Raw genomic sequence first — 57,671 nt, 5'->3', positions numbered from 1 at the left:
CGACGTATGCACGGGTGTCGGGGTCATGGATCATGCGGCTTACCGTGGCCATGTGCAGTGCCCGGTTCAGACGTCTATCTCCGCCGCGGTTGAGCCGGTGGCGGACGGTGTTCCCCGAGGATGCAGGGATCGGGTTTGCGCCGGCCAGGCAGGCGAACGCGGCTTCGGAGCGCACTCGCCCACGGTGTGACCAGGCGGTCATCACAACAGCTGCGGTGACGGGCCCGATCCCGGGCTTGTCCAGCAGCCCTGCGGCCGGTGTTGCGCGCACCAGCGCTGTCATCGACTTCGCGTTGGCGCTCAGTTCCTCGTCGAGCGCGACGATGCGCTTGGCCAGGCGCACGGCTTCCCCGCGAGCGGTCATGGTCGCGACGGGCTCTTCGCGGGTGCGCCAGCGGGAGACCTCGCGAATTTGTCGACCGGTCAGTGCCCGACGCCCATCGATATCGAGGTCGACGACCCGAACCAACGCGGTCAGCGCGTTGACGTTCGCGGTCCGCTCATCGGTCATCTGGTCTCTGGCGGTCACCAGCACACGCAACGCGGCGCGTTCTCCGTCGTCAGCGCGGGGGTGGCGCAACTCGTGCTCCTCAAGCGGGAGCGCGGCCTCGGCCATGCGCCGTGCGTCGATCGGGTCCGACTTGCCCTTGCCGCGATGAACACCCGTCCGAGGTGCTTCGATCACCTGGTAGCCGGCCTCGGCGACAGTGCGGGCGAACTGGGCGCCGAAGGTCGCGATGCATTCCATGACCCATAGTGCGGCGAGGTCGCCGCCGGTGCGCCGAGCGGCCCAGGCAACCGCCCGGGTCATGCCGGACTTGCTCGTAGGGAACTCAGCCGTATCGAGCAGTTCGCCGGTGGGCGCGGCCAGGACGGCCAAGACATGGTTGCGGGCGTGGGTGTCTACGCCTATGACGTACGGGTGGCTGTGCGCGACAATCGTCACGGTGGTCGGGTGCCTTTCACTCCAGGGACCAACGGTTCGGCCGCTGACGGCCGACGTCGGTCTGGGTAAGAGTCACTCCGGGCCAGGACTGTGACGGGCCACGCCGTGAACGGCGGGCAATCTCCTGATCAGGACACCGAGGTGGACCAGGGCGGCGTCGGCCCCCACCACGTCGGACAAGTCCATTTGAGGGCACCTTCTGGGGGCCACCGTTGACAAGAGTCACCACACGGCGGGACGACCGACACCACCCTGGCAGCCGATCCCAGACCGGCCACCCCGAGTCTCACAGCCGTTGACAGTCCTCCACCGCCGACGAGTACGGGATACCAGCACGCCATGAGACGGCCGACACCCGCATCATCGTGCGCCGGGAGGGGCCGCACCCCAGCCGGGCGCCCCTGTCCGACCACGACGAGGCTTTGCGGCACCAGGTCCGTGACGCCCGATCCCAGCCCGCGCCATTTTAGAACAGCCACGCCTGCCATCCTGAGAGCGTTGCGCCCCGGCGCCAGACAAACACGCCGGGGCTCAATGGCAGGCTCAGTGCCGCGTCGGGAACAGCTGCAGCTTGGCCTTAGCGCCGGAGACCGACTTCACCCAGATTTTTAGGTTGTTGAACTGAACCGTGCCACCCGGGCTGGTGCTGCCGCTGAGGCGCCCGTCGGCGGCCGACATGTTCACGGACCGGGAGCTGATGCTCTTGATCTTCAACTTACCGAACCCGAACTTGCGGCTGTCGACCTTGATGGTCTTGGGTGCGGACACAGTGATCTTGCACCGTCCGTCGTAGCAGGGTCCGTTCGCGGCCGACGCCACCGGCGTCATCACACCGAACCCGAGTGCGCCCGCCATGGTCAACGTCATGGCAGTCGTCGCGGCCCGCTGGCGCAAACCAGCGCCGGTTACCGGACTGGCGTCTGTCAGTTGACGGATACGGTTCACGTCATCGCCGTTCGATCGGTCGGAAAGGGTGAGGCGGGGAGCCCTTACGCCGCCGGAGCCCGTGTTCTGCGCGCTCGGTTTCCGAGCCGCCGGCTGGTGCCCCGCTGCACCGATTACAACGTCCCATCTGGTTGTTCAGTAACCTGATCCGTCCCCCGAACAACTCGCGGCTGCACCCGCACCGCTCGCTCCGCGGGAGCCAGCCCGCCCTCACCCGCGTATCTCACGCAGCAAGGGTTAGGGCCACCGCGCCAGACTCGTCGCGGACTTCGCCCCAGTTCACCTGACCAGCCGAAGTCAGCAAGCCGCACCTGCACGGGGCCCCTCGTGCCGTCAGCGGATCCGGATGCCGACGTCGGCAGATCAAGATGCGGCTGGAGACGGCACCCCTTTCGTTGCGGTAGCCGCGAGTGCAAAGGCTCACGTTGAGCGGAATGCAGGGGGCGGCACCGGGCGCACGAAGCGCCGGCCGCCACGCTCCTGTTGCTTTCCGCCATTCAGCGTCGGTGGTCCCGCTTGACGTGACCGCGACTGCTCTTCGCAGGTGAGAGGCCATTCGTTCAAGGATCTTCGCAGCTGCGGCGGGCTGCGAGTCGCGGCTGAGCAGGGACCGACAAGCCCGTCCGCCGAGGTCAGCAGCCCAGGCTTCCTCCGCGGGGGCGCCGGGGCGGTTCCACACGCCTGGCTGGATAGCGGCGTGGTGCTGCGAGATCTCGTGATGATCCATCAGTTTCTGTCAGTGCCCGCTGCTACACCAGTCTGAGGGACGGGCCGCGACCGTGGCCCGCCGACGGCATGTCCCCCTCACGGCGTTTGGGAGGTGTGGTGTTCGACGAGGACGGGTCCCTCGACCCGCTGCTGAAGTTCCTGTTGTACGCCGTCCTTGCGCTGGCCATCGGCAAGATGCTGTGGGAGTGGCTCACCGAAGACGTCAGCCGGTGGATCACCGTGGATCTGTGGGAGCTGATTACCGGTCACCCCTGGTGGACCGGCTCCATCGTCCTCGGCGCACTGGCCTCGCTCTTCCTCTTCGCGAAGCTGCTCTCGTTCCTGTTCGGCACCGGCACGTACGCCTACGTCGATCAGGACGAGGACTACGCCTCCAGCGCCGCGCCGGGCGACGCGGTGGACCCGGATGTGCTGACCTTCAAGATGAAGCAGCTGGCGGCGATGAGCGCGACAGGCTTCGAGCAGGCGTGCGCCGATCTTCTGGCCCGTGACGGATTCCGCCACACACGGCGGGTGGGAGGCGCCGGCGACCTCGGCGTGGATGTCAGCGCCCGTGACCACGACGACCGGCTCGTGATCTTGCAGTGCAAGCAGTACGCGGCGCCGGTCGGCTCGGGGCACGTGCAGAAGTTCAACGGAACGGCCCGCCCCCATCATGGAGCCGATGTCCCGATCATGATCGGGCTCAACGGCTTCACCGTGCCTGCGATCGAATTCGCCCATCGCCACGACCTCATCCTCATGGGCCGCCCCGAACTGAAGAGATGGGCTCACGGCCAGCACCTGTACGACGTTTTGGGCATCGCGAGCACGACCCAGTGATCCCGCCCCCGCTCTCCGGGGTCGAATCTCACGCCACTCGGCATGCCCGGCGGGCTGTCCCGGGCCTGGCAGGACCGCCAGGCCCATGCAGCCGAGCCGCTTCTTCCAACAGCGATTGCTGTACTGCCCTCGTTACCCATCGGCCCTCGGCCACGTGTCGGTATCAGCGCAGCTCAGGAGCCTGCCGTCGCTGTCCAGGCACGTACCCGGAGACTTCCGGACGACCCTGCGCACGCCTAACGACCATGCATACAGCGCAACACCACCTCAGCGGCGATGGCCGACGCCAGGGGAGCCTCCCGGCTGCGGCATGCTGGGCGCGTCACGAGCGGGACGGGCGTTCCGGCTCCCCGCCGTGTTCGTCGAACACCTTGGTGAAGGTGGCCCCGCACCGGCAGGCGGAGTGCTCGATCAGTTCTCCGTTATCGGACACGCTCAGCCCTCGGCTGAGTCGCACGTGCACATGATCGCCCATGAGGAGCTGCTTTCCTTGAACGTGCTTGGCCCGGCTCATGGTGAGCGGTACTGGTTTCGCCCGCAATGCCACAGATCACATCGACGTCGTTGATCGTGGCACCCAGAGGTCCTCCGCCGGTGCGGTGCGGCGGTCGGAGCGGCGGGAGCGAGGAGCCGGATCACCTCGAGCGCGGGGAGGGCGTGCCGGGTTCCGGTTGCGGGTGACCGCCGGCGTGCAGCATCGGCGCGGACGTCCGTTCGGGGCGGTGGCCGCCCTCAGCCGGGACACGGCTGCGGGGCGCGTCGAAGTCGCCGGACAACGGCACGGGGCGGCGCGCCACCAGGCGCCCGACCCAGCGTCGGCCGCAATGCTCGCACGCCGGCGCGCCCTCGGGCGTGTACGGGTCAGAGACCGCCAGGTTGTCCTGGTAGAAGTACTCCCATTCCTGCCCGGTGTCGTCCTGGTAGCGCTGTACGTCGTAGTCGACGCTCCAGCGGTGCCAGCACGAACCGCAGGTGAACTCGACCCGTTCGACAGCAACTTCAGTGATCACTGCGCAACACCTCCCATCCGATTCTGGGTCACGGCCCAGGCATACAGCAACGCCGCCAAGGGCGACACGCGGGCAGGCGCCGACGCACCTGATCACTGAGTCCCCCGTACCCGCCACGACCCCTGCGGATGTCCTACCGGAGGAACCCTCTACCCAGCAGGTGCGCCAGCGGGACGGTTTCAGTGCGTGAGGTGCCCGGGCAGGGGCATGTGAGGCGCCAGGGTGCGGGCCCTTGCCCACACGCCGTGGAGCTGCTCGGTGGGGCGCTGCTGCTCACCATGCAAGGCGTTGAGAAGGACCAGGCCGCCAGTGAGTGCGGGGACGGCCCACTGCATGCAGGCCAGCTGCCGCGGGGCCTTGTCAGTGTCGATGGGGTGCTTGGCGGCCTTCTCGGCGTCCTGCGGGTCGCAGGAGGCCGCCAGTTCGATCTTCTTGCCCAGTACGCGGCTGTAGGCGGTGGCCGCGAGGGCTGCCCCGGTCAGGACGGTCTTGGCGAGGGTGGAGGCGGCAACGCCCTGCTGGGCGGCGACCCGCGGGGCGTTCGCGGCAAGCAGGCCGCCGGAGCCGAACAGGTGCGCGGCGATCGCCGCGGCGTTGACGGGGGTCCACTTCGCCCAACCGGAGCTGGCGATCTGCGAGGTGGTCGCCCAGGTGCCGCCCTCGTCGCAGGCGGCACCGTTCAGGCCGACCGCGCCCATGAGGGAACCGCCGAACCAGGCGGCCAGCCCGGCATCGTGCAGGCTGCGCAGCATCGTGTTGCGTGTCGACATGACCGGCTCCCTTGGCCCAGACGGAAGAAGCCCGGGCGAGGCGGCCGGGCGTCACTTCACCGTCGCCGAGCAGGCGGCCGGCCGCCATCGCGGTTGGTACGAACGGAGCAGGTTTGCCAAGAAGGGGGCCGCGGATGCCAACGGAACCTTCGGCTCTCGCACCCTCCAGGAACCGTCGGCGGGTACATGGCCGCGACGGTGCGGCCCTTGTGCTCCTTGCGGGGCGGGTCAGTCGGTGGACAGCGCCTGGAGAAGGTCGCCGACCTTCGGGTCGGGAAGGGCGCGGGCGACGTCGGCCTGGGCGACGATGCCGACCAGGCGGTGGCCGTCGATCACGGGCAGGCGGCGGACCTTGTGCGAGGTCATGGTGCGCAGGACCTCCTCCGCATCATCGTCGGCGCCGATGGTGACCGCCTCGCCCTGGGCGAGGTCGCCGGCCTTGACCTGAGCGGGATCCTTGCCTGCGCCAAGGACCTTCACCACGATGTCGCGGTCGGTGAGCATGCCCTTGAGCTTGTCATCGGTGCCGCAGATCGGCAGCGCGCCCACCCCGAGCTCGGTCATCTTCTTCGCCGCCTCGAGCACGGTCTCCTCTGCACCGATGCACTCGGCGCCCTCCGTCATGATCTCGCGAGCCGTCGTCATTCGAGCAGCCTTTCCGGTCGTGTGATGAACCCGTCTGTCCCGGCAGGCCCCGGGCGGGAAGACGTGTGCCCCGCTGCCTGGCGCGGGTAACGCCGCTCACCGGTCAACCACCCAGCAGCCGGGCGAAAGGCGGTCACTCCTGGGTCCGGACAACGCGAGGAAGCAGTCCATGGCCCACGCGCGAGAGTCGGGCCGCCGCCCCCAGAGGCCCGGCGAAGGCGTCGGTCGCGGGACCAAGGCGAAGTTCGCCGTCGAGCGTGACCACGACAGTGCACCGTTTCCAGGTGGGGAGCGCGATCGACGAGCGGGCGGCGGCGGTGGGGGAGCTATAGCGGCACCCGAGGGCGCCGGCGGGTGAGGGCATGCGCTGCGAGCCGGATCCGAAAGACGTCATGACCTCGTCGGCGTGGTCCGTCGGGGTTTGGGGAGCGGCGCGGGTCAGGGGTGCGAGATCTGCGTACCGTAACGCCGGGCCCGCAGAGGAGTCCGGCGGATCAGGCGGAAGACGGCCTCGCGGACGGCGTCACACCGCGGGTGTCGATGCTGCGGCGCGGCGACGCGCTCGGCCTTCACCCTCCAGCACGGACCTTGACGCTCGACCGGGCCCCGCCGACCCGCCCCGGCGGCGTCGGCCTTCTCACAGGGGCGGGCGCCCGCTGACGGCGCCGCCGGGATCGTCACTGAGGGCAAGGCGGGCGGTGATGCGTTTGCCGACCGGCTCGCGCTGGGCTTCGAAGCCCTGGGCGACAGCCATGACGATCTCCAGGCCGTGCTGGCCGACCCGGTCGGCATCCGCGGCCCGGGCGATGGGCAGCACCGGGTCGGAGTCCCACACCACCACCTCCACCAGATCACCGGTGATACACAGGTCCAGCATGACTGGGCCGGGCGCGTACTTACGCGCATTGGTGACCAGCTCACTGACCACCAGCTGGGTGAGGTCCAGAGCCCGCTGCGAAACGTGCAGGCCGTGCTCGGCCTGCACGCGGGCGAGAAAACCGGTAGCCAGATGGCGGGCCTGAGCGATGACCGTGCCGTCCCCGTCCAAAGCCACCGTCGTCTGTAGGGCCCGCTCGTACGGCGCGGCGCCGTCCTCATCCACGTGCACTGATCCCATCGCAGCCGCCTTCACTTCCCCCGGACAACCCTCCACGCGTACCCCCGTAACGGTGGGCAACGCCTCACGGCTCTCTGTTGCCTCGGCCACATCCGTGCATCACCCGAAGCGATCCGGGCAGCATTCCCGGGCGAAGGTGTGGTGTGCCAGCATCACCGCCATGACAGAGGAACAGATGACGGATACCGCACAAGCTGCGCAGGCGGGCCAGCTTTCGACCGTGGTCACCACCGCCGACGGCATCCGCGTGGTGACCTTGGCCGGAGAGATCGATCACCACACCGGCGACACCCTCCGCCAGGCTCTGGACGCCTCCGGCGTGCCCCGCCCTCGCATCGTGGTCGACATGCGGCAGGTGACCTTCATGGACTCCAGCGGCATCAATATCTTCCTCGCCGCGCACCGAGCCCTCAGTGAGGCCGGTGGCTGGCTGCGCCTGGCCGCGCCCACCGAGAACGTGATGCGCACCCTGAGCCTCGTCGGCGTCGACGCCGTCATCGACTGCCGCGAATCCTTCCCCCAAGCCCTCAGCAACTGATCGAACGAGCCGCCGGGGCCGTGGCCGAACGACCCGTTGATCCGCGCGAGCGCGGCCCCCGTGGGTCTCTACAGGAGCCGCGGCCCCTCGATCACTGCCCAGGCCCTTTCGGCTTCAGCCGCCATGGCCGATGTGGGTATTGGAGAGCGTTCGAGGATTACTCCACCCTGGCATGACCGTGGTGCTGGTATGACGATCTAGGTGCCGCGCTCCTGCGGGTGAACGCCTTCGGATACCGGGGCGGGCGACTGAACGGGCGGATACGGTCCATCCATGACGAAAACTGCCCGGACCATGAAACGTACGGGAGCCCTCCTCGCGGCAGCCGCCGTGACCGCGCTCGCCTTCCCCGCCCAGGCCCACGCCGCTGCCGTCGCCTGCGGCGGCGAGGTCTCGACGCAGAACATCGGCGCCCGGGGCTGTATTTCCGCCGAACGCTGGCAGGACGGGGGGATCTACTGGCGCGACATCACCGCCCACGCCCTCATCACCAACTCCCGCTCTCACGCCTCATGGGTCGAGTACGAGGCGTACTCCCAAGCGGGCAGCGGCGACTGGGTGAAAATGGGCAGCGGCCGGACCATCGTGGAGCGGCGTTCCACGGTCGGCCCGATCGCCATCGCCTCCAAGACGCGCGTCTGTGACACGGTCAAAGTCACGATCCGCGTCCATGTGAGGCCGGCGGGGGGCGCCTGGTCAAACTGGTCCAGCGCGGCGACCTCGCAGTGTCAGACCTGACGCTGCCAGACCTCGCACACAGCAGCGCCCCCGCCTCGCGACCGGGAGGATGGGGGCTCCAGGCACGACCCACACGCCCGTTCCGCTGGGGGCATGACCGAAAAAGGGAAGGAAGGACAACTGCTCGCCTGCCGTGACGCGTTCGCGCACAGACCCTAGGTGAGGGGACAGGTGAGCGGGAGGACACGTTCGGTCAGCTGGCCGGTCAGGTGCGTGGCGGTGACGGCAGCTTCGGTGAGCCAGTCTGCTGCGGTCAGCTCATCGACCAGGCGCAGCAGCTCGGGCGGGCCCGCCGGGACCCAAGCGGCGAGGGAATCCAGGGTGACTCCCTGACCACGGGGGCCGAGCCGCCCCGAAGCGCTGGTCTGGGTGGCGAGCGTGAGGGCGAGGAGGCGGCCGCCTGCGGTCGCCTTGGTCTTGCGGAGCTTCTTGTCAGAGACGACTCTCTGGGCCCAGCCAGAGAGCTTGGGCCGCATCTTCTTGCCGAACGTGAACGGACCCGGACCGTCCCCGCCGGGCATCAGGGACGGGACGGTAATGGGGCAGGGGCTCTCCGGCCGGGAAGCGAGCAGTTCCGCAGCGGGGCCCGGGAGGCGCAGCCAGCCGCAGCCGGTCAGCTTCTCGACCAGGTCTTCCGGGTCACTCAGACCCAGCGTGGTGAGGTCCTGCCCCACGAGGTTGCCGGTGCCGGTTTGGGCGGTGCGCAGGGGCAGCATCATCACCAGCAGCCGTGCCTCCGGGCCGGGCAGCGGGCTGTGGTCAGCGACGTGTGTGAGGACGGACCGGGCGTGGTCCCACTGCGTCGGCACGGCCAGTAGACGTGCCACGGCCGCCCCTTCGCTGTCCGCGCTGGCGCCGGTTCGTTGCAGGTGCTGCGAGCGGGCGGTGGCAGCGGCCTGCTCCGCTCGCCGCGCCTCCAGCCGCAGATTGATGTCACCGGTGACGTCGGCCCAGGTGGTGAAGGCATGCGCCTTACGCTCCTGGAGCTCAGCGAGCAGCGCCAGGTCCGGCTCGGTGCGCCGCTGGTATGCGCGGAAGAGATCCCCGAGTTCGACGAGCTCATCGCGCAGGACAACGGGCCGCAGCTCAACGGGGATGACCCGCTGCGCGATCTTCCCGTACACAGGGCGGCGCCGCGCGGATGTGAGACGGGGAGCCGGAACATGGCGGGGCTCGGCCGCGGACGAGGGACGTTCGGAGAACTGCTGCTCGGCGGCCCGAGCGGCCGCCGGGCGGCCGCCAATGGACGGCCCTTCGGGCTGCGGGTCACCGGTGGGTCGAGCGGTGGTGACGACCTTCGCGCCGGGAGTGGCGGCCGCGCAGCGTGAACAGCACTCCATGGCCTGCCACCAGCGCCCTCCCCGATCCTTGACCACGGCCAGGACGACCGCCCCGCCGCACCGCCACGGCTGGGCGCCGCTCTTGCGGTCGGAGGGACCGATGTGCGTGCGGCAGCTCTCGGCCCGGCACGCGCAGTACGCGCCGGCCCGAGGACCGGCAGCCTCCCGCAGGTGGGCCTTGACGTGGTCGACCGCGGCCGCACGGCCAGCAGCGGCAGAGCGCTGCTCAGGACACGAGCGACGGCTGCAGGAGATGCGCACCGCCGCACTGCCACGACCGGCAGCATCCAGACGCACAGTCCACCTGTGCCCCAGCACCCGCTCGTCCAGCCCGCTCGCCGTGGCCTGCGTCATCGTGCCCTTTCCTCCCAACGCCCGATCCAACTGCCCACATTCGCCCCATCCTGACGGACGAGGTGCCCGGGCGGATGACAGGCCCCGGTGTCGCCGAGCTTCCCCCGGGCGCGGCGGGCGCCGGCTCCACCAGGGCTCGAACCACGGACAGCGGCAGCACACCCTCCCACCCAAGCAGCCGCATCCCACAGATGCCGTCGCCACTGCGCAGCTGCAGCCCCGGCACATCGCTCTCACACCACTCCTGGGGGTCGTGCGTCATGCCCCATCCTGACCGGGCAGCGCCCCGAACGGTGGGCGCCCCGCCGCAATGCGGGCCCGCACGACCAACATCCGCACCCGTCATGCGAGGCTCGACCGCTCCGCGCGGGTCCGGCGTGAGCTACCGGTCGGGGTGGACGGCCTGCACACCGGTGCCCGCGTACGCCTCGGGCGTCAGGGTCAGCAGGAAGCGACCGGAGGGGAAGGCAGCGGACGGGCGGGCCGCGTGGATGGCGTGGACGGCCGCCCAGGAGTGCCCGGAGGGCAGCAGCTTCGTGGCGGTCAGCGCGGCCGCGGTGTCGAAGGGCTCGATCTGGATGAAGCGCAGTCCGCTGATGTAGGCGAGCAGGCCGGGTCGCTCGGTGTCGCCGACAGTGAGCGAGAGCAGCGGGGCGTAGAGGGTGCCGAGGCCGCCGGAGGCTTGCACGTAGAACGCGGCGACGGCCTCGTTGAACGGGTCCTTGGGATCGTGGAGGGCGATGGCGGTCGTGTGGTCCAGGACGACCGCGATGGCCCCCACTACGCGGCCGCCGAGTCCTGGCCGGCGCCGAGGCGCTCCAGGAGGTTGCGGGCCTTCGCCTCGGCCTCCGCACTGGGTGCGGCTCCGAGGAGCGAGGCGAGCTCCGCGCGGGCCTGCGCGGCGCGCTCTTCGTACTCCGCCTGTGTGGGCCGGCCTTCGGCAAGTTCCTCCACGAGGTTACGGATCGTGGTGCCCTGCTCAGCCGCGAGGGCCGCCAAGCGATCACGGGTGGCGGCGCTCACCTTGATGCTGGTCTCATCTGCCATCCCTCCACTCTACCTCTACTGCGAGTAGAGGAGCGGAGGGACGGGCCGCTCACTCCGGTCGGCTGTAGAGGCCCGCCGCGCGGGTGCCAGACCGGGACCGGCCGGCGGGACCAGGCGGTGCGACCGCTGGTATCGCCTCGTAGTCTGCCGCTATGACCGAGAAGATCCAGACGCCGACGCCCCGCGACGCCTTCGAGCTGCTCATGGCCGGCAACCAGCGCTTCGTCGCCGGCACTCCCGAGCACCCGAACCAGGACGCCATCCGCCGCACCGAGACCGCACCGTCCCAGAAGCCGTTCGCCGTGCTGTTCGGGTGCTCCGACTCCCGGCTGGCCGCCGAGATCATCTTCGACCGTGGCCTGGGCGACCTGTTCGTGGTGCGCACCGCCGGCCACGTCGCCGGGACGGAAGTCCTTGGTTCGATCGAGTTCGGCGCGGCAGTGCTCAACGTGCCGCTGGTCGTCGTCCTCGGCCACGACTCGTGCGGCGCCGTCGCCGCGGCCTGCTCAGCTCTGGAGAACGGACAGACGCCGGGTGGCTTCGTCCGGGACGTGGTCGAGCGGGTGACCCCGAGCGTGCTGGCAGCCCGCGCCGCCGGACGGGAGAGCGCTGAGGAGATCCTGGCCGAGCACATCGAGCACACCGTGGACCTGCTGCTGGAACGCTCCCGCGTCCTGGCCGAGCGAGTGGCTGACGGCCGCCTCGGTGTGGTGGGCCTGTCCTACCGCCTGGACGACGGCAGCGCCCAGCTCGTCGCCGCCCGCGGCCTCGACGTCGATGTTCCCACCGCGTCCTGACCGCCCCGCTCACCCAGATCGATCGCGAATCCAGCCCGCGGCCCGCGCTGACCTAGCGGGGCGCGGGCTGTCGCGCGGGTCGCCTTGAAAACGGTCGTCTCCGGCGTGGAGCGGTATGCGCACGGCCACCCGGCCTGCCACGGCCGTGGGCGGTCGGTGGTGGTCACACGGTGGTACGGGGCCCAGCGGCGCGGCGGAGCCGGTTGGCGATCGCCAGTCCCAGCCCCTCCTCCGCAGGCAAGGACGCGATGATGAGGTCGCATCCCTTCTGGTCGAGTTCGCGAAGGAACCCGTACAGGCCGCGCGCGTAGGCGGCCATCGAGACGGGGACCTTCACCACGGCGTGTGCCTTCACCGGCGCCCCGGTGAAGGAGGCGGGGAGGAAGACGGCCACCCGGTGCCCAAGGCCGGAAGCGAGTTCCGCTTCGGAGATGACCTTCTCGGGCTCGACGAGGACGACCCGCGCACGCGGTGCGTAGTGGGACGGATGCTGGCCCGGCACCCGGACGTGACTGGTTGCCGGCACAGTAAGCGGGTACCCCAGCACCGCTTCGAGGTCCTCACGGGTCACCCCGCCGGGCCTCAGAATGGCCGGGGTTTCGCCGGTGACGTCGACGATGGTGGACTCGACGCCGACCTCACAGCGGCCGCCGTCCAGCACGAAGTCGACGGCATCACCAAGCTCGGCATGGACATCGTTCGAGGTGGTGGGGCTGACGGAGCCGAAGCGGTTGGCGGACGGAGCCGTGATGCCGCCGCCGAACGCCTTCAGCAGCGCGAGGGCGATCGGGTGGTCCGGCACACGCACAGCGACCGTCTCCAGACCGCCGGTCGCTTCCAGCGGCACCCGGGCACCGCGGCGCAGAACCAGGGTGAGCGGTCCCGGCCAGAAGTGCTCGGCCAGCAGGCGGGCCGCCGCAGGTACATCCTGCACCCACGCGTCCAGGTGGTCCGCGCCGGCGATGTGGACGATCAGCGGGTGGGTGGGCGGGCGCCCCTTGGCCTGGAAGATGCGCGAGACGGCGGTGGGATCCTCGGCGTTGGCGCCCAGACCGTAGACCGTTTCGGTCGGGAGGGCCACCAGCCCGCTGGCGCGCAGCACCGCGGCCGCCTTGTCGATGTCGCTTGCGGTCACCCTTCCCCTCCTAGGTGGGTCAGGGAGCGGCGACGGACGCACTCGGGGCAGAGCATGACCACCCGCGCGGTCTTCGCCGAATCGGTGGCCGGCGCTTCCCCCTCACGCGATCATGAGGTCATCGCCCGCCCTTGCAGGGAGGAATCAGCTCATGTCCAAGAAGACGTCTGCCCGGCGGCTCACGCCCGGCCCGGACCGCGACAAGCTCGCTCAGGACCTGAAGAAGAAGTACGACTCCGGCGCGAGTATCCGGGCGCTGGCGGAGGAGACGGGCCGCTCCTACGGCGGTGTGCATCGTCTGCTCGAGGACGCAGGGGCCACCTTCCGTTCGCGTGGCGGTGCCCCGCGCCGTACCGAGCCCTGAGAATTTCGCCACCTCGGGTTCCCGGGCGTAGCTGGGAGCCGTGACACGGCCACCGGCTTCACCGGGCAGATGGCGGCGCCGTTGTCCGGTGTCGCCTGGCCGACTGGCCGAGGCCGACGCGGGATGTCGGTGCCCTGTGGTGGAGGGGCCGCCTGTGTTACGTCAACTCATGGAGGCGCACGGATGGTTGAGGCTGAGGGGCATGGCGGTCAGCGGCCCGGCGACGGCGAGGAATGCGGCGGCTTAACCCAGCCGTCCGCGGCCCCGGACGGAGGTTCGGACGTAGATCTCGGGCTGGACCTCCAGGCCCCGGGCCGCAGATCGGCCGGGGCGGAACGGTGGGCCGCGCCGGAGGGGCTGCGCGGTGGCGTGCTGATCGGCGCAGCGGTCGCCGCCCTCGCCGCGGTGGTCGGGTTCGGGATCTGGGTGGGGGCCTGGCTGAACGAGCACTGGGGGATCTATGCCGTTGTGCCGCAGGTGGCGTTCATGCTGCTGGCCGTCTGGGCTCTGGCCGGCGAGCAGCGCCGCCGGTGGGAGGAGCGGCAGGCCCGGGGCGTGCGAATGCCGCTGGGGCAAGCACCCTGTCGGTCTGGGCTGCTGCCGATTCGATGTCTCCGGTGCGCCATCGGGTCTGGCGGACGCGCGCGGGCGGCGGGTAGGAGGCAAGCCGGCGGTGCATGCGGCCGAGCACCAGCCCGATGCACTGGGCGCGTGGCACGGTCATCGGCTCGGTCGCGACCCGGCCGGGAGCCTCATCGGTCACCACCCAGGCTGCGTCGGCGAACGGGGTGAGGATGTCCCCATCCCGGTTCCGCCATGCCGTGGCCACAGGCACCCGCGCCGCGCGGCAGTATTCCGACATGTCCCACGCCGCACGGGCCTGCTCCAGATCCGCTGCGGCACGGTACTGCTTGACGAAGACCCGACCCCCGTCGGTCAGCGTCACGCGTCGGTTGATGGTCTCGGTGCCCATGGGAACCGGCTCGACGTTGGCGAGGTCGACGCCGTAGCGGTCGGACAGCACCTGGCCAGGATCTCGTCGCCGCGCGCGGCCCTCCCCTGCATGCAGGTCACCACACCTGGGTGTGGCGGATGCATTCCGCACGCAGGTTCGTGATCATTGCGTGGGCTTCGTCGACCAGGCTGATGTCGCGGTGGGTAACGCCCCAGCACACTGAGTCCAGCGCGTCCAGGACGGCGTACGTCATGCGCGCGTGCAACTCCTCCGGAGACAGCGGACGTCCGTACCCGCCGTAGAAGGCGGCAGCCAGGTCTGGCCGAGGATGCAAGACCCGGTAGTGCAGTCGGCTCAGGTCCCGGCGTGCCGCGGCCTCGGGCTGGGTCCGCTCGAAGTCGATGATTCGCAGCCGCTGTTCCCGCTCCTCCCACACCCAGTTCTTCGGCATGTAATCCCCGTGCGCCACCACTTTCGCCAGGCCGACAGGAGCCTGCAGGGCCAGGGAGCGCAGCAGCGCGATGTCGTCTGCGGTCATATAGCGGGCGGCGCCGTCCAGCAGCTTCGTGAGCGCCTCGTCCCAGTCCTCTTCCACCGCGTCTGACGGAGGTTGCCCGGTGTCCGCGGCATGCAGGCTGGCCAGCAGCAGGCCGGCCTGCTGGTATGCCTCCCGCTCCTGCTCCGCCAGCAGGTGCAGCCGGTCCAGGCATCCTCCGGGGACGGCGGTTACCAGCAGCGTCCGGGCCTCGGCATCGGAGGCGGTCAGGGCGGGTGCACGGTCCGGCCCGAGGACTCCGACCCATCTCTGATACGCCTCCACCTTCCGCCGGTGCAGCTTGGGCCTGCGTGCTGTTTGGCGAACCACCGAGAGCCGTCCGGACCCTTGATCTCCCACACCGAGGCGCGAAGACCGTCGGGCCTGAAATGCTCGGCGATGACCGTGTATGCGTCGGTCACTGTGGCCATGAGGCCATGGAACGCCTCGGGCAGGGTCTTCATGGCGGTGCGCCTTTCTGTACGCGACGACGACCCTTCGCAACCGTGAGTGATCATGTCGATTCCCAGGGTTATGCCGGGGAGTGCAGGATGCCAGGTGCACTGACAGCGCGGCTGCCGTGAACAGCCAGCCGTTGGTCAAGCCCTTCTCGGCCGCCGCCCACAGCGGCGAGCCTGAGCTGTATCGTGGACGAACGAGAGCTGCGGGGCGGTGACGGCTGTGGCGTCGAGGACAGCCGCTCGCCGCCACAGCCAAGCGGCCCGCTCCAGTGGCTGGCCGATCACAGCCCGCTATCGCGTAGCTCCCTGCGATACGGGGTGGAGCGGTGCAGCGTTCTTCGGGTGGGCCGGGTTGAGGAACCACTTCCGGGCGGAGGCGAACCACCAGGTGCCGGCGAAGGCGAGTACCACTCCCACGGCGATCGGTGCGTAGTTGAACGTCTCGACGGTCACAGGGCTGGCCTGGGGCAGCATGAACAGTACGGTGATCACTGCGACCCACAGCACGGCGATCACGCCGACGGGCTTGGACCATCGGCCCAGGTGCCACGGGCCGCGCCGGAAGGTGTCGCCCTGGCGCAGACGCAGCAGGGTGGGCACGACGTAGGCGATGTAAAGGCCGATCGTGGCGATCGAAGTGACCGCGGCGTACGCGGTGGTGTTGAAGAGGTAGGGGAGACCGAGGAGGAAGGCACCGCCGGCGGCGAGCCAGACCGCGTTCGTGGGAGTGCGGGTGCCGGGGTGGAGCTTGTGCCACACCATGGAGAAGGGCAGCGCGCCGTCGCGAGAGAAGGCGTAGATCATCCGGGAGTTGGCTGTCACGGACGCCATGCCGCAGAACAGCTGGGCGCCGATCACGATGAGGAGCATCAACTTGCCGGTGCTCGCGCCGAGGGCGTCCATGAAGATCTGGGCCGGCGGCACCCCGGTCTCTGATTCCAGGGAGCCGGTGTAGGACTGGATGGCGAAGGTCAGGCCGAACAGAAGGACGAACCCGGCCGCCCAGGAGACGAGGATCGAGCGGACGATCCCTCTCGGTCCCTCCACGGAGGCGTTCTTCGTCTCCTCCGTCATGTGGGCGGAGGCGTCGTAGCCGGTGAAGGTGTACTGGGCCATCAGCAGCCCGATCAGAGCCACATAGACGGCCGAGCCCCAGCCGGTGTTGTTGACGAACTCCGTGAAGACGAACTGCGGCGACTGGTGCCGGTCCGGGACGGCCAGGAGCGCGCCGACGATCACGACGACGCCGATCAGGTGCCACCACACGGAGACAGTGTTGAAGAAGCCGACGATACGCACCCGGAAGGTGTTCACCACGGCGTGCAGCAAGAGGATCAGGCCGAACAGCGTGATGGTGTGGCCGGGGGTAGCGGCGTAGCCGAACTGGAGGTTGAGGTAGGCGTTGAGGAAGGAGGCGGCACCGAAGTCGATGCCCGCGGTCACCGCGACCTGCCCCAGCGTGTTGAACCAGCCGGTGAACCATGCCCAGGCGGGCGCGGACTTGCGGGGCGCGAGCTTGTGGGCCCAGAAGTAGAGGCCGGCCGAGGTCGGGTACGACGAGCAAACCTCCGCCATGGCCAGCCCGACGAACAGCGTCATCAGCCCGACGAGCACCCACCCCCACATGATCAGAGCAGGACCGCCGGTGTTCATGCCGAAGCCGTACATGGTCAGGCAGCCGGACAGGATGCTGATGATCGTGAACGAGACGGCGAAGTTCTGGCGCCCGGACATAGAACGGTCCAGGGTCTGGGTGATACCGAGTTCGGCGAGACGCTCCTCTTCCGAGGGCGTAACGCTCGGCATGTCCAAAGGCATTCGGCTGATTCCTTCATGTCGGTCGGAATGAACTGGTGAGGATGCACACGGGATTGAGGAGCTTTGGTTGCGGCGCCGATCACGGTGCGGAGGCTTTGACGGCCCAGGTGCGATGCCGCGCAAACAGCGTTCGGGCGTCACCGCAGTAGCTCCATGGCACGTCAGTGGCGTACGGGCCAATTGCGTCGAAGACCTCTCCGGCTTCGCGGTGCCGGTTGGCGAACGACAGGGCGTGGGCGAGGTAGTTGGCGTCCTCATGGAATGCGGCATGAGGCCGCCTCGGTGCCCGATGCGACCACCAGTTGTCCCACGCCTGCCAGGTCGACGGATTGTCCGTCCACGGGTGGATGGTCAGTCCATAGCGGTGCCCCTCCGCTTCCATCCGCTGCCGGTGCGACTCGGCGAGGGCGACCAGGGGCAGAACGTGCACCGGCAGACCACGAGGGGCCTGAGTGCACTGCTCCTGCACCCAGTGGAACATCTCCCCTCCCGTCCCATGCCAGGAGGGGAACAGGTAGGTGAGGAGTTCGTGGTGCGCCTCCCGATTCCACGGATCGCGCAGCTTCACCTGGTCCCACAGCTGTCGCATCGTGGTGCGCCACTCGCGGTCACGGGGCGGCGAGTGAAAGCGCGTTAACGCGAGCATGACAACGTACGGCGACGGGTCGTCTGGCAACGCGTCTGCGGCAGCATCACATGTCTCCCACGCCTGCTTCATCCCGTCACCGAGCCCCCGTCCTCGACCGCTGGCCATAGAACGCAGGGCCAGAACGTTGGCGAGAAGGGCAAGAGCGTGCGGAGATCGCGGCTCAGCTTGCGCCCACGTGTCGGCAAACGTCAGCCGCGCGCCTACGCGGGCGAGGACCTGGAGCCGGAAGATGCGCCGGTCCCAGTCCTGTCCCGTGGCAGTCAGCAACTCCCGGGCGCCTTCCCAACGGCCCATCGCTGCGTCCTCCACCACCACGCGCAGTTGATTGTCGTCACGGGCCGGGTGTCGATCCAGGACCGCTCTGCGACTACTCATGGCGGCCACGCTCGTGCACGAAGAAGTGAGGCCCCACGTGCTGAGCGTCTTCTCGTATGACTCGGAGGCGCTCGCCGTCCGTCATCGCCGGCATCGGGCGTGCGGGCGGCGGCGGTGCGGCAGAGGTCACCGTATCCACGGCCAGGCTCAGGGATGCAGCTGGTCTCGGCGTCATCAAGGATCCTCGGATCACATCCGGTAGTGGAGAGACCGTCAGGGCCCAGGGGTAAGGGAGGGGAGCCGAAACCTTGCCTGCGCCTCGGCTTCGGGTTCTTCTCCATCGAGAACCGCGTACCCGAGTTCGACCGGCGCTACGGAGGCAGGTTCCAGGCCGTACACGCCCTCAGCCTGGCGTTCCCCGCCCTCCTCAGCCCGGTCACCTGCCCGGCCTACGTGTACGGCCTCTCGCACCCCGCGGTCGGTGCCTCTGCCCGACTGCTGTCCCGGCTCGGCCTGCCGGACGTGACGGTCGTCAACTCCAGCATCGGCCATGCGGTCCAGGTCGACGAGCTGATCCCCGGAAGCACCGTGCGTGCCTGCCGCATCAGCGCCGGCGACGAGGACCTGGCCTTCGACGACGAGGTCCGCAGGAGCGCGGCCTCGATGCCGCAGGATCTAATGTCCGTCGCCCAGTACGAGGACCCCCGGGAGAACGTCGCCGCCGCGATTCGCGTGCTCGCCGGCCGAGACACCAGTGAGGCGCGGAACGCTGTCGCCCTCAACGCGGCCCTGCTCATGGTGATGTCCGAGGCGGTTCCCACCATCCACTCCGGCATTGACAAGGCCCTCACCATCATCGACGCGGGCGCGGGACTGGACGCCCTCCAGCAGTTCGTACGGCTCACGGGTGGTACCCCGCACCAGCTCCGCTCACTCCTGCAGCGCATCTCCCCGGCCGTTCTGGTGAGCCCGGGAATCAAGGAGGCGGCACCATGCTGACGCACGACGAACTCGCGATCGTCCACCTGGTCCTCAACACCGACTGCAACGCTTGGGAGCTGACAACGACCAGCACCTCCCCGGGCGTGTGTCGCTTCTGCTACCGCGAGCGCAACCGGGTCAGGACCGACGCGGACACGGTCTGCCGTGTCATCGACCGGCTCCGTTCGGAGTCCGACGCCCATCGGTGCGTCTTCACCGGCGGCGACCCCGTGATGCCGTACGACAACCACCTGGAGGTTGCCCTCCGGCACGCCACCGAGGTCGGCTTCGAGACGAACCTCCACACCAACGGGCTGCTCCTGAGCGAACGCTATGCCGGCCTCCGTGACTACGTGACCGTGTACTCCCTGGCGGTCGACGGCCCGGACTCCGAGACGGCCGACTGGTTCCGCGGGCAGGGGTACTTCGAACGGTTCCTGTCCAACGTCGAGTTCCTCACCGCCGACCAGCGGCGCCTCGCGTTCAACACGTTCACCACGGCCGGCTCCGTGAAGGAGCTGCCGCGCCTCGCGCGGCTCATCGCCGGAGTGACCCAGCGAACGGATGTCGAGTACTGGCTGATCTCCCAGTACCGCCCCATCGGCCGCGCGAACACGCGCAAGGCCGAGATCTACGGCTTCGAGCGGGACGACTTCGTACGTGCCGTGGACGACGTTCGCGGCGACGTCAACGGAGTGACGATCTACGCCCAGCCGACGCGTGCCCCCGAGGACCCGTACCCGTTCCGCGTGTGGGTCCTCGCCGACGGAACGGTTACGGCGGACCTCGGCAGTGTGGCGGCACCTCGCAACACCGTGCTCGGCGACCTCCTGGTCGAGGGCTTCGAGCCGCTGGTCCGCCGGGCCTTCGCCCTCCGCGAGCAGACCCAGTTGGAAGGAATCGCATGAAGTTCGACACCGCGTACTACGAGAACGTCATCGACCAGCACCGCTACGAGCGCCTGGGACTCGGTGCCATCGACTTTGGCCTGGTGGGGATGAGCCCCGACGACCTGCGCACGAAGTGGGTGTGCCACACCGGAGCGCGCCAGTTCGCGGAGGCGGTCGCGGCCGAGCAGCCCGCGATCGTCACCACCGGGGTCGGGCTCGGCGGGCCGCCCCACGCCGGCACCCTCTTCCAGCTGCTGCGCGCGATCAAGCTGCAGCAGTGCGGGCTCGACGTGCAGATCGTGCTGGGTGATCTCGACTCCTACAACGCGCGCCGTACGCCCCTGGACTCGGTGCGGAAACTCGCCGACCAGTACGAGGAGTTCATCCTGGGCCTCGGGTTCGACGCCGAGCGCGGCGTGCTGCGCAGGCAGGAGGGCCAGACCGACGTCATGGCCACCGCGTTCTTGCTGTCGCGCCACCTGGACGACGACGACTTCCATTGGGCCGAGGAGGACCTCGCCGGGCTCTACCGCAACCACGGGGTCTTCGACCACCTCAACTACGGCATGAAGCAGGCCACCCTGCTCATGGCCGCAGACTTCGTCCATCTCCTCCGCGAAGGGCGCCACGTCCTGGTCTCCCTCGGAGTCGACGAGCACAAGTACGTCGCCCTCGCCCGGCGCGGAGCGGAACGCTGGGGCCTGCCCGCGGAACGGCTGGCCGGCATCTACACCAAGATGATCCCCGGCCTCGGCGGCCTGCCGAAGATGAGCAAGAGCATCCCCGGCTCCGGGATCGACGCCTCCATGTACGCCGAGGACATCCGTGCCCTCCTCAAGGCGGACACCGACAGCGCGCCCACCGACGACGGCTCGGCGCTGCTCCAGATGTACGCGTGTCTGCCCGAGGTCGACGGGCGGGAATACGACCGGGCCTCGGCCGCGCGCAGCTCCGGAAGCCCCGAATGGCAAGTCGTACGTGAGCAGTTGGTCGAGCGGCTGATCTCGCTGTTCTCCCACTGGCCGAAGTAAGCAAGGAGTCTCCCGTGCACACAGACACCACGACCTCCCAACAGCCCATCGGCGACGCCACGTCCTACTTCATCAGGAGCGGCTACCGCAGCCGGGACCGGGTGGAGTACTTCCTCGATGAGACCGACGACACCGTGACCTGGCAGCCCGACGTCTACCCCTATGCCGCCGCGCGGGCCAAGGAGCTCGGCCGCGACGTCGTGATCGACATCGGCTGCGGACGAGCGGGCAAGTTGGCGTCGCTGGCCTACGAATACCCGGCCTGGTCCTTCATCGGGGTGGACTTCGGGGACAACCTCGTGTGGTGCCGCGACAACCACCCCTTCGGCGAGTGGATCGAGGTCGATCTGGAGTCGGCCGAGCGGCTGCCCATCGACCCCTCCCTCGTGCGCCGGTCCATCATCGTGTGCTCCGACGTGATCGAGCACCTGGTGAATCCGATGCCGGCCCTGTCTCTGATCCGTGGCCTCCTCGTGGAGGGCAGGGGCGCCGCCGTGCTGTCCACGCCGGCGCGCGAGTGCCGCAGCGGCTACGACGCTCCCGGTCCGCCCCGCAACCCCAGCCACGTCCGGGAGTGGGCGAGCGACGAGTTTCAGGCGCTGCTGAAGGCGTCAGGGTTCGAGATCCACTACGCCGGGCTCACACGAAGCGACGACGCCTCCAACGGCCTGTCCACCCAGCTGCTCTTCGTCGGCGCTGGAGGGACGGAGGGGGAACAGCGGTGACAGCGATTCCCCGTTCCGAGGGCATGCGTGTCGTCCACCTCCCGGCTCGTACCCCGTACGCGTGGAAGCTGCAGAGCCGTGACTTCCGCATCCTGAACGGAACCGAGATTCCCAGCGGCGACACGGTGCCGGCGGCGGTCGACGCCGCCTGGCTCCTCGAACACGGCCCTCTCACATGGCTCGACGTCCTGCATCTGCACCACATCGACTTCGAGGACCTCGTCACCTTGGAGCGTCTGCTCGACGCGTGCTTGGGCGCCGGAGTCAGCGTGGTCTTCACCGCCCACGACACCCGGCCCATGGTCGGCAACGCCGAGGATTTCACCGCGCGGCTGCAGATGCTCCACTCGGCCGAGGTCAGATGGGTCTGTCTCACTGAGGGCTCGGTCACCCAGCTGACGGAGATTCTCGGCGAGCGCCCCGATGCAGCGGTCATCCCTCACGGGTACGTGGCCGCCCCGGAGACGCTGGTCGGCCTGGAGCGCGAGTCCAGCTGCTCGTCCCGATATCTCATGTTCGGGGCATCACGGGCCAGCCGAGACCAGTTGTCCACCATGGCCAACTGGAGCCTCGGGATCACGGACCCCCACAGCACCCTCCACCTCCTTCTGCGCGCGTTCAGCCCTACCGACTTTGTCGACGGGGGCCGTGCCCCCTTGCTTCTGGAGACGGCCCGACGCGATCCCCGTATCCGCCTGACCATGCGCCCGTATCCCACGGACGAGGAAGTGGTCCGAGCCGGTCTGGCTTCGGACGCGCTGCTGCTCCCTTACCTCTGGGGCAGTCACTCCGGCCAGCTGGAGCTGGCCTTCGACCTGGGCCTGCTTCCAGTCTGCTCCCGCACGGGGCACCTGCCCGAACAGTATGAACAGCACAAGGGACTCGTTGAGGAACCCGAGTGGTTCGACTGGTCACAGGGGCATCCCAACCTCTTCGGAGAGAAATTCCTGGCCGCGCTGGAGAAAGCGGCAGCACGGCTCGCCTCCAGGCCCCGCCGCCTGGACCGCGAGTTCCTCGATTACAGGTCTCAGGAACACCAGGCGATCCTGGAGCAATACGCCCGTGTGTACGGAGGTGGCCAGTGAGCGGCCCCCCTCGTATTTCGTGCGTGATCCTGTGCCACAACTACGGCCGATATCTCAACCGGGCCATAACCAGCTGCCTGGAACAGGAACCCGGGAGCTTCTCCCTTCACGAAGTGATCGTCATCGACGATGGTTCCAGCGACGAAACCGAAGAGGTATGCCTGCGACACAAGGACAACGTCAAGGTCATTCGAAGAAACCGGCAGGGTTTCGGGCAAACCCTGACCGACGCCTTTCTCATCAGCACCGGCGACTGGGTGGCTCCGCTCGACGCCGACGACTGGTTCCACCCGTCGAAGCTGCGTACATGCGCCGAGGTCATGACGGGTGAGCCGCTGTTCATCGAGCACTGGGAAAACGTGGTCGACTCCAATGGGAACCCGATGCTGAGCGAGCCGCACCCGGGTGGAAATACGAGCACACTGATGGTCCACCGCGAGGCCGCTCAAAGCCTCCTTCCAGCGAGCAACGAAATCTTCTTCCATGCGTTGCGTGAGGCCGGCCGGGGGATTGCCCTGCGAGACCCGCTGACCTTCTACCGGGTCCACCCCCGCAGCATGACCGATCGCAGTACGCCGGGCATCTCCCAGGACTATCGGGCTGATGTGTGCACCGCGATCTCGAATCACCTCCGCGCGATGCGTGAGAACCCTCCTGAGTGGGCGACCTCTCGCCAGCTCCAGAAGATCTCCTGGCATTTCCGTACACTCGCTTTCGGTCACAGAGTGGAATCCGCCATGCAGCGGGAGAGGCGTCTGTCCGCGATGCTCCTGATTCCAGGAATGCTCATGGGTACGCTCCGTGCCCGTGACCCGATAGCGCCGTGGTTCCGGTCCCTCTCCAGCACGATCGCGGGACAGCCACTGGTGCGGCTGACGGCGGGCCAGGGTCAACAGGCTCACTCGTGATCAATCCGCCGATGCACCGAGGGTGGCGATGATAAAATCGCCGCTTCCAACCCCATACTGGTCAGGCCAGTTGTCCGACGCAGGAGCGTATAGGCGCCATGAGCCGTTTGAGTGAGTCCGTCACCCGTGTCATGCACATCCTCGATGGAGCGGACCTGGGCGCGGACTATACGGTCGCGCAGCTGCTCGGCGAGACAACAGCCAGGCGCACTCTTGACCTCTCCGACCTCTCCCCCCAGGAGCAGGCCGCTCTGGTCGAGGGGCGCGCGAATCACCTGATCCCTTCGGCCGCGGTGCTCGCCGAGAAGATCGAGGCCGCGCAGGCCGCGGGACGTCCGTTCGTCGTCAAGTACGGCATCGATCCGACCTCGCCCGATGTCCACTTGGGCCACGCGGTGCCGATTATCATCGCCAGCCGGTTCCAGCGGATGGGTCACCACGTCGTATTCATCATCGGCGACGTCACGGCCAAGATCGGTGACCCGTCCGGACGCTCCTCGGAGCGTCCGCCGCTCACCGACGAGGACATCGCCCGTAACCTGAGCGGTTACCAGCAGCAGGTCACGCCGTTCATCGACTTCGAGCGTGCTGACCTACGATTCAACGGAGAGTGGCTGAACAAGGTCACCCTGCCGGAGCTCGTCGGGGTCCTCGCACGGGTCCCGGTGTCCATGTCGCTCCAGCGTGAGGACTTCCGTACCCGGCTCGCTGAGGGCCACGGGCTGTCCGTCGCCGAGTTCGTGTACTCCGTCGTCATGGCGTGGGACTCTGTGGCCATCGACGCCGACGTGGAGCTCGGCGGTGTGGACCAGCTGCTGAACCTCCAGATGTGCCGCAAGGTCATGGAGATCTCGGACCAGACCCCCGAGGTCGTCATCACCACCCCGCTCATCGAGGGCACCGACGGCACGGGCGCCAAGATGAGCAAGAGCAAGGGCAACTACGTGAGCCTGACGGCCTCGCCGGACGAGGTCTACGGCCGACTGATGTCCATCCCCGACCACCTGACCGAGCCGTACCTCCAGCTGCTCACCGAGTGGACGGACGACGAGATCCGCGTGGTCACCAAGCGCCTGGAGGAGGGAACCGCGCACCCGATGGCGATCAAGCGCATCCTCGCCGGCGAGGTGGTGGCCGCCCTTCACGGCCTGGACGCTGCCGCCGCTGCCCGCGCGGAGTTCACGGCACGCTTCTCCAAGCGTTCTTTCGGGGACACTCAGAACCTTCCCGTCGTCTCCCTGAAGGACCATGCCGAGGACTCGCTCGGGGCCCTGATCAGCCGCACGCTGGACTTCGCTCCCAGTATCTCCGCCGTGCGCCGTGTGGCACAGCAGAACGGCCTCCGCCTCATCCGCGAATCAGACGGAGACCAGCAGACCACGCAACTCACGGAGGCTTCTGTTCAGCAGACGCTCGACGCGGTCGTGAGCGAGCTGGGAGCACTCGACGGCGCCGAGCTCTACCTCAAGGTGGGCCGTAAGGTCGCACGTATCGACGTGTGAGTCGGAGCTCCGGCGCCGACCCACCTGGGTGGGTTGGCGCCGTTCTCCAAGCGTCTTCGCTTGACGTTGGCTGTGGGCGATATCGCCGACGGCCCGCCCAGACGGCTCTATGGAGCCCGAATGTGGCTGAGGGCGAGCGTGCCAACGGGGGCCGGCTCGACGCGGACGGGCTAGATCGGTCAGTCCTGGATTGCAGTTGCGGTGCCGATCTGAGGGACTTTGCACGGGGCGCGGCCACGGTCGGGGATACTGGTGCGTCGATGATCTCCCTCATGGTCACAGGTCTCGCTGTGACGTACTCCAGTGAGAGGGGGATCACTCGGCTGGGTGTGACGCATCAATGAAGGGGTCTCGTCAGGTGGCGACCGCTACGGGGTATCCGCAGGGGGCAGCGAGCGGCGCAGGGCGGACGGCGGCGCTGCCGCCGATTCCGGAGCCCGGCCAGGTGGTGAAGGTACGAGGCTCGACCTGGGCGGTGTCCGATGTGCGCCGGCAGGGGTTGCCCCGGAGTCCCGCTGATGAGGGGGTTCCCGGCCTGGCGCATGTGGTCAGCCTGCAGTCGCTGGACGAGGACCGGCTCGGCCAGGAGCTGACCGTGGTCTGGGAGCTCGAGGTGGGACACACGGTGGCTCCGGACCAGGGGCTGCCGGAGAAGGTGCGGACGGAGGCGTTCGACGACCCGAATGCGCTGGCCGCCTTCGTGGACGCGGTGCGCTGGGGCGCGGTGACGTCGGCGGATGCGAATTCGTACCAGGCCCCGTTCCGCAGCGGGGCGAATGTCGAGGCGTACCAGTTGGAGCCGCTGCGTCGGGCGCTGGAGTCCTCCCGGACGAACCTGCTTCTCGCCGACGACGTGGGTCTGGGCAAGACCATCGAGGCCGGCCTCGTCGTGCAGGAGCTGCTGCTGCGCCACCGGGCGAGGACGGTGGTCATCGTGTGCCCGCCGAGCCTGTCGCTGAAGTGGCAGGACGAGATGCGGGAGAAGTTCGGCCTGGACTTCGTGATCGTCAACAGTGAGCTGATGGCGAAGGTGAAGCGGAGCCACGGGCTGAACGCGAACCCGTTCCGTCTGTTCCCGCGGGTGATCGTGAGCATGGCGTGGCTGCCGTCGCTTCGGGCGCAGCGCCTGCTGCGTGACGTCCTTATCAGTGTGCGAAGCACTTCCACCGCTCGTCGGTTCGCCTTCGACGTGCTGGTGGTCGACGAGGCGCACCACGTGGCGCCGGCCAGCCCGACCACGGCGCCGGGACAGCGGGGGTACGCGGTGGATAGCCAGCGCACCACCGCGACGATGAGGCTTGCGGAGGCGTGTGAGCACCGGCTGTTCCTGAGCGCCACGCCGCACAACGGCTACTCGGAGTCGTTCACGGCCCTACTGGAAATGATCGACAGCCGCCGCTTCACCCGGGGCGCCAGCATCGACGAGAAGGCGCTGGATGAAGTGCGGGTACGGCGGCTGAAGAGCGAGCTGCCGGACAAGGGCTTCAAACCGCGCAAGCTGTTGACCATCCCCTTCACACCGTCCGCTGACGAACAGGAACAGTTCGAGCGGCTGGTGGGACTGCTGGGTGAGAACGCCCGCGCGAAGAGCAAGGGCGGCGACATCGTCTCGATGCTGCTGAAGAAGCGTTTCCTGTCCAGCCCATGGTCCTTCGCCCGGACCTTGGAACTCTACGAGGGAGCCGAGGCCGGCGACCGTCAGCCGGAGATGGGGGACGATGACGAGTATTACGCCGAGGTCATGGGCAGCGGGCAGTCCGACGAGGAAGAAGGCGAGGCGGAACATCCCGAGTTCACAGCCCTGCGGCATTCCAAGCGCTCGGCTCCGCTGATCACCGCCTCGAGCAGTGAGATTGCCTCGCTGGTCCAGTGGGGCCTGAGCTATGAACACAAGCCGGATTCCCGGCTGGAGGCGTTGCTCTCCTTCCTCGACGCCCACTGTCGTCCCGATGGCCAGCACTGGACGAACGAGCGGATCGTGGTGTTCACCGAGTACGCGGCCACCCTCGACTGGATCGCTGGCGTCCTGCGACAGCGTGGCTACGGCGAGGTACTGGAGACGATCCAGGGCTCGACCCCCGTGGAGCAGCGCGAGAAGATCCGCGCCCGGTTCACGGAAAGCCCCGCCAAGCATCCGGTACGAGTACTGCTCGCCACGGACTCCGCCGGCGAGGGCATCGACCTGCAGTCGCACTGCCATCGTCTGGTGAACTTCGACATCCCCTTCAACCCGTCCCGCCTCGAGCAGCGCATCGGCCGCATCGACCGGTACGGGCAGACGAAGAACCCCGAGATCTACCACTTCAAGCCCGAAGCCACATCCTCGACGTACGCGGCGGACATGGCCTTCATGGGGATCATCGCCAGGAAGGTCGGCACCGCAACCCAGGATCTGGGGAAGATCAACCCCCTTATCGACGCTGAGGTACAAGAGCACTTCAGCCCCACCGGGGCGGCGCGTAAGCCACGGCCCACGGCAACGGACGACAGCAGCGCGATCATGAACGGAGCACTGGCCGGCAGCGTCGAGCTGAATCGCCAGCTCACCAAGCTGGCCGCAAGCTACGACGAGCGCAAAGCCGCGATGCACCTGACGCCCGCCAATGCCCGCCGGGTCGTGGACACCGCGCTCACTCTGGACGCCCAGCCACCTCTCGTGGAGATCGGCGACGACCGGACCGACGCGCCGGTCCTCGAGATCCCGAACCTGGGCCGCTCCTGGCAGATGGCCCTGCGCGGCCTGGACACTCGCCTGGAGCCCGGTGTCCTGCGGCCGATCACCTTCGACGACAAGGCCGCGCGAGGACGTACGGACCTTGTGCACATTCACCTCGGCCACGCCCTGATGCAGCGCGCTACCCGCACTCTGCGCAGCGCCCTGTTCAGCGTGGATGCCCGCATTAACCGGGTGACCGCCGTCGTTGCCCCCGGACTTGCGGAGTCGTGCGTCGCCGCCGTCTCGCGGCTCGTGCTGGTAGGGCGCGGCGGCCTACGGTTGCATGAAGAGGTCTTCCTCACTGGTATCCGACTGCGCGGCCGGGCACTCGCCGAGGCCAAGGTTGAGCAGGTGCTGGACGAGACCCTGGACCGCGCGGACCTGGTACTCGCTGATGAGCAGGTGCGCGCCCACCTCGCCGGCCTGTGGAATGACGACGGAGCCAGGCTGCGCGCCCGGCTGCTCAACGCGATGGAGCGCAAGAGCGAAAGCCTCCAGGAGAAGGCCACCCACAGCCTCAAGCAGCGCGAGGAAACCGACATCGCCCGAGCCCACGAGATCTTCGGCGCCTTCCGGATCAACTTGCATGAGTCACGTGACCGTCTCGAACAGGCAATCCGCGCCGAGGAGGAAAACTTCCTGTTCACCGACGACCAGCAAAAGCAACGCCGCCGGGACCTGCACCACATGAACGAGCGCCTGGAGAGCCTGGACGACGAGGAGGCCCGCGAGATCGCCTCGATCTGCGAGCGCTACAGCGACATCAGGCCGTACGTCTCGGCCGCTGCTGTCGTCTTCGCCCTCACCCCGGAAGACGCGAAGAACGGAAGGGTGGAGGCATGAGCCGTCGCGCTTACGCTCCGACAGCTGCCAGCCTGCACCGCGCCTGGCTCGAACTGGTCGACGCTGACGGCCCGTTCCTCGCCGTCCCTGCCCTCGAACGTGTCTGGCCTCAAGGCATCCCCCAGCCCGACACCCGCGCCCTCGACGCGATCAAGGACGCCAAGCCCGCCTTCGAGAAGGCATGGGAGCACTGGGACACCCACCGCGACGACGAAGCCGCTCTCGACCTCTACCGCGAGGCCCGGGATGCCTGGGTAGACCTCGTCCTGCGCCAGGGCCTGCGCTGGGGCACCGCTTACACCGTCCCCGCCCCGGCCACCGCCGAGGTGCGCTCACCCGACTACACCGTCACCGTCCGCGCCGATGGTGCCCTGACCCACGGGGACACCGCCGGGGCACTCGTCCTGGTCACCGACCCGGTTGACTCCCTGCGCGACCCGCTCACCGACGGCTGGTCCGCCAGCCCCATCGACCGCATGGAAGAGCTGCTGCGCGCCGCCGGCGTCCCCATCGGCGTCGTCACTGACGGCCGTTGGTGGGCGATCGTCAGTGCCCGCCCGCAGACCATGGTCGCGTCCGGCATCGTGGACGCCCAGGACTGGATCGCCGAGCCCGCCACCCGCAACGCCTTCATCGAACTCCTCCAACGGCGCCGCCTGATCGGCGGCAAACCGGCCGACCGGCTCACGGAACTGTTCGGCGAGTCCGTCACCGCCGCCGAGAAGATCACCGAAGCGCTCGGCACCCAGGTCCGCCGCGCCGTCGAACTCATCGTCCAGGCCCTGTCCGAAGGCGGCCTGGACGCGGTACGCCGCGGCGAAGAAGATCCCCTCCCCGCCCGACGCGGGGAGGTCTACGAGGCCGCCGTCACCGTCATGATGCGCGTCGTCTTCCTTCTCTTCGCCGAGGAACGCGGCCTGCTCCCCGAGAACCAGCTGTTCGCCATGGGCTACGGCATCAGCGACGAACTCGACCAGCTCGACGCACGCCAGAACGAAGAAGGCGACCAGTCCCTCGACGCCACCCACCTCACCTGGCACCGCCTCCTCGCCACATCCCAGGCCCTCTACCAGGGCGCCACCTTCGAAGACATGCGTCTGCCCGAGTACGGCGGATCCCTCTTCGACCCGGCCCGCTTCCCCTTTCTCACCAGCTGCAACTCCCAGGGTGCGCTCGCCATCACGGTCAGCGACCGCGTCATGCTCGAAGTCCTGCGTGCCGTCCAGATCGCCCAGCTGACCGGGGGCGCCCGCCGAATCTCCTTCCGCGACATCGACGTCGAACAGATCGGCTACATCTACGAGGGCCTGCTTGGCTACTCCTGCGAGAACGCGGAAGAAGTCACCGTCGGCCTCACAGGCAGCCCCGGCTCCGAGCCGGAGATCCCTCTCGCCACACTCGAAGAGCTCGCCGCCGCCAAGCGCACCGAGACCGCGTTGGCCGACGCGATCCTGGCCTGGGTCAAGCAGCACCAGCCCGCGGCCGAGCCACCCACCAAAGCCGCCCTCACCAAGGCGCTCAAGGCCGGTGACACCCTCGACGACACGGAGATCGCCCTGCGCGACCTCACCGACGACGCGGACCTGCGAGACCGGCTGCGCCCTTTCATCGGCATAATCCGCCGCGACCTGCGCAACCGGCCCCTCGTCGTCGAACCCGGCGGCGTCCTCTTGGTCGAAACGCCCTCGCGAGCCTCCGCCGGCGCGCACTACACCCCGCGCGACCTCGCGGAAGAGGTCGTACGCCACGCCCTTGAACCACTCGTCTATTCGCCCGGCCCTCATCAGACGGCTGACCAGGACGCCTGGAAGCTGGTCTCTCCCGAAGAGATCCTCGACCTCAAGATCGCTGACATCGCGTGTGGATCCGGCGCCTTCCTCGTTGCCGCGGCCCGCTACCTCGCCGACCGGCTCGTCGAGGCATGGCAACGCGAAGGTGTGGCGTACGGGCGCACCCCGCACGACCTCCACGTCCACGCCATAAGGACGGTGGTGGCCACCTGCCTGTACGGCGCGGACATCAACGGCATGGCCGTCGAGATGTGCAAACTGTCCTTGTGGTTGGTCTCCCTCGACCCCAAGCTGCCGTTCTCCTTCGTGGACGACAAAGTCCTCCACGGCAACACGCTCCTGGGCCTCACCAACGCACGCCAGTTGCGCGAGCTCCACATCAACCCCGAAGCGGCCGGCACTCAGACCAGCATCCTCGCCCTCGACATCGACGGCACCCTGAGCAAGGCCGTCCGCCTACGTCGCCAGCTCGCCACCGAGGTCGACGAGAACGACCCGCAACGCTCCGCCGCGAGCAAGCGACGCCAGTGGCGTACCTACCAAGAACTCGTCGCCCAACTTTCGGATGTCGCCGACGGGGTGATCGCCGCCGGACTGCGACTGGGCGGGAAACCAGGCAAAAAGCTGCGCGAGGCATATGAGAACCTGCGCCTCGCTGTGGACCTCGCCCACCCCGGGGAGGGCGAGACATCGAACCGGGTAATGCTCGACGGCATCCTGAAAACAGGGCTCACTCCGACGGTCACGACAGACTACGAGCAGTGGAAGCCGCTGCATTGGATCCTGGCCGTGCCAGATGTCATGGAACGCGGCGGGTTCGACGCGATTATTGGTAACCCGCCCTTCCTCGGCGGCTCCAGGATCACTGGAGTTATGGGAACTAATGTTCGCGATTGGTTCGTCAATGTGCTTGCTTCCGGGCGCAAGGGAAGCGCGGACCTCGTGGCGTATTTCTTTCTTCGTGCCTACGAATTGCTCTCAAGGCAGGGTGGATTGGGTCTGATTGCAACGAATACGGTTGCTCAGGGGCCCACTCGAAGCGTGGGGCTTGATCAGGTGGCGGATCAGGATTTCACGATCACCCGCGCGATTCAGAGCCGGCCTTGGCCAGCTGCGAGCGCCAACCTGGAGTATGCGGCCGTTTGGGGTAGCCGTGGTGATGTGGACAGTGCAGTACCGAGATTTTCGGACGATATCGAGGTGGCGCGCATTTCCACGTTGCTGGAGCCGGTCGGGCGCGTAGAAGGCGAGCCGATGCCACTGGCGGAGAACATGGGTATCGCATTCAAGGGATGCTTCGTCTTGGGCATGGGTTTTGTGTTGAATCCTGACGAGGCTATGGCCTGGATTGAGGAGGATCCGCGGAATAGGGATGTGCTATTCCCGTATCCCCACGGCAAGAACGACATCAATGGCAGCCCGACCCTGGAGGCTAGTCGCTGGGTTATTGACTTCAATGATCGACCGGAAATCGCCGCGAAGGAATATGGGTTGCCGTATCGGCGGGTTCTGGAGACGGTGAAGGCGGAGCGTGCAAAGAACAACAGGAAGGTGTATAGGGACTATTGGTGGCAGTTCGGCGAAAAGCGCCCTGCTTTGAGGGAGGCGATTGCCGAACTCGATGAGGTGATCGTGCTGTCGCAAACCAGTGCGACGCAAATTCCATTGCGCGTGCCTGCCAAGCAGGTTTTCGATCAGAAGTTGGTTGTATTCGCCTCAAACCAGTCTGGGCTGCTGGGAGTTCTCAGCTCCTCTGTGCATAGAATCTGGGCGACTTGTTGGGGGTCAACACGCACTGGAGACCCCGTCTACACGCCGTCGAGTGTCTTTCTGACTTTCCCGCGCCCGCTCGGGAATGCTGAGTTGCTCGCCGAAGCTGGCAGGACTCTTGATACGGAGCGACGCGAGATCATGCGCCGCCGCGGCCTCGGGCTGACAAAGCTCTACAACATGGTCAATAACCGAGATCTGGCTGCTTCCGCCGACGCAGACGTGGCCCGCTTGCGGGAGATCCACCGGGATCTCGATCAAACTGTCATGGCTGCCTGCGGCTGGGAGGATGTCCTCCTTGACCACGGCTTCCATACCTACCGCCAGATGGAACGTTGGACGGTGAGTCCTGCGGCTCGCGTGGAGATTTTGGACCGCTTGTTGGAGGAGAATCATCGTCGCGCCGCCGTGCAGGGTGATGTGACACTGACGGTCGACGATGAGGACGAGGAAGAGGGCGACGAGTGACTACCGGATCTGCCGCACAGCCGCAGCGGCCCTCTGCTCGGCAGGATCAGGCGTACCGTCTCGCGCTTGACCCGGATGAACGTTCCTGGACGGTGCGCGAGAATCTCGTGGACATCCTGGAGCGTGAACTCCTTGGCCCCGCAGGCGGTCCCGAGGAGATCCTCGAAGGTGCCCCGGACTCCGCGTATCTGATCGGCCGTATCGCCCCGGTCAGGTTGACCGCCGGCCAGGACGACCCCACCCAGTCAGATTCTGCGGAGGCCGCGACTGACGTCGGTGACGCCGTGGACGCTGCCGAGAGCCGGGGCGTGCCCTTGACCGCGGTGGACGAGAGCAGTGCCGGCTCGGAAGAGGACGACGTCGAGGACCAGCCGCAAAAGCGCGGGCTGATGATCCCGGCCTCCATGGGGCTGCGTTGCCAGATTCCCGACTACCTGGACGCGTTCACCGTGGTGACCGAGTTCGGCACGTACGAGCCGGTGAAGGAGAAGCAGGGCGAGGGTGGGGAGCCGACCTCGCGTCTTCGCCGGTACCAGCGCACGCCGCACAGGTTCGAGACCACGGTCAAGGTCAGCGAGCTGATGCCGTCCCACACGACGACGTTCGTGCTGAAGGACAAGGTTGTGCTGCGGGTGGACCGCCACGACGACGCCGAGCGTGGCTGCCGCCTGATCGAGATCGCGCTGTGCAACGACAAGGAGACGCCCCGCAAGATTCCCGTGGAGGCGTGGCTCTACCAGACCCGGCTCTGCGTCGAGACCGCTGATGGCGCGGCCGTGTTCCTGCCGGTCAACGATGTTCTAAAGGACACGCGCTACGAGCCGGACGACGAGGTGCGTCGTCTGCAGCTGCAGTACCGCAACCTGCTGGAGTTTGCCGTCGGGCGGACGTGTTCGGTGGACTGGGAGGCCGACAAGGACGTGCGCCGCGCCAGCAGGGTGTGGACGACGTGGCTGCCGACCAGCGAGACACCACAGATCGCCGCCGAGGAGATCGAGGCGGCGATGCTGGACATGCGTCAGCTTGAGGAGGCCACCCCGGAGCAACTGCGCGCGGGGTTGGAGCCGATCGTGTCCGCTTACGCGGCCTGGCTGGACGCTGAGGAACAGCGGGCCGAGGCGCTGCCGGAGCATCTTCGCCCGGAGGGCCGGGAAGCGGTCGGCGATGCACGCAAGGTGCTGAGGCAGCTCGATGAGGGACTGAAGTTCCTGCTGGATGATGCCGAGGCGCTGCGGTGCTTCAGGTTCATGAACCGGGTGATGGCCGACCAGCGTGTCCAGTCCCAGGTGGCGCAGCGGCGTGCGAACCAGAGCGAGGACGACCGGGAGAGCATCGCGCAGGCGCGCGAAGCCATCCTGGAGGAAGGGCAGAAGGGGGAGCGGGGCAACCGTGCGCACTCGTGGCGTACCTTCCAGCTCGCTTTCGTCTTGATGCAGTTGCCGTTGCTGTCGGATCCTGCGGCCGAGAAGCGGTCCGGTGATCTTGCTAAAGCCCAGCTGCTGTTCTTCCCGACGGGCGGTGGCAAGACGGAGGCGTACCTGGGGCTGGCCGCCTACACCTTCGCAATCCGGCGCCGTCAGGGCGTCATCGACGCGTTCGACGGTCCGCTGGACGGCCGCTTGGGCGTGGCGGTGCTGATGCGCTACACGCTGCGGCTGCTGACCGCCCAGCAGTTCCAGCGGGCCACCGCCCTGGTATGTGCTGCGGAGCGGGCCCGGATGAAGGACCCGGCGACGTGGGGAGAGGAGCCGTTCCGGATCGGGCTGTGGGTCGGCACCGATGTGAGCCCGAAGTGGTACGACGAGGCCGAAAGCCAGCTGGAAAAGGCCAACCAGGGCCGCGGCTACCGGCTGACCGTGCTGCAGATCCAGCGCTGCCCCTGGTGCGGTACCCGCATCGAGGCGCGGGACGTGCGGGCGGACAAGGCGCATCGCCGCGTGTACGTGTACTGCGGCGACGAGATGGCCGAGTGCCCCTTCGCCGATGGCGGCGAGGTCGCCGAAGGACTGCCGGTCCTGACCGTCGATGAAGAGATCTACCGGCTCGCCCCCGCCTTCGTGATCGCCACGGTGGACAAGTTCGCCCGACTCGCACGCGAGGGCGAGGCGGCGTCGCTGTTCGGGCACGTCTCGCGGCGCTGCGAACGTCACGGCTTCGTCCACCCTGACTACCCGCACTGCACGATCAAGGACGGCAGCAAGCACCCGAAGAAGGATGGCCTGGAGGCCGCCGCCCTGCACCCGGCGACTCGGCTGCGACCGCCGGACCTGATCATCCAGGACGAGCTGCACCTGATCACCGGTTCCCTCGGCACCACGGTCGGACTGTTCGAGGTCGCCGTCGACGTGATGACGAGCTGGCGCACCCACGATGGACAGCCGGTGCGTCCCCTCGTGGTGGCCTCCACAGCCACCGCCCGCAACGCAGCCGACCAGGTGCGGGCTCTGTACGGGCGGTACGTGACCATCTTCCCACCGCAGGTGCTGGACGCCGGCAATACCTTCTTCTCCAAGGAGATCGAGATCTCCGAGAAGGCCCCAGGGCGCCGGTATATCGGGATCAGCACCACGGGGGTGCGTCTGACCACGGCGGAGATCCGCGTGGCCGAGGTGCTCATGGCCGGCGGGCAACTGCTTCTCGACCGTTCCGGCAAGGCGGCCGATCCGTACATGACGCTGGTCGGCTACTTCAGCGCGACGCGTGAGCTGGCCGGTATGGCCCGGTACATGGGGGATGACATTCAGACCGCGCTGGCCAAGCGCCGTCCTTGGTCCAGGCTGCCGAGCCGGACCGGCACCAACTTCGGGGCCCTGCATGTGGCCGAGCTGACCTCACGGGTGGCCAGCGCGGACATCACCTCCACCCTGGATCAGATGGCGGTCGCATTCGACCCCGGTTTCGACTCCACCGCGGGCAAGCGGAACCTGCGCACCCTGCGGGAGGCGAAGACGCGCGTGCCCGAGCGGGAAGTGAACCCGTACGACGTAGTGCTGGCCACCTCCATGCTCCAGGTCGGCGTAGACGTGACCCGGCTCGGGCTGATGCTGGTGGTCGGCCAGCCGAAAAACACCGCCGAGTACATCCAGGCATCCTCGCGCGTCGGCCGTGACGCCGACCGCCCTGGCCTGGTCGTCTCGTTGGGAAACTGGGCACGGCCGCGCGACCTGGCCCACTTCGAGCAATTCCGGCATTACCACGAGACGTTCTACGCCCAGGTCGAGGCATTGTCGGTGACGCCATTCTCGGTCACCTCGCTGGAGCGCGGTCTGGACGGCGTCCTGGTCAGCGCGGCCCGGGTCCTGCAGGCCGTACGCACCCAGGGCCTGTCCCCCGAAGACGGCGCCGACCGCATCGAGACCGAACGACACTTCGCCACCGAGCTCATCGAGGCGCTCGTGCGCCGCATAGAGCTGACAGGCAACGAGGATGCCGCCGAGCGGGCCAGGCACCGGCTGGAGAACCGGCTGGACCAGTGGGGCAAGCGCCGCAAGCACCTGGTGGAGCTGCGCAAGTCGCTGGTCTACGAAAAGGTCACGGACGACAGCCGCCACGACGCGCTGATGATGAGCGCCGAGGACGCCAAGTCCGGCATCGACACCCGGGACGCGCCACCGTTCATCGTGGCCAACTCGATGCGCGAGGTGCAGCCGGAAATCAACCTCCTGGTCAGCCCGATCAAGGAACGACTGGTGTACATCGAACCCATGACCGCGCCCCAGTGGGTGATGCCGGAGGAGAACTCGTGAGCGACCAGGAGCGCTTCGTCTACGACGCCGCCAGGGCCGTCGACCCGCTCGGCGACCTGGAAGAGGAGGCCGAGAAGCAGACGAAGCACAACCGCGCCAAGGTCGGCTCGGCCCGCCCCTCCTCACTGCTCTACACCTACGGCCCCGGCTCCATCATGGACCTGCCGCAGTTCACGATCATGTCCACCGGCCTAGACGACTGGGAGCGCATCTGGCGCCGTCGCGGTACGCCTCCGTCCATCCACGCACCCCGGTTGAAAAACGTGGTGCGGATGATGCTCGGCTCCAACGACGTCGAACTGCGCCCTCACCCGTGGCAGCCGAAGAAGCACAGCCGCTCCATGGAAGGCAACGACCTGGGGGTGCCGGCCCGTGTGTTCCCGCAGTGGCTGCGCTGCACCGGCTGCGACCTGCTGGGCAAGCTCTCCCAGTTCGACTACAAGAACACCCACCCCTACCGCACCGACCTGGCCATCTTCGAGCACACCAAGTGCCCCGGCCGGGCCGGGAACCGCAGCCGCAAGGCGATGCGCCGCCCGGCGGTGCCCGCCCGCTACCTGCTGGCGTGCGTCGACGGGCACCTGGACGAGTTCCCTTACGACCTGTGGGTGCACCGCGGCCAGCCGTGTGGCAACGCCGAAGTGCCGGTGCTGAAGATGGTCGACCGCACCGCCGGCAAGGGCGCCTCGGCGGTGATCCGCTGCGAGTCGTGCCAGGTGCAGCGCCCGATGAACGAGGCGCAGGGCGAGGCAGGCAAGGCCAAGCTGCCGCGATGCCGGGGCCGCCATCCGCACCTGGATGCCTTCGATCACCGCGGCTGCGACCGCGAGACCCGCCTGATGCTGGTCGGCGCCTCCAACCTGTGGTTCCCTGCCACCCAGTCAATCATCGTCATGCCGGACTCCCCGCAGGAGAAGGCAAGCGACCTGGCCGACCGGATCCGCACCACACTGGGCGACAAGCTCGACAAATACCGCGCACATCTCGACATCATCAGGGACCTGCTGGAAAAGTCCCAGGTGGACGTCACCGACCTGACGGACCCCCAACTCGCCGCGGCCGTCGAAGCCGCCTGCGCCCCCCAAGACACGCCAGAGGAGCAGGCGGAAAAGCGCCGGAACTGGGATCCGGTCGACCTACTGGTGCCCGAGTGGCAGCACCTGCTGCTTCCCATGCTCGGCGCGCGCAACGAAGATCCCAAGAGCGGGCTCACCCTGGCCACCCGAGAACGCGGGGACAAGCTCCGGCCCGAGATCACCCGCGTCCTGGCCGTAGAAAAGCTCCGCAAGGTCAACGCCCTGGTCGGCTTCACCAGGATCGACGACATGGACCGCGTCGGCGACCTCTCACGCCGCCTGGCACCGCTGACCCGGACAGCCCGGCCGAAGTGGACCGTGGCGACCGAGGACCGCGGCGAGGGCATCTTCCTCCAGCTCGACGAAGCCTCCGTCGCCGGCTGGGAGAAGCGCATCCTGGACACCGACGTGTGGCAGGCCCACCGGGAAGCGCACCGCAGGAACTTCGAGCGACGCTTCTCCGAGACAGCCGGCCAAATCGACCCCGACAGCCGTCTCAAGCCCCCGCGCTACTGGCTCCTGCACACCTTTGCCCACATCCTGATCCGCGAACTCGCGCTCACCTGCGGTTACTCGGCCGCCAGCCTCAGCGAACGCCTCTACGCCTGGCCCGAGGCCGAGAACCGGGAGCCCGCAGCCGGGCTGCTGATCTGCACCACCGCCTCGGACAGCGACGGAACCCTCGGCGGCCTCGTCCAGCTCAGCGAGCCCACCCGATTCCAACGCGTCGTCGCCGACGCCCTGCACAAAGCGCAGCGCTGCTCCTCCGACCCCGTCTGCTCCATGCGCACCCCCCAGGACCCGGAGGACTTCCTCCACGGCGCCGCCTGCCACTGCTGCGTCATGGCGTCGGAAACCTCCTGCGAACGCGCCAACCGGTTCCTCGACCGCCGCTTCCTGCTCGACCTGCCCGGAAGCAATCTCGGCTACTTCTCGCCCCATGAGTGAAGCCCAGGCCGGCCTGCGCCTGGGCCGACTCCTCACTCGCAGCGAGGCCAAGGGTGTCGCCGACCGGCTCACCGACGGCGACACCCTCACCTCCGCGCTCAAAGCCGTCGCCTTCGGTCACCGCGCAGAGGCCAGAAGGCTCCTGGAGGAAGTCGCCAACGGGCCAGGGGCAGCGGTCCACCACATCGCCCTCCTGCGCGCCATCGAGGGCGCACGAACGCTGCCCACCTCGGTCACCCCGCTCTGGACCATGCCCGGCCACCTGGCCCAGAGCGGACCGCTCACCACATCCGTGCCCTACCTCGTCGACAACGCGCGCCACACGGTGACCTGCTCCACCTTCAACTTCCAGCGCTCCTCCGGCCTGTGGACCGCGCTGCACAAGGCCGCACAGCGGTCCGAGGTCGCCGTACGCGTCTACCTGGACACCAGAGCCGCAGATGACCGCGGGGCGTCCCGGGCGCCCACCACCACGGAAGTTGCCGCGCAGCTGAGACCCGCAGCGGTGTGGCGGACCAAGACCTTCGACGGCACTTACGTGCGAAATCACGCCAAATTCCTCGCCATCGACCACCACCTTCTCCTCGTGACCAGCGCGAACTTCTCCTGGAGCGCGGAGAACAACAACGTCGAGTTCGGTGTCCTCATCGACAACCCGACCCTCACCGAGACCGTCGAGCGCGAGATGAGTGAAGCGGAAGGCACCCTGTACGAGCAGGTCAAGGCCCGATAGGACCAAACGGTCTCGACCCCTACGCCGAGCCGCACCCGGTTCCCGCGCCGACCTTCGAGCTCGCCTATGGCGTGCCTTGTGAACTGGGCAGATGGCGGACTACTGTCCACGGGTGTCCAGCATCTCCGATCGTGTGAGAAGCCTGATCGACCAGTCGGGCTTGAGCATCCACGACTTCGCCGACCAGGCCGACCTCGACGCCGAGCAGCTCACTGAGTGCCTCAGCGGCGCCAGCCCCTTCTCAGCCGTCGAACTCGCGGTCATTGCCGATGAATTCCACGTCTCGATGGACTGGCTGCTCACCGGGTCCGAGCCCCCCCTGGCCGTGGCAGCGAGAACAACCACGGGAAAGGCATCCGAAGCCCTGGCAGCCGCCCGGGACTACCTTGCCCGCCGCGCCGACCTGGACAAGCTCGGCTATCCGCAGCCTTGGCGGCCCGTCTCCCCGACAGCGCGAACCGGCAATAGTTACACCGCCCAGGGCGAGGCGCTGGCGAAATCAGCTCTGAGGGCGGTGGAGCGCCAGGGACGGTCCGTGACGCAGGACGGCCTGCCGGAACTGATCGAGGCGGTCTTCGGCGCGGATGTGGCCGTCGAGCCGCTGGGCGACGGCTTTGACGGCCTCGCCGCGATGGGCCAAGGTGCCAAGCTCATTCTCCTGAGCACGACGCCAAACCCGGCACGTCAGCGCTTCACCCTCGCCCACGAGCTCGGGCACCTCCTCGCCGACGACGACCAGGACGTCCACCTCGATCGGGACATCTTCGACCAGGCCCAGAAGAAAGATCCAAGCGAGCAGCGAGCCAACGCCTTCGCCTCCGCTTTCCTGCTGCCTGAGCACAGCCTGCGCGCAGCCGTCGGCGCAGCGAGGCTGACCCGGGGAAGCTTTGGCGCGCTGTGCTGCGATTTCAGGGTCAGCCCCGAGACCCTGGCCTACCGACTGCTCAAACTGCGCGTGATCGACGCTGGCACCTGCGACTACTACAAGCGCATGACCGCCCGCGAGGCCGCAGCCGTCGCCGGCCGCGCAGACGAACTCGACCGGCGAGTCGCCACCTCGGAGAAGAAGAGGCTCCCTGGACTCCTGGCACGCGACACGCGCGCCGCCTATGAGGCCGGCAAGGCGACCCTGCGCCCGTACGCATCGCTACTTGGCGTCGACGTCGACGAGCTCAGAAACCAACTCGCGGCTGAACAGGACAACGGCGGCGCCGCATGAGCGACATCCTGTTTCCGGACAACACCGTCTTGTGCAACTTCGCAGCTATCGAACGCCTAGACCTGCTTCGTGCGGTCCTGGACGGCCGCGGCAAGTGGACCGCGGCGGTGGCGCGGGAGGCACGCAAATCGGCCGAAAAGCTGCCTGCCCTTCACGACCTGAGGCAGCAGGGCTGGCTCGGCGAAGCCATCCGAGTAACCGCTCCGGACGACCGCGAGAGCGTCGCGCACCTCCGCACAGCCGTGTTCGGCGGCCAGGCCGACCGGAACCTGCAGCACCTCGGAGAGGCTGAGACCTGCCACATCATCCAGCACTGGCCCCAGTTCGCCGGCGCCTGGTGGATATCGGATGATAAGTCCGCGCTGGAGTATGCGATCAGGCAGGGCATCATGACGGCGGAGACACTCGGAATCATGCAGCTGGCCGTGAAAGCGGGATTCGTCACGGCGGAGGACGGCTTCGCCCTGATGCAGAAAATGCACCAGCTGGAACGCTATCCGCGGCTTCCCGGGTCCGTCACCGACCTCACCGTCCTGCCCTGGTCACTTGTTGAACTGCTGCCAGGACAGAGCGACGAGGAAGCCACTGTGCACACCACGTAACAGCTTCCTCCCTCGGGGCCGTCAGACGCCCCGTCTGTGCAAGGAGGGCTTTCAGGTGAAGCCCTATCTGTGGGGGCGCGCACCCACCCGCGGACGAGGGCGGTTCCCGGTGCTGTGCCCGCTGGGTGTGGGCGGGCCACTGCCGCACCCCAGAGCTGACCCTCATCGCCCCACGTGCACGCCAGCGTTTCTGGCTGTCCGCAGCGGTGTGATCTGTGCGGCCCCGCCCTGCGGCCGTCCATTCAAGCGGGCCATGCTAGGGGTCAGCTCCCTGCTCATCGGCGCCTGTCAAAGGCGGGAGGATGCTCAGTGACGTGCCATCGCCGACCTGTACAAGTTCGTCAATATCCCCAGGGGCCAAATGATTCGGGGCGTATCTTATTGTAGAAGGTGTAGTGGTCTGGGTTGTACGCATCACTATGACGTGAGACGCTACGCGCTCGGACGCAGAAGTCGATGTCTACACCCCTCATGGTGTCGGACAGGTCGAAGGCTTTAACAAGATGCCTTGCGAGCTGCCGCATTGAGGTCTCCGAGACGGCAGGATCGTCGGCAAGGCGTTCGTGGAGATAGTCGAGCTGCCAGTAGAGCCGCGTGTATCTGTCGTCGTAGTAGACCGCCCGCGGTCGTAGCTCATCCTTCTCAGAGAGTTGAACGGACTCGATGAGGTCCAAGCAATCGTCCATGATTGCTGTGTACAGACGGCTTCCATCGCGGTTCGCAAACTTGATGTAGTAGCCTCGAGTCACACCGGTGAACTCGTTAGATTGACCGGTGTTGATAATGCGCCAACCTCCCGCGCTTTTTGGAAGAAAACGCTGAGCGATGGGCCATCCCTTCTCGGTATCAAGGGCGCGTTCAATATCGGCGCTGTCCCAGACGTGTACCGGGATTCCCTTGTTCCGTTCGATGGCTTCCAGGCGTGTGACTACGGCGCTCGACGGCTGTGTGGAGCAGGCCAGCAGGTAGCCCTGGGCTCGGTGCTGAGTCACTGCGTCAATGATGCCGCCGTCCGCTCCGATGTCGTCGAGGCCGACGGATCTCCCCATGCCCCCGTTGGCGTGTGCCATGTGCTTGCAAGAGACGAGCCAATAACGGATCTTGCTGCCCAGCAACGGGGATCCTGGTTCCTCAAGGAGGAGATCCCGTCCTCCGTCAGGACCCCTGCCGGACCAGCGCGCCTTGAACCCCAAGAGCATGGCCACGTCACGTACCAGTAGTTCGAACCCTTCGCCATCCTTTGGGAGTTCTGTGAAGTCAAGCAAGGTCTTTTCCTTGTCTATCGCTGAGCTGGCCTGTCGACGGCCTCTTGTATCTGAACACTCCTGAAAACCAGGCACGCTCTCGGAGACCGCACAGGGCATGACCATGATCTGCTGCTCGAAGCGCCGGGGCGGACCGAGGGTCGACATTGGCTTGAAAATGGTGGTCGAGTGATCGGGTCACTGGGCATGCGCTTGTGTCTTACGGGGCAGGCGGGGCCGTAGGCCCGGCGCTTGCCTGTCGCTCCCTGCTCCGGCCTGGCCCTTCCAGTCCGCCAGGAGGACGTCAGCGACGGCCTCTTCGTAGACGGCGCGGTTCTCCCGCTTCATGGCTTCGGCGAGCCCCGGCTCCCAGGCAGTGTCCTGTGTCTTGCCGCTCAGTGTGACGTGATCGCTGTCAACGCGAACCGCGCTGAGATAGTCCGCAGTGCTCATCCGCCAGGGCTCAGCCCTGTAGCGGGCGCGGAGCTGGTTGGTCATGTCAATGCCGGGCCAGTCGAAGTCCCCGTGGTAGCGCAGGGTTCCACCGGCTTCGACGATCAGTCGCACCAGCCGGTGGAAGGCGGTCGAGGGCCGGCCCTCGGCACAGATCAGCGGCGGACTGCCGGCACCGAGCTCACCGGCGGCACGGCGGAGTACAGCGGGGTTCTCGCAGACGTACACCATGGGCAGGTCCACGGTGATCGGCAAGGTGACGAGCTGGTGGAGGGTGACGTGGAAGGGAGTGCCGTAGCGGGCGGCGTCGGTGAGCCACTGGCCCAGCCCCTGGCCGGTCGCGGGCAGATTGAGGACGAGGACACGGCTGGCGAGGTCATCGACGATGACGTCGAAGGCGTCCCACAACTCGCGCCGAGCCTCGGCTCCTGATCCGAGCGGGATTCCACGTGCCATGGCCAGGGCCCGCAGGACGAGAGACGGGAGAGAGCCGCGGCCGGGGTTGAGGGCTTTGGTGTCTCCTGTGGTGGCATCGGCCAAGGCGGGCAGCATGATCGGTGGAGCGTCGCTGGGCCGGTTGCAGAGGTGTTCCAGGACACGGACGGCCTGGCTGAAGAGGTGGGTGTCCTTCTTGTTGATCAGCGTGGTGATCGTGCCGTCGGATGCGAGTCCGTCCAGCCACCGCCGGTACCAGGAGTGCTCGGCGTACAACGGGCTGGCCTCGCCCTCAGCAAGGATCGTCTGCCGGGCCTGATCGAGCGCGGTCCGCTCATCGGCGCGAAAGCGCAGCTCGGGGCCGATCCCTTCGAGGACATCGCGGAGCGTCATGCCCGTGACGTTGCGGACGCTCTGCTCCAATGCTGAGAGGGGGATGGTGATGCGGCGGACGTCGGCCGACCGGTATGTACCGGTGATGCCGATGATGGCGTTGCGTTCGGCCGTGGTCGGGTTGGCCAGGCCAATGGAGCCCTTGATCTCGCCGCCATTGCGCTCGAGTGAGCGCCGGGCAGCGGCCAGGAGCCGACGGAACTCGGGGGCTCGGTAGCGCTCGTACGCCTCTGTCATTCTGCTTCCTCGCCATCGTCGTTTGTCGGCTCGTCCTCGGGGATGTCCGCGAGCAGCCCTGCCTGGGCGGGAACGTGCCGACGGGGCGTGAAGCCGAGGAGTTCGGCGGCCAGATCGTCGGATCCGGGGTACTCGAGGTCATCGAGGACCTGTTCACCGTCCCAGACCAGCAACATGGCGGAGACGGTGTGAGACGCCTCGTCGTGCTTCAGGTCGTAGTGCGAGATCTGCGGCACGTCGGGGTAGGTGATCCACAGGTCGTAGCCCGTCATGAAGAGGTCGAGGTCGAACTTGGCCGTGAGGGCGAGCAGATCCGGGCGGTACTTCTCGTCGATGCCGGCGAAAGCCTCGTCAAGGGCGATCAGCCGCGGGCAGGTGGGGTACGCGGAGCTGTACTGGGCGTGGGCGGCTGCAAAGAGAGGCAGGTGGATGGAGGCGGACTTCTCGCCGCCGGACATCACGCTGTGCTTGGCCTTGGTGAGCAGTTCTCCCCTCTTCCGCTCCTCCTCGCTCATGCCCGGCCGGAACAGACGGAGCTCGAACTTGCGCCAGGCGCGGTAGTCCAGGACTTCCGCGATCACTTGCTGGTAGCTCCTCTTCTTGTCGGCAGCGGCCTTGGCGCGAATCTGGCTGCGCAGGTGGGAGCGCAGTTCGGCCAGCCCGGCCGGGCCGAGACCAGAGGCGTCCTTGTCGAGCAGTTTGTTGACGGCCTGCTGGGAGTCTGTGAGCGCGTCGGAGATGACCCAGTTGATACCCACCGTCGTCCCGGAGGACATCGGCTTGGAGCGGGTGTCGGCGTCCATGCTCTTGACCAGGTCGCGGGCGGCGACGGTACGGTCGTGGATCTGTTCGGCCAGCCCGGTCAGGAGGCCGTCCTCCAGGACGGTCCGTTCCTTGTCTTCCAGTAGCACGCTCTGATCGGCGAGCTGTTCGGCCAGGCGGCGGGCGAAGTCCGCCACGGGCGTCGGCCCTTCGCTGTCGGTGACCCGGGCCAGGATGATGTCACCGGCCGGTTCCCACTCGAAGAGGTAGCCCTGATCGGATTCCAGCAGGGCTGCCTCCAGCGCGGTGATAGCGGTCGAGATCTTGGTGGTTACGGTCTTCAGGAGGCTCGCGGTGATCGGCCGTCCTCGTGTTGCTTCGTCGAGCGCGTTGATCAAGGAGGCGACGGAAGGGGGGACGACGTTCTGGGCGGCCTCCATGCCCGTGAGGGAAGTGCCGGGCGAGGTCAGGCTGTCCATGAGGGCCTGGACTGCCTGCTCGGGGCTCGGCCACATGTCGTGCGGCAACCAGACGGTCTCGGCGTTCGCTTCGAGGAGGCCGAGGAGGTCAGGCCGGGCATACGGCTCCAGCGTGAGCGTGGTGCGCACCTGTTCGGCCACGGCCGTGGCCAGTGCTGTACGGCCGAACTCCAGGGCATGGTCGGCCTTCAGAAGCCGGTCTCGCTGCTCTTCGGCGTCCTTCTTCGCACGGCTGTACGTCTTCTGCGCCGCGGTGAGCTGCTCCTCCGCGTCCGCGATCTGCTGCAAGATCTCCTGCAGAGGGGCTTCGAGCGTCACTTCCTGGGTGCGCAGACGTTCCTCCTGAACGGCGAAGTCGTCCTTGCGCGCCTGTAGCGCCTCAGCCTGTTCTGCGCAGGACTCGGTCTGCACTGCGATGATCTCCTTGCGGCCGGCGATGTCGCGCTCGGCGGCCTCGGCCTGCTCACGGCAGGTGGAGAGCGCCTTGCCGGCGTCGGCGAAGTCGTCGATGGCCTGGGCGACGCTGTCCAGTTCCCCACGGACGGTGGGCAGCCGTGCGGCCGTCGCGGCATGGCGAAGCTGCCGGTTCTTCTCATGGGCGCGCGCGATCGCCCCGTCGAGCCGCTTGCGGGATTCGATGAGGCGGCGGCGGGCGCCGGCGACCTTCTCCGCCACCACGGCCACCCCGCCTACCGCATCGGTGATCGGCCGGGTGCGGGGGAGCTCGCACCTGGCGCGGTCGAAGTCGTCGAATGCTTCTTGCGCGTACCGCTGCTGCTCTTCGATGCCGACGAGCTGAGCTTCCAGGGCGGCGATGGATTCTTCGAGCAGGCGCAACCGTTCGCGCCGCCGGGCGGCCCGCGCGGTGGCCCCGATGTACTCCGGCTGGTCCTTGGGGTGCGCACCGACCTGGACGCCGAGGCAGAAGTGCGAGCCGGTCGTGACCGCTGGAGCACGCAGTGCCTCGTCCGTTGCAGTGGCGTCGTCCACTACGGCGATGGACGCCAGGACAGCCTGTACGTCCGCGGCGTCGACAAGCTGCTGATCTTCGACTACCAGGACGTCGGCCAGGGTGGGTCCGGTGGGCCGCTGTGCGGGAGGCAGGGGGCGCAGATAGGCGTCGGCGACCTTGTCGTGCAGTGCCTGCTCGGTCAGCGCGGGGTCAGGATGCAGCCAGGCGGTGAGTAGGCCGGCCGCGTACAGGGCACCCTCCACAGCGGCTGCATGGTCGTCCGGAACATGATCTGCGAACCGCACGAGCTGCCACAGCGGGGCGCCGGGCCGATCATCACGGCTGGCAGGACGCAGGTCACTGTGTGGGGGCGCGTCATCAGCCTCGGCCGCCACGGTGTCGCGCTCATCCTGTCTGCTGCGCAACGCGTCCGAAGTGTCGCTGTGCTCCCGCTTCAAAGTCTCGACGCGGGCCATGGCCCTGGTGCGGCGCTCGTCGGTGACAGAACGAAACACCTCCGGCAGCGGGGACGCTTCGGGGTCCCCCACCGCGTCGATGGCCGCGCGCAGCGCGTCACCGTCGGCGGCGGCCAAGACCGCGATGTCGTTGCCGCTGCTCCAGCGGCTGATGAACTCGTCCAGTTCCTGTCTGGTCGTGGTGCGGGCGATCGTGAGCTTCTCGGCTGCCTCTGCGGACTGCCGCTCGGCCTCGGTCAGCTCACCGCTGGCCGCGTCACAGTGGTCCTGTTCGCGTTCCTGGTCTTTCGTGGCGTCTTCGAACGCGCTGAGGTGGGCGCGTACGTCCTCCAGTTCGCTGCGCCGCGCGGCTACGCGACCCGCTACGTCCGTATCAAGATCGGCGCCATGATCCAGCGCAGCGTCGTCGTGCAGGATGCCGCAGCGGCGCGCGGCATCCATCAGACGGCGGGTGTGCCGAGAGGCCGCTTCGTGTAGCTCATCGTGCCGCTGGACAGCGCGCTCAGCCTCCCCCTTGAGAGTGGCCAAGTTCTTCTGGGCCTGGCTGAGATGGCGCTCGCCGTCTGCGATGCCCCGGCGTTCCGTGCGTACGCGGTCGCGCAGTTCCTTGAGATCGTCACGTTGCCTGATGGCGTCGTGGTTCTTGTACTCGGCCAGGCGGGCGCCGATTTCGTTGCACTGGCGTTCGGCGGTATCCCGCTCCTGCTGTGCGGAAGTCAGCTGCCGCTCGGAGGCGCGGAGGTCCTCGGCGGCTTCCGTGATCTTCTCGCACTGGGCGGCTGTGGCCTGGATACGACCGGTGACCTGGTCGACGCGGTCACGGGCATAGGCACGCAGGTAACTGGTGTACTCCCGCAGGAAGTTCCGGACTGCGGTATCCGCCCCCGTCAGGGCGGTGAGGAGCGCTTGGATCTCGGCGAGGTTCTCGAAGTCGCGGGCCGCCTGCAGGATGAGGTCATCGTCGACGGGGCGCAGGCCGGCGGTGAGGGTGTCGGACAGCTTGACCGGGTCAAGGTCCTTGGCCAGCAGCGGGCGTCGCAGCTGGAGCAGAAGGTTGACCAGCTGGCTGTAGCGCTCGCGGCCCAGCCCGAACAACCGGTCATCGATCTTTTCCCGGTACGCCTCCGCCGTGTCGAAGATGGCCTTCTTGCCCAGCATCTGCTCCAGGGCCTTCTCCCGCAGCGGGCGCGAGGCGGCGTCCAGCAGGCCGAAATCGATGCCGACTCTGCCGTCGGTGACGAAGAAGAAGCGCGCCGGCGTGGACATCGCCTTGGTCACCCGCATGCCGATCCCCACGGTGACGGCTTCGAGGACCTCCCCGTCAGGGCCGGTGCGGGCAAATTCCATCCACACATAGCCGTAGGCGGACTCCTGCCCCTTGTAGAGCAGGTTCGACTTCATGGTCCGCTCCTCGCCGCTGAACGGATCAAGACGCCTTGCGTCGAGGACACCGTCCAGCACGAGGGGGAACAGCACTTCGAGGGCCTTGGTCTTGCCGGAGCCGTTGTGCCCCCGCAGGACCAGTCGGCCATCGGCGAAGACGAACTCCTCGTCGGTGTAGTCCCAAAGGCCGATCACTCCGGCGCGCGTGGGCTTGAAGCGAACCTCCGGCTCGTGAGCGGTGCGGGAGTGGGGGATGAGCGTCATTGAGAGGTGTCCTCAAGGGGGAAGTCGAGAGCGAACTGGCCGTGCGCGGGGCGCGGCAGGACGGCGGTGATGTTGCGGTAGCGGCCGACCGCGGGCCGGACCAGGATTCCGCCGGGGACGATGTGGACCAGGCGCAGGTCGGCCAGGAGTGCGACCGCCTCTGCCAGCAGCCCGCCGGGGTCGGCCTGCCACTTGTTGGTGAAGGATGAGGGGCCGAACTCTTCATAGAGCTCGTTGATCATCTGCTCCAGCGTGCCGTGTTCCACAAACGGCAGGCCCGCCTGCCCGTCATGCACTGGCACGTTCGGATCGGCCTCGTCCGCAGGCCAGCCGGCGTCCGAATGCGGGTCCTGTGCCAAGGCCGCGAGCGTGCCGGCCTGCGGTAGGGCCATGTCGATGCGGCTCAGCAGGTCCGCGTGTTCCTCGCCTGGTCCGGCGGGCAGTAGGTACTGAAGACTGCGGGCCCGGTCCGGGTCTTCCCGTAGGTCCGCGAATTTCGCGAGCATCAGCCCGGCGGTGCGGTTGACCGCCCCGCCGCGGCCAGGGAATCGCTTGTCAGTGAAATGCCCCGTGGTGTCGACGAGCATGATCCCCTCTGCGCGGCGCTCGACCGGCAATCCGGTCAGCCGTGCGATGTCCTCCGCCAGGGTGGGCTGGCGCAGCGCTATCGCCGTCTCCGCGTCGGTGTCGCTGAAGTAGACCACCGGGTACTCGATCAGCAGCCGGCGGGCTCGCTGGGCAGCAAAGCGCCGACGAGGGTCCCGACCGGTACCGGCGGTCGGGGTGTCCAGCAGGCCGACAGCGCTGACCAGGTGCTGCAGCGGCTTGTTCGGCCTGAAAAGTGCCGCGCAGGTGTCGTGGTCGATGTCGAACAGCGCATCGCCGCGGTCATGGTCACGGGCCCAGTCCTCCATGGAGCCATCGGAGATCCGCAGCGCACCCCGGTCGACAAGCCAGTCCATCACATCCACGACTGCATCCTTGTGGCCCGGTGCGGTCGCATCGAAGCCCAGGTGCTCGATTGCGTTGGCGGACGGTGTGAGCAGCTTGACGAGGTCGGCGAGGTTGATCTCGACGCGTGACCGGTGCAAGCAGGCGAGGATCAGGCAGAGGTAGGCCAGACGCCGCCGATCGAACGGCCTCTTACTCTTCACCGTGAGGAACGCCTGGCTGGCATCGAAAGCATCCAGCCGCCGCAGCAGCCGGGCGTGACGGGCACTGGTCTGCAAGGAGTAGCCGAACAAGTCGCGGAAGTCCTTGGCCAGTTCGTCTGACCACTGCAGCACCAGAGCCAGCGCCTTGGCTCGGGGATAGGTCTCGGTGACAACCCCATGCAACAGCATGAGCCGGGCAGCTTGTTGGTACGAGCCGAGGTCCGCAGCCTCCACTGAGGCGGCGACGCGATGGGCGGGCATCAGGGCTTCTCCATTCGGCGCCGGCGCATCGCACCATGGGGTTTGATCTCCAGGGCGAAGCCGGGCAGGTGCAGCGTGCCGGTCTGGGTCCGCAGCTGGCTGCCGCGCTCGTTCGGGACCAGGCGCAGCGTCAGCACGTCGCTGCTGCCGGTCCCCGAACGCAGCCGACCCGCGACGACCGTTCGTGCCTGGAGGGCACGGGTCAGTAGCTTGAGCACGGCTCGGATCTCGGCCTCGCTCAACACCCGGTCGTGGGGGCCGTGGTCCAGGAGATCCGTGGCGGCCTCCCGGTCCGCGGCCCGATCCGCCAGCTGCTGCTCTCGCAGCCGGGCGTGCGCGCCACGACGCGTCCGGACCGGCTGGGGCCCGCCCGGCGCAGGCCGCTTGCCATGCCGGAACAGGCTGATGCTGATCTCCACACCGGGCGCATCCCACCACGTCGCCCGCGGAGAAATCTGGTCATCGTCGGCGTGGGCACCCGACAGATGCCGCACGGAACGCAGGTCGAAGGCAGCGGACACCAGCGCGTTCGCCGCCTGCTCATCCGGCGCAGCCGCCGCCCAGGCGGCAAGATGCCGCAGCTGGGTTGTCCGGCTCACCCCTCCTCGACGTGACTCCGTCACCTGCCGCAGCAGGGCAATGACCCCCGAAATGGCCGTGCGGGTAGCGCCTTGCAGCTGGGCAGCCTTGGTCTCCCCAGGGCCGTCGGCCAAGAACCACTGGCGCAGACCCGTCCAGCGCCGCCGCCAGTCCTCAAGCCGCGCGGCCGGCCGCATCATCGGCCGTTCATCCACCGCGGCGGCCCGCTCCAACAGGGTCTCCACCCCGCTGTCTTCCACCTCGTACACAGCCTCGGCCAGCCGAGGCGCGTAGCGCTCCAGCTCCGTGGTGAACTCACTCATGTGCGCCAGCAGCGCGTGCTTGTACCGCAGGAACGTCTCCGGGGAGACGTCCGTCGTGCGCGCCACGTCGTTCAAGGTCAGATAGAAGCGTGCCGCCCGCTGGGTCATGTCCTCCAGCACGGTGTCGAGCCGGGCGAGCTTGCGATACACCTCGTCCTGGTCACCCGATCGGTTCGCGGCAGCCAGCGCCTTGAAGTCCGCCAGGATGTCGGCGAAGACCAGCCGCGACAGGTTCGCGTCCTGCACGCGGGAGCCGATGACCTCTTCCACCGCGCAATAGACGCGGTAGCCGATCTCCGTGAACTGGTAGACCGACTGCCGGTTCCGGTATGCGGCCAGATTGCCGCACCGCGCCGCGTCCTCCACTCGGTAGAGCACCTGCTCATTGTCCGAGGAGAGGTTGTCCAGCATGGCCCGCAGGTTCAGGCCAGCGGCGGACGGCACCTCGTCGTGCGCTATCGCGAGCTCGTTCAGTGCGTTCGCCACGTCGTCGGGGTGGACCTGCAGTTGGTGAACAGCCCGTAGAACGTTCATCGCCCGCAACACCCACAGATACGCCACGTGGTCATCACGCTGCGTGAAATTGAACAGTCGTAGGCGGTCCCCCACTGTCAGCGAATCAAGATCGAATGACTCGGAGACACCCGAGTCATCACGCTGCAACACCTATACCGCCCCTCGTCTCGCCACGCATTGCGCACACCCTGACAGATGCCACTGACAATCGGCCTGGGATCGGGACACGGAGGCCGATTCCGCCTCCTCGGCGCTCCCGGCAGAGGACGCCTGTATGCCCACTCCATCAAGCCCGATCCTCGCTCGCTCTCGCGCGACGCCACCCTCTCGGGAGCCCTGGCCGGCCACTGGCACACTGCCGGCTCCGCCGATGCCGCCTACCACGAACCCGATACCCGCAGGCAGGCCCAGGCATCCGCCATCACCCCGAGGGTGGATGGCCCGCGAAGCCGAGGCGGGCCGTCTCTACCGGTGATGAGTAAGCCGCCGTTGACGAGATCGCCCAGCTCCTGCGCAACCAGGATCGCGGGAGACCTGCTCCAAGCCGGATAAGCCCAGGCACAGCAGCTGCTGCGCTGGGCGCATCCAGGCGGATTCGCCCTCGGCAGACGAGAAAGAGCCCCGAGGGACTGGAACCTCCTCCGGGACCATGTCAACGTACAACGTCCCGGAAAACACCAGGTCAGTGAAGGGGTATGGGCTTCTGGCGGGCGGCGCGCCGACCAGTCCCACGACAGCCCGCAGCCCACGCCACTCGGCCTCGTGACAGAGCGCCCGACCCCACGGAGGCCCACCTGCCGAACCCGGCTATCCGATCTGCCCGCTTTACCGTCCCCATCCTCTTGGCGCTCGGTGCCATGAACGCGTGGACGGCCCAACAGGCCGAGGACTACGTCTCCTTGTCCACGGCACTGTGCCTGTGCGTCTGCGCGGCCGGGCTGTTCGGTGAGGACCTGCTGCAGCGCGGCTACCACCGCGACCGCGCGGTCCTCGCGCACGTCGCAGCGCACCCTGGAGCTATGACTCGCCATGTCGCCCGAGCCATTGGGGTCTCAGAGCGAGTCGTCGCTCAGAACCTCGACCGCCTCACCGACGACGGGCTGCTGGTGCTCGCCACTGACGGCGCGACCCCTGCCCTGCGGGCCTATCGACTGGCGGTCTGACCGGCCTCGGATCAGAGCGAGAGGCCCTGCCCCGTGGCGCAGGGCGATACATAGCAGACGATCCCCGGTTAGCGAAACCGGGGATTCTCCGGATCGTGTAGGGCGTCTGCACTGACTGCTTGGCGGTGGAACAGGTGTGGACTTGACCATTGCCATGCCCGCTGCCTCGGAAGGGGAACTGCGGCCCAGTCGAAAGGCGCTCGTTGATGTGCGACAAGCTGCATTCCGTTCGGAGTGTCGCCGAAATACTCGACGTGAGTCGGCGCTCCGTATACCGATACATCGCCCTCGGTGAGCTTTCAGTGATTGACCTCCGTACAGGGGTCGAACGTTCCCGTGTGCGGATCCCCGGGTGCGATGTTCAGGCCCTTATGGAGAGGCGTCGTACTCATTCCGTTGTCGGGCCCGTCGCCTCGTAAGGACGTTTGTGGCGTAGAAGACTCGACACGATTAGCGAAAGGTTCCATGCCCTACCTGCGCAAACTTCCCTCCGGGAAATGGCAAGCAACTGTAAGGACTCCGGCGGGTGATCGACGGACAGAAACGTTTACCCTCAAAGATCAAGCTCGTGCCTGGGGAAATGAGCTTGAAGCGCAGTATCGGCGTGGCATCCACAAAGATCCCCGCGCAGGCAAGATTAAATTTAAGGAGTGGCACGATCGCTGGTGGGACGCGCGCGTAGTCGAACCTCATACACTCCGCGGGGATGCATCCTCTATACGCAACCATGTCATGCCATATTGGGCGGACTGGGAAATGCGGGCAATAGGTCGCATTGACATGCAGGCGTGGATCCGAAAGCTGGTGCTCGAGGAAAAGGGTGCATCAGCGATCCGACGCTCGTATAACCTCGTCCACTCGCTGATGCAGGCTGCGGTTGATGAGGACATCATCTCGGTTACGCCCTGCCGACGCATAGACCTGCCTCGGGAGGTAGTGAAGCCTCCGGAGTGGTTCACGCTCGGTCAGGCCCAGGCGATCCTTGATGAGCTGCCGCAGCCGTGGCAGACAATGGCCCTGCTCGGCTTCTATACCGGTCTCCGGTGGGGTGAGCTGTCGGGACTCCATGGGAAGCGAATTGACTGGCTAAGGTCACGACTATTCGTCGTTGAGGTGAACTCAAAATCGGGCATCAAGGAGTACCCCAAGACCGCGAAGAGTCGTCGCGAAGTCCCTCTTCCAGATCACGTGCTTGACGCCCTCGCGCGGCACATGCATGGACGAGACCGTGACGGTGTCGTCTTCACCACCGTCACCAAGGGGCGAGCGGGTCGGTTGCTCAATGACGGGAACTGGCGGCGTCAGACGTGGTGGCCTGCCGTACGCGACGCCCGCTACCTGGACGAGGGCGGCAGGCGGCGAGCCGTGCCGGAGTATCCACCGCACTCCATGCGCCACACGTGCGCGTCGTGGCTCGTACAGAAGGGCGTGTCGCTGTACGAGGTGCAGCACCTGCTGGGGCATGAGAGCTATCAGACAACTCAGCGGTACGCTCACCTCGCGCCCGATGCCCACCAGGCGGTTCTTGGCGCGTGGACGCGGCTCGAATCGCAGCTCGTCGTTCCCACAGATGCCGTCCCTGAGTCGCGGCCGGCGCTCGCTCTGGCTGGCACGCCGTAGTCGCAGGTTGGCCCGCCCGATGCTTCATGCACTCTCGGCCCTGCCGGTTCACTCCGAACCGGCAGGGCCTTTCGTACTGATCAGCAGCTTTCCAACGAGCAGCTTCGGCGGCGACAGCATGCGGACGCATGCCCCGCCGTTGAGGAGCAGGTTGCCATGGGCGCCCTGCTGGTTGATCCGACTGGGGCGCGCATGGGAGCGTTGTTCTGCGGCCGCGCTCGTTTGGATCATGGCCGGACGGACGCCTCTGACGCATGGCCCGGACCGTGACGCACGTCTGACGCACGGAGCTCGTCTCCAGAGGGGCGATCCCCTCGAAAGTGGCCTCTGACCTGCATGTTCCTTTGTGATGGGCTGACTGCACATCTTCCCGATGACGCATCACGTGGAGTGCGTGGCGATTCTTGAGCCGGTCGCGAAGGGCTCCTGACCTGCGGTTTCTTGCGTGCGCATTATGTGCGGTGTGGGCGTTACGGGCGATATCTTGAAGCTGAAATGATGCTCGTGACGCTCATTTGACGCTTGTTCTGAGGCTGATTGTGCAGGTCGTGCTGGGTGGGAGGTGTGCTCCCGAGGGCTGGCTTTGCGGGAACCTGAAGGAAGATCGGCCGGGACGTCTGGCGGAGCGGGCGCTCAGTAGGTGGGCCCGTAGGCGCTCCAGTGCCCGAGGAGGGGCCTTGGGTCGTCGGCGCGCAGCTCGGGGACGTCGGGCAGCCGGGGTGGTGTGTTCAGCGGGTCGAGGCGCTCGATGGTGGCCGTTGCCCAGCTGATCCACGCCTCGGCCTCGGTTCTGGCCTGCCCCGGCAGCATGGCGCAGCGGCCGGTGTCGTTATTGGTGATCGTGAAATGCCGCCCGGAAACGCAGCCGTGCCGCCCAGCCTCTCCCGTGCGCCGGCTCGGACAGGACGACCTCGGCGGAAGATCACCTGAATCAGGTATGCCATACGCCTTGTCGGCAGGCAGACACCAGGGGAGGCCGGTTACGCAGCTCTGCGCAACGACTCGACATGGGAACACGCGATGACGTCTCGGGCCGTCGGCATTGGCTGGACCGCGCGCGCCGCGCCGAGAAGCGCCCGTCTCGTGCCGGCCCCTGCGAACGAACTGAACCGCCTCGCCGGAAGCCCTTCCTGCCGCTATCGGCCTGAGGGCACCCCTTGTTGGGTGGCAGCCAGCGCGGGGCGCGGTGGCGGTGTTCCGAGGGCTGGTCATGGCGGCCGGCTCGCTACCGAACCCCAGCCGCCACGTGGATCACCGTGCTGGACGTCCATAACGCCCTCACCGATAACCGCCAGTGGGCTCGAATCCGTGCCGGATTGTGCCGCGTACTGCTTCGGGGTGCTGGTCGGCCTGGGGCGGCAGTGCACCCGTTCCCGCTCGTGCGGTGCCGGCCGTCGGCTCACGCATCGCGTACGCACGAGAGGGAGTGGAGGCTGCCGCCGGGCCCTCTCGTGTGGTGGGGCCGGCGGCTCGGGGGCGTTCAGTTCCTGAGGTTCTTAAGGGCCGACGTGCCGCCGAAGACCCGGTCCAGGGCCCGGTCGGGCAACAGCCTGGACAGAACCCGGCTGCCGGCCGCGTCGCGGCCGACGGTGTACCGGGTCCTGGGCCGCTCGGCGACCAGTGCGCGGAAGACCACCCGGGCGACATCGTCGACGGTCGTGCGGCTGCTGCGGGCCGAGGTCTCGTTGGCCTCCATGAAACCGAGGAACGAGTCGCGGTAGAGCTCCCGGACCGGCTCGGGGGCGCCCTCCAGAGCCCGGTTGCCCGTGTCGGACATCTTGGACCAGAGGGGGGTCAGGACAGCACCCGGCTGGATCACCACAACGGGGATGCGCTGCGGGGCGAGCTCGCGGCGCAGCGCGTCGCTGAGGGCCTCCTTGGCGAACTGGGAGGCGGCGTAGGCGCCGAGGTAGGGGAGGGCGACGTTCCCGAGGCCCGAGGACACGTTGACGATCCGCCCGGTGCCGGCACGCAGCAGCGGCAGGAAGCCCTGGACCATCTGCACCTGGCCGATCACGTTGATGTCGAGCTGCCGGCGCAGCTGCGCCATGGGCACGCACTCCAGCGGAGCCGTGACCGCGATGCCCGCGTTGTTGACCAGTCCCCACAGCCCGGCGCCGCCGAGCAGCCCGGTCACTTCGTCCACGGCCGCCCGGACCGACTTCTCGTCCGTCACGTCGACGATCACCGGGGTCAGCTGGCCGGCCGCAGCGGCGCGCAGCCGATCCCCGTCCTCGGGGCGGCGAACCCCGGCGAGGGCGTGGAAGCCGACCCGGGACATGTGGAGTGCGCAGGCTTCCCCCAGGCCGGAGGAGGACCCGGTGATTAGTACGGCCCGGCCTGCGGGGGACGTCGGACCCGACGATTTCGACACGTGTTCACTCCGGTTGAGAACGTGGAGGCGGACAGGGCCGTGCCCTGCGGATCAGCCAGCAGGGCGTTCCGCTCGCTTGCCGGCGTGGCAGTGGTGGCGCGGGCGGCGTCTTCGGCCCTCGGAGCCGACGGCGTCCGGCGAACGCGCACGGCGTTCCGCTTCCGTGGGCGGGACTTCAGTATGTGCGGCGGCCCGTGCCGAACGCATTCCTACGAGTGGCCCGGCTGGGCCGAAGGAGTGGAAGACGGAGATGAGCACTTTTGTGCGGGATGTACCTCGCGCAAAGGTGCTCGTGTACATCCCCCCTTCGTCCCCAAGGAGGACACGTGACCGCCGCAGTACAGGACGTCATCACCACCAAGCTCGAGCGCACCTTCGACACCATGGATGCCAACCACGACGGCTACCTGGACTGGTCGGACTACCAGAAGCTCGCCGACCGCTACATCCAGGCGTACAAGCTCGACAAGAACGACCGCCGGGCCAGGGCGCTGCAGACCTTCTGTCAGATCTACTGGCTGGAGCTGCTGCGCCACGCGGGCGTGGACGGCGACCGGCTGACGAAGGACCAGTTCGTCACGGCCAACCGCCTCGCCGTCGTCGACACCAGCCGTCTCAACGTGACCGAGGGCGGCGGCCACGCGATCTTCGACGTCATCGACGTCGACGGCGACAACGAGATCAGCAAGGGCGAGTTCGAGCGCTTCCTGCGGGACGTGTGGAAGAGCGAAGCCCCCGACGCGATGGACATGTTCACGAAGCTGGACACCGACGGTGACGGCGCGATCTCGCGCCACGAGTTCATCCGCGCCGTCCGCGAGCACTTCCTGTCGAACGACCCGGAGGCGCCGGGCAGCCTGTTCTTCGGGCGCGTCTGAGCGGATCCGGTCGGTCCGTACGGGCTGACACCGCGACCGTGCTTTCGCACCCGCCCCGCCGGGCACTGCTTCGTACCCACCCCTTCCGGGGGGGTGGGTACGGGCGTGCCCGGCGGGCGCGTGCGCCAAGAAATGGCCCCTGTCCGAACGACGGCGGCCCTCGGATTGCGGTTGCGGCTCCCGCCCGGCAGACCAGGGCAGCACGGCGCGCGAACCGCGACGTGTCGGTCCCGGCGTCACGCGGCTCCGGCCGCCGCCCGTTCCGCCGGACAGGTGACGCCTATGTCCACGAAACGGTGAAACCGCAGCTCATTCGTCCCATCTCGGCCAACTGGCTTGTCACCATCGTCACGCTTACCACTCGCACCACAAGCCCGATCGCGCAGATCGACCGGGCCTCCCCCATGGCCACAGCGCGTGGCTCGACGAACCGTGAAAGGTCTCCCTCATGCTGACGCAGAACCGTCATACGTCCGGCGACGTGGGGACCTTCTACGACCGTCACACGGATGTGTACGACCACGCCCTCGGCGGCAACATCCACGTCGGCTACTGGGAGGACGACGCGGACGACAGCTCCATGCGGGAGGCGACCGACCGGTTGACGGACCTCGTCACCGAACGCCTCGCCCCGGCCGAGGGCCAGCACCTGCTCGACGTGG

46 protein-coding genes (2 of these 46 running past the window's edge) are annotated in these 57,671 nt (G+C 67.6%); 24 read left to right on the top strand and 22 right to left on the bottom strand.

Features of this window, described 5'->3' with window-relative positions:
• Positions 1 to 946 carry the 5' portion of an IS110 family RNA-guided transposase gene (locus AC069T_RS08410; RefSeq protein ID WP_478781981.1) on the bottom strand. It extends 128 nt beyond the left edge of the window, so 946 of the gene's 1,074 nt are visible here — the first part of the coding sequence; the start codon lies at positions 944 to 946; the stop codon falls past the left edge of the window.
• Between the two features lie 543 nt (positions 947 to 1,489).
• On the bottom strand, positions 1,490 to 1,891 hold the full coding sequence (locus AC069T_RS08405) for a hypothetical protein (RefSeq protein WP_478781980.1): 402 nt from the start codon (positions 1,889 to 1,891) through the stop codon (positions 1,490 to 1,492).
• Positions 1,892 to 2,716: 825 nt separating this feature from the next.
• On the opposite strand from AC069T_RS08405, the gene AC069T_RS08400 reads away from it, so the two are divergent.
• Positions 2,717 to 3,442 carry a restriction endonuclease gene (locus tag AC069T_RS08400; protein WP_478781979.1) on the top strand — a complete coding sequence of 242 codons (726 nt, stop codon included), beginning with the start codon at positions 2,717 to 2,719 and terminating at the stop codon, positions 3,440 to 3,442.
• 635 nt (positions 3,443 to 4,077) lie between these two features.
• On the opposite strand, the gene AC069T_RS08395 is transcribed toward AC069T_RS08400, so the two are convergent.
• From AC069T_RS08395 to AC069T_RS08380, 4 genes are all read right to left on the bottom strand, one after another.
• Entirely contained in the window at positions 4,078 to 4,452 is a 375-nt protein-coding gene (locus AC069T_RS08395; protein ID WP_478781978.1) for a hypothetical protein, read from the bottom strand.
• A 179-nt stretch (positions 4,453 to 4,631) separates the two neighbouring features.
• Complete coding sequence (locus AC069T_RS08390; protein ID WP_478781977.1) at positions 4,632 to 5,222, bottom strand: hypothetical protein; 591 nt, start codon at positions 5,220 to 5,222, stop codon at positions 4,632 to 4,634.
• A gap of 228 nt (positions 5,223 to 5,450) precedes the next feature.
• Positions 5,451 to 5,867, bottom strand: a complete 417-nt coding sequence (locus AC069T_RS08385) for a CBS domain-containing protein (RefSeq protein ID WP_478781976.1) — start codon at positions 5,865 to 5,867, stop codon at positions 5,451 to 5,453.
• 637 nt (positions 5,868 to 6,504) lie between these two features.
• Positions 6,505 to 6,984: an ATP-binding protein gene (locus AC069T_RS08380; RefSeq protein ID WP_478781975.1), complete on the bottom strand. Its 480-nt coding sequence runs from the start codon at positions 6,982 to 6,984 to the stop codon at positions 6,505 to 6,507.
• 160 nt (positions 6,985 to 7,144) lie between these two features.
• On the opposite strand from AC069T_RS08380, the gene AC069T_RS08375 reads away from it, so the two are divergent.
• Both AC069T_RS08375 and AC069T_RS08370 read left to right on the top strand, forming a co-directional pair.
• Positions 7,145 to 7,522, top strand: coding sequence for an STAS domain-containing protein (locus AC069T_RS08375; RefSeq protein ID WP_478781974.1), 378 nt, complete (start codon positions 7,145 to 7,147; stop codon positions 7,520 to 7,522).
• A gap of 273 nt (positions 7,523 to 7,795) precedes the next feature.
• Entirely contained in the window at positions 7,796 to 8,260 is a 465-nt protein-coding gene (locus AC069T_RS08370; protein WP_478781973.1) for a hypothetical protein, read from the top strand.
• A gap of 155 nt (positions 8,261 to 8,415) precedes the next feature.
• Here AC069T_RS08370 and AC069T_RS08365 read toward each other — a convergent pair whose 3' ends face one another.
• The 3 genes from AC069T_RS08365 to AC069T_RS08355 form a co-directional block, all read right to left on the bottom strand.
• Complete coding sequence (locus AC069T_RS08365) at positions 8,416 to 9,954, bottom strand: hypothetical protein (RefSeq protein WP_478781972.1); 1,539 nt, start codon at positions 9,952 to 9,954, stop codon at positions 8,416 to 8,418.
• Between the two features lie 382 nt (positions 9,955 to 10,336).
• Complete coding sequence (locus tag AC069T_RS08360; RefSeq protein ID WP_478781971.1) at positions 10,337 to 10,735, bottom strand: PIN domain-containing protein; 399 nt, start codon at positions 10,733 to 10,735, stop codon at positions 10,337 to 10,339.
• Positions 10,735 to 11,001 (bottom strand): hypothetical protein, encoded by a 267-nt coding sequence (locus AC069T_RS08355; RefSeq protein ID WP_478781970.1) that lies wholly within the window; start codon positions 10,999 to 11,001, stop codon positions 10,735 to 10,737. Before AC069T_RS08355 ends, AC069T_RS08360 begins: the two co-directional genes overlap by 1 nt.
• A gap of 152 nt (positions 11,002 to 11,153) precedes the next feature.
• Here AC069T_RS08355 and AC069T_RS08350 point away from each other — a divergent pair, with 152 nt between their 5' ends.
• A complete protein-coding gene (locus tag AC069T_RS08350) occupies positions 11,154 to 11,798 on the top strand; it encodes a carbonic anhydrase (RefSeq protein WP_478781969.1) in 645 nt (214 codons plus the stop codon).
• A 163-nt stretch (positions 11,799 to 11,961) separates the two neighbouring features.
• Here the strand turns inward: AC069T_RS08350 and AC069T_RS08345 are convergent, their stop codons facing one another.
• Positions 11,962 to 12,933, bottom strand: a complete 972-nt coding sequence (locus tag AC069T_RS08345; protein ID WP_478781968.1) for an L-threonylcarbamoyladenylate synthase — start codon at positions 12,931 to 12,933, stop codon at positions 11,962 to 11,964.
• A 151-nt stretch (positions 12,934 to 13,084) separates the two neighbouring features.
• On the opposite strand from AC069T_RS08345, the gene AC069T_RS08340 reads away from it, so the two are divergent.
• A complete protein-coding gene (locus AC069T_RS08340) occupies positions 13,085 to 13,297 on the top strand; it encodes a helix-turn-helix domain-containing protein (RefSeq protein ID WP_478781967.1) in 213 nt (70 codons plus the stop codon).
• Between the two features lie 484 nt (positions 13,298 to 13,781).
• Here AC069T_RS08340 and AC069T_RS08335 read toward each other — a convergent pair whose 3' ends face one another.
• The 4 genes from AC069T_RS08335 to AC069T_RS08320 form a co-directional block, all read right to left on the bottom strand.
• Positions 13,782 to 14,321, bottom strand: a complete 540-nt coding sequence (locus tag AC069T_RS08335; RefSeq protein ID WP_478781966.1) for an aminoglycoside phosphotransferase/kinase family protein — start codon at positions 14,319 to 14,321, stop codon at positions 13,782 to 13,784.
• Positions 14,322 to 14,367: 46 nt separating this feature from the next.
• Positions 14,368 to 15,072, bottom strand: coding sequence for a phosphotransferase (locus tag AC069T_RS08330; RefSeq protein WP_478781965.1), 705 nt, complete (start codon positions 15,070 to 15,072; stop codon positions 14,368 to 14,370).
• Positions 15,073 to 15,539: 467 nt separating this feature from the next.
• A complete protein-coding gene (locus tag AC069T_RS08325) occupies positions 15,540 to 17,066 on the bottom strand; it encodes an amino acid permease (RefSeq protein ID WP_478781964.1) in 1,527 nt (508 codons plus the stop codon).
• Positions 17,067 to 17,145: 79 nt separating this feature from the next.
• A complete protein-coding gene (locus AC069T_RS08320; RefSeq protein WP_478781963.1) occupies positions 17,146 to 18,090 on the bottom strand; it encodes a hypothetical protein in 945 nt (314 codons plus the stop codon).
• A gap of 201 nt (positions 18,091 to 18,291) precedes the next feature.
• On the opposite strand from AC069T_RS08320, the gene AC069T_RS08315 reads away from it, so the two are divergent.
• From AC069T_RS08315 to AC069T_RS08250, 14 genes are all read left to right on the top strand, one after another.
• The gene (locus AC069T_RS08315) at positions 18,292 to 19,029 is read left to right on the top strand and encodes a hypothetical protein (protein ID WP_478781962.1); all 738 of its coding nucleotides are present in this window, start codon (positions 18,292 to 18,294) and stop codon (positions 19,027 to 19,029) included.
• Complete coding sequence (locus tag AC069T_RS08310; RefSeq protein WP_478781961.1) at positions 19,023 to 19,919, top strand: radical SAM protein; 897 nt, start codon at positions 19,023 to 19,025, stop codon at positions 19,917 to 19,919. Before AC069T_RS08315 ends, AC069T_RS08310 begins: the two co-directional genes overlap by 7 nt.
• On the top strand, positions 19,916 to 20,932 hold the full coding sequence (locus tag AC069T_RS08305) for a nucleotidyl transferase family protein (protein ID WP_478781960.1): 1,017 nt from the start codon (positions 19,916 to 19,918) through the stop codon (positions 20,930 to 20,932). Before AC069T_RS08310 ends, AC069T_RS08305 begins: the two co-directional genes overlap by 4 nt.
• Before the next feature lie 14 nt (positions 20,933 to 20,946).
• The gene (locus AC069T_RS08300) at positions 20,947 to 21,657 is read left to right on the top strand and encodes a methyltransferase domain-containing protein (RefSeq protein ID WP_478781959.1); all 711 of its coding nucleotides are present in this window, start codon (positions 20,947 to 20,949) and stop codon (positions 21,655 to 21,657) included.
• Positions 21,654 to 22,742: a glycosyltransferase family protein gene (locus AC069T_RS08295; RefSeq protein WP_478781958.1), complete on the top strand. Its 1,089-nt coding sequence runs from the start codon at positions 21,654 to 21,656 to the stop codon at positions 22,740 to 22,742. Before AC069T_RS08300 ends, AC069T_RS08295 begins: the two co-directional genes overlap by 4 nt.
• Positions 22,739 to 23,650, top strand: coding sequence for a glycosyltransferase (locus tag AC069T_RS08290; protein WP_478781957.1), 912 nt, complete (start codon positions 22,739 to 22,741; stop codon positions 23,648 to 23,650). Before AC069T_RS08295 ends, AC069T_RS08290 begins: the two co-directional genes overlap by 4 nt.
• 98 nt (positions 23,651 to 23,748) lie before the next feature.
• Positions 23,749 to 25,152: a tyrosine--tRNA ligase gene (gene tyrS, locus AC069T_RS08285; RefSeq protein ID WP_478781956.1), complete on the top strand. Its 1,404-nt coding sequence runs from the start codon at positions 23,749 to 23,751 to the stop codon at positions 25,150 to 25,152.
• 358 nt (positions 25,153 to 25,510) lie between these two features.
• Positions 25,511 to 28,711, top strand: coding sequence for a DISARM system SNF2-like helicase DrmD (gene drmD, locus AC069T_RS08280; protein WP_478781955.1), 3,201 nt, complete (start codon positions 25,511 to 25,513; stop codon positions 28,709 to 28,711).
• Positions 28,708 to 32,739, top strand: a complete 4,032-nt coding sequence (locus AC069T_RS08275) for an Eco57I restriction-modification methylase domain-containing protein (RefSeq protein WP_478781954.1) — start codon at positions 28,708 to 28,710, stop codon at positions 32,737 to 32,739. The genes drmD and AC069T_RS08275 overlap by 4 nt, the downstream gene beginning before the upstream one ends.
• Positions 32,740 to 32,846: 107 nt before the next feature.
• The gene (gene drmA, locus AC069T_RS08270; RefSeq protein WP_478781953.1) at positions 32,847 to 36,485 is read left to right on the top strand and encodes a DISARM system helicase DrmA; all 3,639 of its coding nucleotides are present in this window, start codon (positions 32,847 to 32,849) and stop codon (positions 36,483 to 36,485) included.
• On the top strand, positions 36,482 to 38,509 hold the full coding sequence (drmB, locus tag AC069T_RS08265; protein ID WP_478781952.1) for a DrmB family protein: 2,028 nt from the start codon (positions 36,482 to 36,484) through the stop codon (positions 38,507 to 38,509). Before drmA ends, drmB begins: the two co-directional genes overlap by 4 nt.
• Entirely contained in the window at positions 38,502 to 39,242 is a 741-nt protein-coding gene (gene drmC / locus AC069T_RS08260) for a DISARM system phospholipase D-like protein DrmC (protein WP_478781951.1), read from the top strand. The genes drmB and drmC overlap by 8 nt, the downstream gene beginning before the upstream one ends.
• Before the next feature lie 112 nt (positions 39,243 to 39,354).
• Positions 39,355 to 40,461 (top strand): ImmA/IrrE family metallo-endopeptidase, encoded by a 1,107-nt coding sequence (locus AC069T_RS08255; protein ID WP_478781950.1) that lies wholly within the window; start codon positions 39,355 to 39,357, stop codon positions 40,459 to 40,461.
• Positions 40,458 to 41,063 carry a PIN domain-containing protein gene (locus tag AC069T_RS08250; RefSeq protein WP_478781949.1) on the top strand — a complete coding sequence of 202 codons (606 nt, stop codon included), beginning with the start codon at positions 40,458 to 40,460 and terminating at the stop codon, positions 41,061 to 41,063. Before AC069T_RS08255 ends, AC069T_RS08250 begins: the two co-directional genes overlap by 4 nt.
• Positions 41,064 to 41,404: 341 nt before the next feature.
• Here AC069T_RS08250 and AC069T_RS08245 read toward each other — a convergent pair whose 3' ends face one another.
• Genes AC069T_RS08245 through AC069T_RS08225 form a run of 5 tightly spaced genes read right to left on the bottom strand, consistent with a single transcriptional unit; the run spans position 41,405 to position 51,124 of the window.
• A complete protein-coding gene (locus AC069T_RS08245; RefSeq protein WP_478781948.1) occupies positions 41,405 to 42,475 on the bottom strand; it encodes a restriction endonuclease in 1,071 nt (356 codons plus the stop codon).
• Between the two features lie 30 nt (positions 42,476 to 42,505).
• Entirely contained in the window at positions 42,506 to 43,825 is a 1,320-nt protein-coding gene (locus AC069T_RS08240; protein WP_478781947.1) for a TIGR02679 family protein, read from the bottom strand.
• Positions 43,822 to 48,141 carry a TIGR02680 family protein gene (locus tag AC069T_RS08235; RefSeq protein WP_478781946.1) on the bottom strand — a complete coding sequence of 1,440 codons (4,320 nt, stop codon included), beginning with the start codon at positions 48,139 to 48,141 and terminating at the stop codon, positions 43,822 to 43,824. Before AC069T_RS08235 ends, AC069T_RS08240 begins: the two co-directional genes overlap by 4 nt.
• Positions 48,138 to 49,556, bottom strand: a complete 1,419-nt coding sequence (locus AC069T_RS08230) for a DUF2398 family protein (RefSeq protein ID WP_478781945.1) — start codon at positions 49,554 to 49,556, stop codon at positions 48,138 to 48,140. The genes AC069T_RS08235 and AC069T_RS08230 overlap by 4 nt, the downstream gene beginning before the upstream one ends.
• Complete coding sequence (locus AC069T_RS08225) at positions 49,556 to 51,124, bottom strand: TIGR02677 family protein (protein WP_478781944.1); 1,569 nt, start codon at positions 51,122 to 51,124, stop codon at positions 49,556 to 49,558. The genes AC069T_RS08230 and AC069T_RS08225 overlap by 1 nt, the downstream gene beginning before the upstream one ends.
• A gap of 707 nt (positions 51,125 to 51,831) precedes the next feature.
• Here AC069T_RS08225 and AC069T_RS08220 point away from each other — a divergent pair.
• The 3 genes from AC069T_RS08220 (at position 51,832) to AC069T_RS08210 (ending at position 53,757) form a co-directional block, all read left to right on the top strand.
• The gene (locus AC069T_RS08220) at positions 51,832 to 52,137 is read left to right on the top strand and encodes a winged helix-turn-helix transcriptional regulator (protein ID WP_478781943.1); all 306 of its coding nucleotides are present in this window, start codon (positions 51,832 to 51,834) and stop codon (positions 52,135 to 52,137) included.
• A gap of 206 nt (positions 52,138 to 52,343) precedes the next feature.
• Positions 52,344 to 52,556, top strand: a complete 213-nt coding sequence (locus tag AC069T_RS08215) for a helix-turn-helix domain-containing protein (protein ID WP_079088113.1) — start codon at positions 52,344 to 52,346, stop codon at positions 52,554 to 52,556.
• Between the two features lie 190 nt (positions 52,557 to 52,746).
• Positions 52,747 to 53,757 carry a tyrosine-type recombinase/integrase gene (locus AC069T_RS08210; protein WP_478782090.1) on the top strand — a complete coding sequence of 337 codons (1,011 nt, stop codon included), beginning with the start codon at positions 52,747 to 52,749 and terminating at the stop codon, positions 53,755 to 53,757.
• Positions 53,758 to 53,805: 48 nt separating this feature from the next.
• On the opposite strand, the gene AC069T_RS08205 is transcribed toward AC069T_RS08210, so the two are convergent.
• The 3 genes from AC069T_RS08205 to AC069T_RS08195 all read right to left on the bottom strand — a co-directional run bounded on the left by AC069T_RS08205 (position 53,806) and on the right by AC069T_RS08195 (position 56,131).
• Entirely contained in the window at positions 53,806 to 53,988 is a 183-nt protein-coding gene (locus AC069T_RS08205; RefSeq protein WP_478781942.1) for a hypothetical protein, read from the bottom strand.
• 402 nt (positions 53,989 to 54,390) lie between these two features.
• Positions 54,391 to 54,567 (bottom strand): hypothetical protein, encoded by a 177-nt coding sequence (locus AC069T_RS08200; protein WP_478781941.1) that lies wholly within the window; start codon positions 54,565 to 54,567, stop codon positions 54,391 to 54,393.
• A 670-nt stretch (positions 54,568 to 55,237) separates the two neighbouring features.
• Positions 55,238 to 56,131, bottom strand: coding sequence for an SDR family NAD(P)-dependent oxidoreductase (locus AC069T_RS08195; RefSeq protein ID WP_478781940.1), 894 nt, complete (start codon positions 56,129 to 56,131; stop codon positions 55,238 to 55,240).
• A gap of 326 nt (positions 56,132 to 56,457) precedes the next feature.
• On the opposite strand from AC069T_RS08195, the gene AC069T_RS08190 reads away from it, so the two are divergent.
• Both AC069T_RS08190 and AC069T_RS08185 read left to right on the top strand, forming a co-directional pair.
• Positions 56,458 to 57,009 carry an EF-hand domain-containing protein gene (locus AC069T_RS08190; RefSeq protein ID WP_478781939.1) on the top strand — a complete coding sequence of 184 codons (552 nt, stop codon included), beginning with the start codon at positions 56,458 to 56,460 and terminating at the stop codon, positions 57,007 to 57,009.
• A gap of 448 nt (positions 57,010 to 57,457) precedes the next feature.
• Positions 57,458 to 57,671: the 5' portion of an SAM-dependent methyltransferase gene (locus AC069T_RS08185; protein WP_478781938.1), read on the top strand. The gene runs 611 nt beyond the window's last position; 214 of the gene's 825 nt are visible here — the first part of the coding sequence; it begins with the start codon at positions 57,458 to 57,460; its stop codon lies off the right edge, out of view.

The organism is Streptomyces sp. NPDC043867 (genome assembly GCF_056435845.1).
This window is presented reverse-complemented; position numbering and strand designations above follow the sequence as displayed.

Bases quoted from the DNA above. Each gene is read 5' to 3' on its own strand.
- AC069T_RS08390 (WP_478781977.1), bottom strand. From the start codon at position 5,222: ATGTCGACACGCAACACGATGCTGCGCAGCCTGCACGATGCCGGGCTG.
- AC069T_RS08385 (WP_478781976.1), bottom strand. From the start codon at position 5,867: ATGACGACGGCTCGCGAGATCATGACGGAGGGCGCCGAGTGCATCGGT.
- AC069T_RS08380 (WP_478781975.1), bottom strand. From the start codon at position 6,984: ATGGGATCAGTGCACGTGGATGAGGACGGCGCCGCGCCGTACGAGCGG.
- AC069T_RS08375 (WP_478781974.1), top strand. From the start codon at position 7,145: ATGACAGAGGAACAGATGACGGATACCGCACAAGCTGCGCAGGCGGGC.
- AC069T_RS08370 (WP_478781973.1), top strand. From the start codon at position 7,796: ATGACGAAAACTGCCCGGACCATGAAACGTACGGGAGCCCTCCTCGCG.
- AC069T_RS08365 (WP_478781972.1), bottom strand. From the start codon at position 9,954: ATGACGCAGGCCACGGCGAGCGGGCTGGACGAGCGGGTGCTGGGGCAC.
- AC069T_RS08355 (WP_478781970.1), bottom strand. From the start codon at position 11,001: ATGGCAGATGAGACCAGCATCAAGGTGAGCGCCGCCACCCGTGATCGC.
- AC069T_RS08350 (WP_478781969.1), top strand. From the start codon at position 11,154: ATGACCGAGAAGATCCAGACGCCGACGCCCCGCGACGCCTTCGAGCTG.
- AC069T_RS08340 (WP_478781967.1), top strand. From the start codon at position 13,085: ATGTCCAAGAAGACGTCTGCCCGGCGGCTCACGCCCGGCCCGGACCGC.
- AC069T_RS08325 (WP_478781964.1), bottom strand. From the start codon at position 17,066: ATGCCTTTGGACATGCCGAGCGTTACGCCCTCGGAAGAGGAGCGTCTC.
- AC069T_RS08320 (WP_478781963.1), bottom strand. From the start codon at position 18,090: ATGAGTAGTCGCAGAGCGGTCCTGGATCGACACCCGGCCCGTGACGAC.
- AC069T_RS08310 (WP_478781961.1), top strand. From the start codon at position 19,023: ATGCTGACGCACGACGAACTCGCGATCGTCCACCTGGTCCTCAACACC.
- AC069T_RS08305 (WP_478781960.1), top strand. From the start codon at position 19,916: ATGAAGTTCGACACCGCGTACTACGAGAACGTCATCGACCAGCACCGC.
- tyrS (WP_478781956.1), top strand. From the start codon at position 23,749: ATGAGCCGTTTGAGTGAGTCCGTCACCCGTGTCATGCACATCCTCGAT.
- AC069T_RS08275 (WP_478781954.1), top strand. From the start codon at position 28,708: ATGAGCCGTCGCGCTTACGCTCCGACAGCTGCCAGCCTGCACCGCGCC.
- drmC (WP_478781951.1), top strand. From the start codon at position 38,502: ATGAGTGAAGCCCAGGCCGGCCTGCGCCTGGGCCGACTCCTCACTCGC.
- AC069T_RS08250 (WP_478781949.1), top strand. From the start codon at position 40,458: ATGAGCGACATCCTGTTTCCGGACAACACCGTCTTGTGCAACTTCGCA.
- AC069T_RS08245 (WP_478781948.1), bottom strand. From the start codon at position 42,475: ATGTCGACCCTCGGTCCGCCCCGGCGCTTCGAGCAGCAGATCATGGTC.
- AC069T_RS08240 (WP_478781947.1), bottom strand. From the start codon at position 43,825: ATGACAGAGGCGTACGAGCGCTACCGAGCCCCCGAGTTCCGTCGGCTC.
- AC069T_RS08235 (WP_478781946.1), bottom strand. From the start codon at position 48,141: ATGACGCTCATCCCCCACTCCCGCACCGCTCACGAGCCGGAGGTTCGC.
- AC069T_RS08230 (WP_478781945.1), bottom strand. From the start codon at position 49,556: ATGCCCGCCCATCGCGTCGCCGCCTCAGTGGAGGCTGCGGACCTCGGC.
- AC069T_RS08220 (WP_478781943.1), top strand. From the start codon at position 51,832: ATGAACGCGTGGACGGCCCAACAGGCCGAGGACTACGTCTCCTTGTCC.
- AC069T_RS08215 (WP_079088113.1), top strand. From the start codon at position 52,344: ATGTGCGACAAGCTGCATTCCGTTCGGAGTGTCGCCGAAATACTCGAC.
- AC069T_RS08205 (WP_478781942.1), bottom strand. From the start codon at position 53,988: ATGATCCAAACGAGCGCGGCCGCAGAACAACGCTCCCATGCGCGCCCC.
- AC069T_RS08200 (WP_478781941.1), bottom strand. From the start codon at position 54,567: ATGCTGCCGGGGCAGGCCAGAACCGAGGCCGAGGCGTGGATCAGCTGG.